We start from the raw sequence: 55,644 nt of genomic DNA on the forward strand, positions 1-55,644 counted from the left end.
GGCCGTCCACGATATCCCGCTGGTCCTGATAATGGCCGGCACCGACGACGAACAACGCCGCGCCACGGACTTCCTCACTGCCGGCCATGTGGACGGAGTTCTGCTGGTCTCTTCCCACGCCACCCGCAAGGGAATTATCTCCGACATCATTTCCGCTGGGATCCCTGCCATTTCCTGTGGAATCCCACTCGGGTTCGAGAAAAAGATGGGTTACGTGGCGGCCGACGATTACGAAGGAGCCAGAGACCTCCTGCGCTATCTGTACGAATCCGGACGCCGTCGGATTGCCACCATCACCGGGCCGCAGGACACCTCCGGCGGCATCCGCCGGCTCGAGGCGTACCGTGACGACCAGGGCGACAGCATCAATGAGGCACTCATTGTGCACGGTGATTACAGCAAAGAGAGCGGTGCCAAAGGAATGCGGGAGCTCCTAGAGAGGGTACCGGACCTGGACGCTGTGTTCGCCGCGAACGACCTTATGGCGCTGGGGGTCTTGGACGTCCTCCACGAAGCCGGGCGGCGGATACCTGAGGACGTGGCTGTCGTGGGCTTCGACGACATCAGCGCCTCCGCCACTGCCACTCCCGCGCTGACCACCGTGCGCCAACCCTTCGAGCGGATCAGCGAGGAAATGGTTCGCTTGCTTTTGGACGTCATCAACGGCAAGCGCCCTGCAGCCATCACCATCCCCACGGAACTTGTCATCCGCCAATCCTCATAATCCCGGGGCGTGTTGCTTCGAGGCAGCTCGTCATTGTTCTGCTCGTCATTGTTCTACTGGGTTGACGCTGCTACGAGTTCAGCGATCTGAAGAGCGTTCAGGGCTGCGCCCTTGCGGAGGTTGTCGCCGCTGATGAACATTGCCAAGCCCCTGCCCTTCGGCGCTCCTTCATCCGCTCGGAGCCGTCCAACGAGGGAGACATCGAGTCCGGTAGCTTTCAACGGCGTAGGAATGTCCGTCAGCACCACGCCAGGCGCTTCGCTGAGGAGCTCCATTGCGCGGGCTACAGAGAGTGGATCGGCGAACTCCGGGTTGACGGACAGCGAATGCCCGGTAAAGACAGGGACGCGGGTACAGGTGCCACTGACCAGCAGATCGGGCAGTTCGAGAATCTTCCGGCTCTCATAACGCAGCTTCTGCTCCTCAGTGGTTTCAAAGGACCCATCATCTACGAGGTCACCTGCCAAAGGGATGACGTTGAAGGCTATCGTCTCCCTGAACATCTTCTCGGCAGGGAAATCGACAGAGTCACCGTCGTGCAGTAAGTTCAACAGGCCCTGCTCTGAGGCTTCAGCGACTTCCCGGACCAGCGCGGGGCCAGCGCCTATCCCGGCACCGGAAACGGCCTGGTATGTGCTGACAGTAAGGCGCTGCAGTCCTGCTTCGCGATCGAGGACTTTTAGCGCCGGCATCGCAGCCATAGTCGTGCAGTTGGTGTTGGCGATGATGCCCTTACTGGCGTCCTTGATCGCGTGCGGGTTCACTTCGCTGACCACCAGCGGAACATCAGGGTCCATTCGGAACGCCGATGAGTTATCAATGACCACAACTCCGGCAGCAGCGAAGCGTGGAGCCAGGGCTCGTGCCGTGGCTCCGCCGGCCGAGAAGATCGCGATGTCCAACCCTTCTGGATCTGCGGTTTCGGCGTCCTCAACGAGGACTTCGTCATCACCCCAGGGAAGAAAGGTACCGGCGCTGCGCGCAGAGGCGAAGAAGCGCACATCAGATACAGGGAAGTCACGTTCCTTGAGTAGCTGCCTGACAAGGGTCCCAACCTGACCCGTTGCTCCTACTACGCCGACGCTCATCTTCTTGAGCGTACCTGCGCTTATGGCCATAGTGGCCTTCCGCATCTTCCCCCACCGCCGCCCGCCTAGGCCTGCGGGCGGCTGAAGCCTGGGAGGCCGTGGATCCAGCGGGAGAAGCGCCCCGGAACATGGACGCGGTCTGCCGGCAAATGAAAATCCGGATCGGTGCCGCCTCCCAACGGCAGGTAGAACTCCTGTGCTGCCGCGGTGGCTTGCTGGGCCGGTACAACGGTCGCCCTATCCTGCTGGTCCATCTGGTCCTCCTTAGTGGCTTCGCTCGGCAAAGTTATTCCGTAATGTGAAAAAGAAGTTTTGTAATATGAAATAAGACTAGAACGGTCAGCCGTGGCAGTCAATGGACGCGAGGCCCCCGGTCACAATCGGATTTTTCAGATTGTGATGCACTTCACTGGCATCGTGGGCTACGCTAGTTGCTAATTCGTGGCGCACGTCACGTAACCTGGGAGCAGCAGGCAGGGTTGTAATGAGCTGGCATCAATGGATGTCGGCTCTTTTTTGTTGGGTCGGCGCCACCGGAAACGCGCTTGAAACGCGCGCTTAATTTCAGTGATGGAACCTAGGTTCCACTTACCGGAAGTTGGGAACAGACCATGAGCAGCAAGATCATCCTCGGCGACAACCAGTACGGAAAGGCCGAGGTCCGGGTCGTCAAGATCACCCGCGACACCGACCGCCACGAAATCGAAGACCTCAACGTCACCTCTCAGTTGCGGGGAGACTTCGCAGCCGCGCACCTCGAAGGCAACAATGCCCACGTGGTGGCAACCGACACCCAGAAGAACACGGTGTACGCCTTCGCCCGTGAAGGCGTGGGCTCACCCGAAGCGTTCCTGCTCCGACTCGGCGAGCACTTCACGTCCAGCTTCGACTGGGTCACCGGCGGCCGCTGGGAAGCAGAGTCCTACAGCTGGGACCGAATCCAGGCCCAGGGCTCCGCGCACGACCACTCCTTCGTGCGCAACGGCCAGGAAGTCCGCACCGCGGTCCTGGTCCGCGACGGCGCCACCACGCACCTCATCTCCGGGCTCAAGGACCTGACCGTCCTCAAATCCACCCAATCCGGCTTTGTGGGCTACCCCAAGGACAAGTACACAACGCTGCCGGAGACAACCGACCGTATTCTGGCCACCGACGTCTCCGCGCGCTGGCGCTTCAAGACCGGTACAGATTTCAGCACCCTTGACTTCAACAAGAACTACGACGACGTCAAGGGGCTCCTGCTTGAAGGCTTCACGGAGAACTACTCCCACGCCCTCCAGCAGACGCTGTTCGACATGGGCACCAAAGTACTTGAGGCACACGCCGAGATCGACGAGATCAAGTTCTCCATGCCGAACAAGCACCACTTCCTGGTGGACCTCACGCCGTTCGGCCTGGACAACCCCAATGAGGTCTTCTTCGCGGCGGACCGGCCCTACGGGCTCATCGAAGCAACGGTCCTTCGCGACGACGCCGCCCCCGCCAGCGCCGCCTGGAACGGCATTGCCGGCTTCTGCTAGTAACGTTCCGGCCCGAGCCGGCGTTTTCGGGCCCCTCCATCCGGAGGGGCCCGCCCCTCTGAAAAAACCCACCTGTTAGCCAGACAACGTTAGCCAGACGAAGGCGTCTGCCATGAACCAAGAAAGTCTGCCATGAACATCAAGAAGAAAGCGGCCCCGGCCGCTGCCCGCAAAGGCAAGCATCCCGCCCGTCCGGAAGACGAGCGGCTGCCGATCGCAAGCACCTTTGCCTACGGATTCCAGCACGTCCTCACCATGTACGGCGGCATCATTGCCGTCCCCCTCATCGTTGGCCAGGCGGCCGGCCTGCCAAGCGGGGACATTGGAATCCTGATCGCGGCGGCCCTGTTCATGGGCGGCCTGGCCACCCTCCTGCAAACCATCGGCGTTCCGTATTTCGGCTCCCAGCTGCCGCTGGTCCAGGGCGTGTCCTTCGCCAGCGTGGCAACGATGGTGGCCATTGTCACCGGCCCTGGAGGGATCCAGTCCGCCTTCGGCGCTGTTATCGCCTCCGCCGCCATAGGTTTATTGATCGCCCCGTTCTTCTCCAAGATCATCAGGTTCTTTCCCCCTGTAGTCACCGGAACCGTCATCACCACCATCGGCCTGACACTGATGCCCGTCGCCGCCAACTGGGCCATGGGCGGAAACCGGACGGCGGAGAACTACGGAAGCCTGGAAAACATCGGCCTTGCCGCCATCACTCTGGCTCTTGTCCTGGTCCTCAGCAAGCTCGGCAACGCCACCATTTCCCGGCTCTCGATCCTGCTGGCCATGGTCATCGGAACCCTGGTGGCGGTTGTGACAGGGATGGCCAACTTCTCCAAGGTCGGGGACGGCCCCATCGTCGCTTTCCCCGCGCCTTTCCACCTCGGCGCCCCGACCTTCGAAATAGCCGCCATCATCTCCATGACGATCGTCGTCCTGGTGATCCTGACGGAGACCATGGCCGACATCCTGGCCGTTGGCGAGATTGTGGGAACCAAAGTTGATTCCAAGCGAATCGCAGCCGGCCTGCGCGCGGACATGGGCTCGAGCCTGGTAGCCCCGGTCTTCGGCTCCTTCACCCAAAGCGCCTTTGCCCAGAACGTGGGACTGGTTGCCGTCACGGGTATCCGCAGCCGCTACGTTGTGGCCGCCGGCGGCGTGATCCTCGTAGTACTGGGACTGCTGCCCGTCCTTGGCCGCGTCGTCGCAGCCGTGCCCACCTCTGTCCTGGGCGGGGCAGGCGTCGTCCTGTTCGGCACTGTCGCCGCCAGCGGTATCCGCACGCTTGCCAAGGTCGAGTACAAGAACAACATGAACCTGATCATCGTGGCCACCTCCATCGGCTTCGGCATGATCCCCATCGCCGCACCCGCTTTCTATGACAAGTTCCCGGATTGGTTCAGCACCATCTTCCACTCCGGCATCAGCTCCGCAGCGGTGATGGCCATCCTCCTGAACCTCCTGTTCAACCACCTCAAGGCCGGGAACTCGGAGAACCAGTCGGTCTTCGTGGCAGGGACAGGCCGCGCCGTGCGTGAAGAGGACCTCAAGTGCCTCGCCGAGGGCGACCGCTACGAAAACGGCAAGCTGATCGACTGCGACGGCAACGAAGTCCCCGTCGCATCCACCACCACATCGGAGCACTGATAGCCCGCAGGAACGACCACAAACTGAGCAGGAACTAAAGGTACGACGGCGGCACTCACCAAAGTGCCGCCGTCGTACCTTTTCCTGTCAGTCGTCAAAGCAGGTCAGCGCCAGGATAGTGAGGCGCTGCCATAGCGCTGCGGCGGCGAGCCGTATTCGAGCTGCCGGCCGTCGACCAGCAGCGGCGGCGGGACAAAGGTGAGGTCACCATAATCGCTGGGGCAACTGCGCAGGGAAACGTCCAGGTCCTTTGGCTCCATGCCGGGCGGCGGCGCAGGAGAGCGCATCAACTCCAGGGCGGTGCGCGCCAGGGAGAGGTGCGCGGACCCGCTGATTCCTTGCGCACGGGCGGATACCAGTGCCATGGCCGCCGCAGCCATTCCCAGGCCGGTGGCATAATCCAGAGCCTGGACCGGAAGTGCTCCGGGCCGCCAGTTCCCGCCTTCGCCGCTGCCATAAAGCTGCGAGATGCCCGTTGCCGCCTGCACAATGCTGTCAAAGCCGCGCCGTCCTGCCCACGGGCCGCGGTCTCCCCAGGCATCGAGGGAAACCACCGCGAGCCCGGGAAAGTCTGCCCGCAGTGACGCGGCGTCAAGCCCATAACGTGCCAACGACCCGCCCCGGTAGGCAGTCACCACCACGTCGGCTTCAGCCAGGAGCGACCGCAGCCGCTTGAGGGTGCCGGCTTGTTTGAGGTCAGCAACAGCGCTGCGTTTGGCGAATCCGGTGTCCACGTACTGGTCAGCCAGTTCGGGTAGTTCCGGCGGATCCACCCGCAGGACATCGGCGCCCAGCGCACCCAGGATCCGGGTGCCGGACGGGCCGGCGATCACGCGGGTCAGGTCCAGCACGCGAATACCGTCGAGAACGCCCTTGCCAGTCCACCTACGCCCTGGCCGTTGCGGGGCGGGGCTTGTTTCAGTCCGGATCCACGGCTCGTCCAGCAGCGACCGGCCGGGGGCGGATCCTGCCCACTCCTCCGGCGACCTGACCACCGCCGCCAGCCCGCCCCGTGCGGTTACTGCCTCTTCCACCGCGATGGCGGGACAATCGCGCAAGGCGGCATCGACGTCGTCCGCTCTTGTCACTTCCAGGGCCTGCAGCAGCGCACGTTCATGATGCGGATAGTTGGCGTGCAGCCGGACCCAGCCGTCTGCAGTGCGCCGGAATCCGGACAGCGGGGCGAATCCCACCAGCGCTGCACCGTTGATCCGGAGGTGCGCAAAGGAAGCGAAGGCGGCAGCAACCCCGGCGGACGCCAGCGAGATGGAAGGCCTTATCCCCGACGCCGACGCCGCCGACACGGCCGTGGCCAGCGCCTGGAGCGAGCCCAAGGCCAGGCCCTCAACATCGAGAGGGCCAGCCCACCACCAGCGCGGTCCGGACCAATGCGCAAGCTCAATCTCTGCCGGCAACAGCGGGGCCAGCTCCCGCCACAGGGCAGGAACCGGCTCGTTGGGGCTGGAACCGTCGGTAGGGGCCATAGTCACATTATGGCGGTTGCTCCCACCCGGGCCAGCGGGTCAGCCCAGGTGGACCTGCGGGCGATTGTCACCGTCACTGAACGCCTTTTTGGAAATGGTAATAAGCAGCAGGCCCAGCGGCGCGATCAGGACAGCAGCCACTGCCGCCCACAGGAAAACGGCCGCGTAACCGGCTGTCAGCGCCTCCAGCCTGGGGCCGGCCGTTGCAGCAGTCGCTGCTGCGGCGATGGTGCTGAACAGGGCGATGCCCAGGGAACCGCCAATCTGCTGCGAAGCATTCACCAAGGCACTGGCCACACCGGCGTCGTTCTGTTCCACCCCGAAGAGCGCAAGATTCTGGGTCGGAACAAACACCAGCGCAAGCCCGATACCCATAAGGACCAGGGCCGGCAGCATAATGACCGCGTAGCTGCTGTCCGCCCTGACCTGGGTGAGCCACAGCATGGCTGCCGCCAGGAAGAGCGGCCCCACGGCGAGCGGAATCTTTGCTCCGAGTCTGGGCAGGTTCCTGGCCACCACTCCGGCGGTCACAATCAGCACCGCAGTCATGGGCAAGGAAGCCAGCCCGGCCATGAACGGCGCGAAGCCCAGCACGATCTGGATGTAGTAGTTGATGAACAAGATGCCGCCAATCAGCACCGCACCGGACAGGAACGCTGCCAGGAAGCCGGCCGCACGGTTGCGTTCCGTGGCCACCCGTAGCGGGAGCAGGGGGTGCTTCACGCGCTTCTCGACGGCGATGAACAGCACCATCAGCACCGTGCCGGCGAGGATGAATCCCCAGGCTTCCGGGGAGTCCCAGCCGTGTTCGGCGTTCGTAAAGCCGTAGACCAGGGAGCCCAGTCCTGAAGCAGCCAGTACGACGCCGGGCCAATCGTACTTGGAGGGACCTTCGGCTTTACTCTCACGCACCTTCGCCCACACGCCGGCCAGGGCGATGACTGCGATGGGGATGTTCACAAAGAAGCACCAACGCCAGGACACGTAGTCGGTGAGGAACCCGCCGAGCAACACGCCGATAGCGGCGCCCACTCCGCTGATGGAACCAAAAATCGCGAAGGCGGTGCCACGATCCTTACCGCCAGGGAAGGCCACCGTCAGGAGCGCCAATGCGGCAGGAGCCAGCAATGCCGCAAAAAGCCCCTGCAGGGCCCGGGCGCCAATCAACTCGGAGGTTTGTTGTGCCACGCCGCCGATCAGGGAAGCGACGGCGAAACCGGCCGAAGCAACAATGAACGTTCGCTTGCGGCCCCAAAAATCTGCAATCCGGCCGCCGAGCAGCAGCAGGGCACCGAAAGCCAGGGCGTAGGCCGTTACCACCCAGGACCGGGTCGAGTCGCTGATGCCCAGGTCGATTTGCAGGCGCGGCAAGGCCAGATTCACGATGGTCCCGTCCAGCACCACCATGAATTGGGCCAGCGCCAGGAACACCAAGGCGGTCCACTTGCCCCTGCCTGCGCTCCTGTTTGCGCCGATGCTTGTGCTTTTTTCGGCCGGCCGGGTCTCGGCACTTGCCACTTGTGTTTCCACGCAGGGTCTCCACTTTCAATAGAATTACTTATAAAAGTATAACTATTTTTGCTGAGAGCCCTGACGTGCTTTTGCTCACTCCGGTTCTGCCAGGATGGACGCGAGCCGCTCCAATGCCGGCAGCGCTGCCACCAACTGCTTGCGTTCCGCCGGCAGGAGCCTGGAACCGGCCGAGACTACTGCGTCTTCCCAGGCACCCTCCAAAAGCGACTTGATGCGGATCGCCTCGGGGGCTGGATGCAGGGCAACAAAACGCTTGTCCGACTCGCTGCGGGTCCGCGTCACCAGCCCCCGGTCCACCAGTTCCCGCAACTGGGAACTGGTGTTGCTGAGCTGGCGGCCCAGCCTCGCAGCCACCTCGGCGACGGTGATTCCGGGATGGCGTTCGATGACGCGGATGACGTCCAGGACGCTGCCGGACAGCGGAAGCACGCCGGTTTCCTCATGCGTTTTCCGCCGTACCTCGAAGGAAATGTCCATGATCGACACGGCGAGGGCCCGGTGATCAATCGCCTTTGCCGTCTCGCGCGACGCGCCTTCACTTTCCATTCCCCAAGCATAGGCTCGACGGACACCCGCCCCCCGGTTTCCCTGGGGCTAAGGCAGGGTGCTGAACTTTTCGGCCAGACTCTTGGTCCCCTGCACGAGGATCTGGTCGTCGTCATAGAGAACTGTCTGGGCGGTGGTGTGCCCCCATTTTCCGCCGGGGCGCTTCACAGCCACGATGGTGATCCCGTACTTGTCGCGCAGCCCCAGCACTCCCAGCGGCCTGTCCCGCGCTACTGCAGGTGGGCTGGCCCGGACCATCACGAAATCGTCTTCGAACTCCACATAGTCCAGGATCGATCCGCGGACCAGGTGAGCCACCCTTCTGCCCATGTCATGTTCAGGCCGGATCACATGTTCGACGCCAAGCTGGACCAGGATCTCCGCATGCGGCTCACTGATTGCCTTGGCCCAGATCTGCGGACCGTTGAATTTGAGCAAGCGGGACGTGGTCAGGATGCTGGCCTCGATGTCGGTGCCGATGCCCACCACGGCGCGGTCGAATTCGTGGACGGACAGCTGACGCAGCACTTCTTCCTTGGTGGAATCAGCACGGACCACGTGGGTGAGGAGGCCGTTGAAGGACTGCACAATGTCCTCCCGGGCGTCGATGCCCAGCACTTCCGTGCCCTGCGACTCCAGTTCCAGGGCAAGAGCGCCGCCGAAGCGGCCAAGGCCGATGACGACGACGGAATCCGCCTGGGCACCATGCTCAGCGCTGCGGGTGAAAATGTTCCTAGCCAATGAGCGGCCTTTCCTTCGGGTATTCAAAGAGGACGGGACGGGGGCGTATGGCCAGCGCAACCCCAAGGGTTACCGGGCCCAGCCGGCCGATGAACATCAGGAGGATCAGTACAACCTGGCCGGCAGGCGGCAGCGCCGCCGTGATTCCTGTGGAAAGTCCCACCGTGGCAAAGGCCGAAACAACCTCGAACAGGATCCGCTCCTGGCCGAAGTCCGTGATGAGCATCAGGAACATGGTGGACACCGTCACCAGGGCGATGGCCAGGAGCACCACGGTGATGGCCTGGCGGTGCACGGCCCGGGACAGCCGCTTGCCGAAGATGTTCACGGCGGTGTCGCCACGGAGCTCGGTGGCCAGAATGAAGAACAGTACGGCGAAGGTGGTGATTTTCAGGCCGCCAGCCGTTCCTGCGGGTCCGCCGCCGATGAACATGAGGATGTCCATGCCCATCCAGGACACGGGGTGCATCTGGGAAATGTCGATGCTGTTGAAGCCTGCGGTGCGGGTGATGACGGACTGGAAGAAGCCCGCCAGGATGCGTTCACCGGGCCGGAGGGCACCCAGGGTCGCAGGATTACTCCATTCCACCAGCGTGATGAATACAGTTCCGCAAAACAGCAGCACGCCCGAGCCGACGAGCACCAGCTTGGTGTTCATGCTCCAGTGGACCGGCCTGCGGTACTGGCGGTGCAGTTCGAACAGGACGGGGAAGCCCAGTCCGCCGATGATCACGGCGGCGGCAATCGGCAGGCAAATCCAGGGATCCGTGGCAAAGCCCATCAAGCTATCCGAATAGAGCGCGAATCCGGCGTTGTTGAAGGACGAAATCGAGTGGAAGACCCCTTCCCACAGGGCCCGGCCCAGCGGATAGTCATAGCCCGCCATAAAACGGAGGGTCAGGATGATGGCCAGCGCGCCCTCGGTCACCAAGCTGAACTTCAGGACTCCCAGCAGGACCCGGCGGACATCTCCGAACCCGGCGCTTTTAGTCTCGGCGGCAGCGGAAAGCTTTGAACGCAGGCCAAGCCGCCGGGCAACCAGCACGCCCAACAGCGCGCCGAAGGACATCACGCCAAATCCGCCCACCTGGATCAGGGCCAGGATCACCACGTCGCCGAAGCCGGTCCAGAAAACAGGAGTATCAACGATAATCAGGCCGGTAACGCAGACCGAGGACGTAGCCGTGAAAAGGGCTTCGAGGAACGTCGCCCCTCCCGGCCCCTGTTTAGCGGCCGGCAGCATCAGCAGCCCGGTTCCCACAGCAATGGCGGCCACGAATCCGAGCACAATGATCTGGGCCGGATGCCGCGGTGACAGCGCCTGGAGCGTCCTGCGGACATTGCGGGAAACGGGGTTCAATACGGAGGTGGAGGTCCGTTGTCCTAAAGCGGTCAAGGCTCGCTTCGAGTCGGACATGAGGTGCATAGCCGTCACGCTACCACCGGCGGCGACCGTCACCTGACGGCACCCCAATGTAGGTAGCAGTAGTTGCCGTTTAGAGCGCCCTGAACGGCAACTGCTGCTACCTAGTTGGGGAAGGGTCAGCTTTGGTTGAGCTCCTGCGAGATGGTCTGGGCCGCTTCGCGGAGCAGCGGCACGGCTCGGTCAGCGAAGCCCTGGTCCACACGGGACACGGGGCCGGAAACCGAGATTGCCGTGGGCGTGGGTGCGTTGGGCACAGCCATTGCGAAGCATCGGACGCCGAGCTCCTGCTCTTCCTCGTCAATAGAGTAACCGCGCTCACGGATGAGGTTCAGGTCCGCCAGCAGGGTGTCGACGTCGCCAATGCTCTTGTCGGTAGGTGTGGGCATGCCTGCGCGGGTCACGATGCCGCGGACAACGTCGTCTTCCAGCTGGGCCAGGATGGCCTTTCCGACGCCGGTTGCATGGGTGTGTGCGCGACGGCCCACTTCCGTAAACATCCGCATCGAGTGCAGTGACGGAACCTGAGCCACGTAGATCACCATGTCCGAATCCAGCACGGCCATATTGGAGGTCTCCCCCAGCCGGTCCACCAGGGACTTCAGCTGCGGGCGCGCCAACGCGCCCAGCTGCTTGTTGGCGCCTTCACCCAGCCGGATCAGCCGGGGCCCCAGCGCATAGCGCCGGTTGGGCAGCTGGCGGATGTAACCCAGCGAGACCAGTGTGCGCAGCAGCCGGTGGATGGTAGGCAGCGGCAGCTCCGTGGAGGACGAAAGCTCGCTCAGCGTGACGTCTCCGCCGGCGTCGGTAATCAGCTCCAGCAGTTCGAAGACGCGCTCCACTGACTGAACGCCTCCATTGGCTTTCTCGGCCATAACCGGTTCTCCTGTGCATCAGCCGGGGACGTGGGATGTGGACTCAGGGCGACAAACAATATCCACATCGTGAAAGTCCTTAGAACCCCAACATACCTCAAAGAGGTGCGGGGCAGCTATTGCCGCCCCAGCTTGTAATTCCACTACGTAGATAATAATATCCATAATACGAAAACATTCAGTTTCAGCAGGCCGCCCGGCGACGGGTCCTAACCAGGAGGAACATTCAATGGCGAACCCTAATCCCGGAAATTCCATCACCCTGCGCGTAGAAGCCCCGTCCAGCTTCAGCGCCACCAGCGAACTTGCCGCGGCCGTGGGCCAGGCCGGCGCCGCAATCACCGCCCTTGACGTCACCGAATCCCACCACGACACCCTGGTGGTTGATGTCACCTGCAACACTACTGACGACGCCCACGCTGCCCGCGTGAAAGATGCCCTTGACGCGCTGGACGGCGTCACGGTCCAGCACGTCTCGGACCGCACCTTCCTGATGCACCTGGGCGGGAAGCTTGAGGTTGTCCCCAAGGTCGCCCTGCGCAACCGCGACGATCTCTCCCGCGCCTACACTCCCGGCGTCGCCCGCGTCTGCATGGCCATCGCCGAGGATCCCGCCGCGGCCCGCAACCTGACGGTCAAGCGCAACACCATTGCCGTGGTCACCGACGGCTCCGCCGTGCTGGGCCTGGGAAACATCGGCCCCGCCGCTGCCCTGCCCGTCATGGAAGGGAAGGCTGCGCTGTTCAAGCAGTTCGCCGGCGTCGACGCCTGGCCTGTCTGCCTGGACACCCAGGACACCGAAGAAATCATCCGCACGGTCAAGCTCCTGGCCCCGGTCTACGGTGGCGTGAACCTTGAAGACATCGCCGCACCCCGCTGCTTCGAGATCGAAGCACGCCTGCGTGAAGAACTGGACATCCCGGTGTTCCACGATGATCAGCACGGTACTGCGATCGTCACGCAGGCAGCCCTGGTGAACGCCCTTCGCGTTGTGGACAAAAAGCTCTCGGAGGTCAGGATCGTCGTCTCCGGCGTCGGCGCCGCGGGTTCGGCCATCATCCAGCTCCTCAAGGCCCAGGGCGCGCAACACATCGTTGCCGCCGGCCGTTCCGGAGCCATCCACTCCGGCGAAAAGTACGATGACGACCACCGCACCTGGATTGCCGCCAACACCAACGAAGAAGGCTTCTCAGGCACCCTGCACGAGGCCCTGAAGGGAGCTGACGTGTTCATTGGCGTCAGCGCACCGAACATCATCGGCGAGGAACAGCTTGCGTCCATGGCCGAAGACGCTATCGTGTTCGCCATGGCCAACCCCACGCCCGAGGTCGATCCCGTCCTCGCGTCCAAGTACGCGGCCGTCGTTGCTACAGGACGTTCGGACTTCCCCAACCAGATCAACAACGTGCTGGCATTCCCCGGGTTCTTCCGCGGCCTGCTGGACGCCGGAGCATCGGACATCACGCCGGACATGCTGGTTGCCGCTGCCGAAGCCATCGCCAACCGCGTAGCGGATGATGAACTCAACGCCAGCTACATCATCCCCAGCGTCTTCGATCCGCACGTGGCCGCCGATGTCGCCACCGCTGTAGCCAACGCAGCACGCGCCAACGCGGCAGCAGCAACAGCCGTAACCGCCTAGACCGCAGCCCTACGAAAGGACCACACCATGGCTCTTACAGTCACCGATCCGCAGCCGATCGAACGGGCAGGGGAGATTCTGACCGCGGAGGCGCTGGCCTTCGTCGAGGAGCTGCACCAGCGCTTCGCAGGTACCCGGGCCGAGCTCCTGAAGGCACGCGTTGCCAAACGCGACGAGGTGGCCCGCACCGGCCGCCTGGACTTCCTGCCGGAGACCCGGGACGTGCGCGACGGCGACTGGAAGGTTGCGCCTGCCCCGGCGGCCCTGCAGGACCGCCGGGTGGAAATGACCGGCCCGGCGGCGCCAGCCAAGATGGCTATCAACGCCCTGAATTCGGGAGCCAAAGTGTGGCTGGCCGATATGGAGGACGCGAGCACCCCCACCTGGGCCAACGTCGTCGAATCCGTGCTGAACCTGCGCGACGCCGCAGCCGGCACTCTTTCGTTCACCTCCCCGGAGGGCAAGGAGTACCGGCTGCGCACCGACGCACCGCTCGCCGTCGTCGTCACCCGCCCGCGCGGCTGGCACCTGGCTGAAAAGCACCTGCTGCTCGACGGCGAAAACACCGTGGGTGCGCTGGTGGACTTTGGGCTGCACTTCTTTCACACCGCCAAGCAGCTGCTGGAAAACGGCCATGGCCCGTACTACTACCTGCCCAAGATGGAGAGCCACCTGGAGGCCAGGCTGTGGAACGACGTATTCGTTTTCGCCCAGGATTACCTGGGCATTCCGCAGGGCACCATCCGCGCCACAGTGCTGATCGAGACCATTCCGGCCGCTTTCGAGATGGATGAGATCCTCTACGAGCTCCGCGACCACGCCTCAGGACTGAACGCGGGCCGCTGGGACTATCTGTTCAGCATCATCAAGTACTTCCGTGACGCCGGGGAGCAGTTCCTGCTGCCGGACCGCGCTTCCGTGGTGATGACGGCGCCGTTCATGCGCGCCTACACCGAACTGCTGGTCAAGACCTGCCACGCCCGCGGAGCCTTCGCCATGGGCGGCATGGCAGCCGTAATCCCCAACCGCAAGCAGCCGGACGTCACTGCTGCGGCCTTCGAGAAGGTCCGGGCGGACAAGACCCGCGAAGCCCACGACGGCTTCGATGGCTCCTGGGTGGCGCACCCGGACCTGGTGCCCACGTGCCGGGAAGTGTTTGATACGGTGTTGGACGGCAAGCCCAACCAGCTGGACAAGCAGCGCCCCGAGGTCAACGTCACCGCTGACCAGCTGATCGACGTCACCTCCGCCGGCGGAGAAGTCACCGAGGCCGGCCTGCGCGCCAATCTGTATGTGGCCGTGGCGTACACAGCGGTGTGGCTCTCCGGCAACGGCGCCGTGGCCATCCACAACCTGATGGAAGATGCCGCCACCGCGGAAATTTCCCGATCGCAGGTGTGGCAGCAACTGCGGAACAAGGCGGTACTGGCGGACACCGGCGCCACCGTCACGCCGGAACTGGTGGAGCAAATCCTGGCCGAGGAGACCGAACGCCTTCGCGGTGAAGTGGGCGAGGAAGCCTTCACCAGCTTTTACGCTCCCGCCTCCCGCCTGATTGCGGACATCTGCCTCTCCGAGGACTACACGGACTTCCTCACCCTGCCGGCCTACGAGCTGTTGGGCTGAGCCGTGGCCGGAACTTCCCTGACGCCTACGGACCTCGCCCGGATCGACGCCGCCCTCGAGGCTACGGACCAGCTCCTGGACCGCAACTACCCGGGCGATGACGGCACCCGGCAGCCCATCCACACGGTTTATGTTCCCGCGGACCGGTTTACGCCGTCGTTCGTGGCCGACTGGGGCGCCACAGCGCTGGCGGCGGCAGACGCCCACGGCGGACTCGAGAAGCTCGGCGCGCTGCTGGGCCAATCTACGGAGCTGGCCTCCGCCGTCGCTGTCCGCGTGGCCCGGAAGCTCGCCGAGGAACCCATCGAGGATCTTCGCCTGGACTTCGAGGACGGTTACGGGGACCGCGGTGATGCAGCGGAAGACGCCGACGCCGTTGCTGCCGCGCAGGCCGTTGCCGCTGCGGTCGCAGCCGGGACCGCTCCGCCGTTCATCGGCATCCGTTTCAAGTGCTTCGAGGCCCCCACCCGGGCCCGCGGCCTCCGTACGCTGGACCTGTTCGTGTCCACGCTGGCCCGGCTGGGCGAGTTGCCCGCCGGGTTGATCCTCACCCTGCCCAAGGTCACCACGGTGGCGCAGGTCCAGGCAATGGACGACGCCGTGACCCGGCTGGAGGAGGTTTTGGGACTCCCAGCGGGCAGGCTCCGCTTCGAGGTCCAGGTGGAAACGCCCCAGCTGATCCTGGGACCCGACGGCACCTCGCCGGTAGCCCAGCTGCCGCATGTGGTGCCGGGCCGGATCAGTGCCCTGCACTACGGCACCTACGACTACAGCGCCTCGCTGCAGATATCGGCCGAGTACCAGTCCATGGAGCATCCTGTGGCGGACTTCGCCAAAGAAGTGATGCAACTGGCAGTGGCCGGGACGGGCATCCGGCTCTCCGACGGTTCCACCAACATCATCCCTGTAGGTGAGAACGTGGAGAACGCCTGGAAGCTGCACGGCCGGCTGGTCCGCCGCTCGCTGGAACGCGGCTACTACCAGGGCTGGGACCTGCACGCGGCCCAGCTGCCCAGCCGCTTCGCAGCCTCCTACGCCTTCTACCGTGAGGGTTTTCCGGCTGCGGCAACCCGGCTCCGCAATTACGTCGAACGTACCGAAGGCGGGGTGATGGATGAGCCCGCCACCGCCCGTGCACTTGCCGGTTTCATTCTCCGCGGCGTCCAGTGCGGAGCCATCGGCGACGAAGAGGTGCAGGCGATGGCCGGCGTCGAACTTTCCTCCCTGACTGTCCTGGCGCACCCGCGGCTGGCTCAGTCCACTTCCACGTAAGGATCCATTGATGGGCAATTACTACTATCCGCAGGGCGGCCTGCCGCCGCAGACCCACCTCACCACCGAACGCGCGATTGTCACGGAGGCCTACACGGTCATTCCCAAGGGTGTGATGACGGACATCGTCACCAGCAACCTGCCGGGGTTCACGAACACGCGCTCCTGGATCATTGCCCGCCCCATCTCCGGTTTCGCGACCACATTCTCCCAGCTGATCGTGGAGATTGCTGCCGGCGGCGGTGCCCCGAAGGCGGAGTTCGAGGCCGGCGTCGAAGGCGTGATCTTCGTGACCAAGGGCCGGGTCAACCTCACCCTTGACGGCGAGCTGCACCAGCTCGAAGAGGGCGGCTACGCATACCTTGCCGCCGGTTCCGACTGGGGAGTGGAGAACGTTTCCGAGGACATCGTGTCCTTCCACTGGATCCGCAAGGCCTACGAGCGGCTTGAGGGCTACGAGGCCAAGTCCTTCGTGACCAACGAAAAGGACGTGGAGCCCACCGCGATGCCGGACACCGACGGCGTTTGGAAGACCACCCGCTTCACGGACTCCAACGATCTGGCCCATGACATGCAGGTCAACATTGTCACCTTCCAGCCCGGCGGCGTCATCCCGTTCCCGGAAACCCACGTGATGGAGCATGGACTGTACGTGCTCGAGGGCAAGGCCATGTACCTGCTCAACAACGACTGGGTAGAGGTAGAGGCCGGGGACTTTATGTGGTTGCGCGCCTTCTGCCCGCAGGCCTGCTACGCCGGCGGTCCCGGCCAGTTCCGCTACCTGCTGTACAAGGACATGAACCGCCAGGTCCGCCTCACCGGTTCCCCGCTGCCGGGCTGAGCCCCACCAAGACAGACGGGAACGCACGACGGCGGGAGGTTCCGGCGTCGTGCGTTTCTGTTTCCAAGCGGGCAGCGCTGGATCAATTTGCTGAAGTGGCAAGATTGTTTGCCTTCTCGGCTGTGCGTAGGAAAGCTTGCTCCAGGAGGTTCTCATGCACAAGAACAAGCAAGCTGACGTGACCACTGATGGCGGACGCGTCGCCGGTCACACCACCCCTGTAAATTTCTGGGAAAACCGCTATCAGGAAGCCGGGACCATCTGGTCCGGGCGGGTAAACGCCACCACGGCCGACGTCGTCACCGGGCTCTCGCCGGGGAAGGCACTGGATCTGGGCTGCGGTGAAGGTGGAGACGCGGTCTGGCTTGCGCAGCAAGGGTGGGACGCGCTCGGCCTCGACCTTTCCCGCACCGCCATTGGCCGGGCAACCGCCGCAGCCAGCGCCGCCGGCCCGATGCCCGGGAACGTTCGGTTCGACGCCGTCGACCTGGAAATCTGGGCTGGCCAGGACGAGTACGACTTGGTGACCGCGTCCTTCTTCCACTCCCCCGTGGCCCTGACCAGGGAAAAAATCCTGCGCAACGGAGCATCCTGCGTGGCTCCCGGCGGCCACCTGCTCATCGTGTCCCACGGAGCCGTTCCGCCCTGGGCACCCGCTGAGGCCCATCAGAACCACCATTTCCTCACCCCAGAAGAGGAGATCGCCCAGCTGGAACTCGACAGCGAGCTGTGGGAGGTGAGGATCGCGGAGGTTCGTGCCCGTAAAGCCACCGGCCCGGACGGTACGGAAGCCACGCTCGACGACGCCGTGGTTCTTATCCAGCGCCGAGGGACCGCCTAACGCATAGCCGGGGACAATGGTTCCTATCCGCCGTCTTAGCGGAATGTGAGCCTGCTCTCACCCCGGCACAATCCCTCCCTCCGCCGCGTTGTATAAGTAGCGGAGGGAGGCCACTGTGATCATAGTTTTGACCGGAATCGACGGTTCCGGGAAGTCCACTGCGGCACAGGCCGTGGTCGAATCCGCCAGGTCACGGGGCCAGGACGTGCTGCTGCTGGCCAATTACGCCGGCCGCCGCACCATCACCGGATGGAGCGGCAGGACCGGTATCCGGCTGCCGCTCCGGCTCATGGACACCATCGAAACCAGCATCCGCGTTTTCAACGTCCTGCTCTCCCACTTGCGGGCTTCCCGGTTCGACGGCCTGGTGGTCATGGACCGGCACCTGCACTGCCAGCTTGCCCTGCGCGTTACAAAAGGCCTTCCGCGCGGATGGTTACTGCCCTGGCTGCTCCAGGTACTTCCCGCGCCGGACGCCATCCTCCACCTCGACGTCCAGCCCGCCACCGCCTACCAGCGCATCAACCACCGTGGAATTGACGAGGAATCGCTGGCGGACCTCACGGCGCTCCGCTCTGCTTACCAGCAGCTGCCCGAATACCGGAACTTCACCGTGATGGACGCCAACGGATCAGCGCACGACGTCGGCACCCGGCTTTCGGAGCTTGTGGCCGATGGGCGGCGCCAGCCCGTCTAGGGTTGCTCCGTCTACACCCCCAACCAACACGGACGCTGTCTCCCGCGCCCGGCCTGCCCGTGAGCACCGTCCCCGGTGCCAGGGACGGCACTCACCGTGATTCATCCCGCCGTCGTTTTAGACACAGGAATTTCGTTTGCCTGGGATTCAGCTTCTCTGTAGGGGCGTAGCCGGAGCAGCGCTACGGCGGCAAGAAGGACCACCACGGCTACGCCAATGTAGAGCTGCAGGGGCTTCCATCCGTTGTCGAGCAGGGCGCCGACGGCGATCGGAGCGAGAATTGCCCCCACCCTTCCGACGCCAATACCCCAGCCCACACCTGTAGTACGGACACCGGGCTCGTAGGTCACGGGAGCCACGGTGTAGAGACCGGCGATGCATCCGTTGACGAGCATTCCCACTACCACGCCGGAGGAGAAGGCCAGCAGGGGCAGGGAGGTGGTCGTGATGAACAAAACCAGAGTCACGGAGGAGAGCACCGTGAAGGCTATCAGGGTCAGCCGTGCGTCCCAGCGGGTGGTTAGGGCGCCGTAGAGCAGCGAGCCGAGGGTACCGCCCATGGTGAGCATGAGGCCGCCGATAATGCCCTGCTGCTCTGTCATCCCCGATTCCACCAGCAGGCGCGGCGTCCAGGAGTTGGCGAAGTAGAAGGAGAACATGAGGACGAAGAAGGAGATCCACAGCAGGATGGTGGCTGTGCGGTACCGGGGGCTTAGGAGTTTAGCTACGCTGCCTTGTTGCTTTCCAGAGCTGACGGGTGCGGAACCGAGTTCCACGTGGCCCTCCAGGCGCAGGCGCCGGGCAATGCGCTGGAGTTTCTGGACGACATCCTGGGGACGCCGGGCGCGAAGGTAGTCAACGGACTCCGGCAGAAGGACTACAACCAGGGCTATCCCCACAAGGGTCAACAGACCACCGACCAGGAACACGGAGCGCCATCCGAAGGCCGGGATGAGCTGGGTGGCTCCCATGCCGCCCAGGGTGGCGCCGACCCCATAGCCGGCGGTGAAGATACTGACGGCCAACCCGCGGCGGCGGGCGTTTGCGTACTCGCTCGTGATCACCGTGGCAGAGGCGAGGATCCCCCCTACGCCCAGCCCGGTGATGACCCGCCACAGTCCAAGCTCAACGGCGGAATGTGCCGTGGTTGATAGGAAGAGGCCCAAGGCGTTGATGGCCAACGCGACAATGAGGATCTTACGCCGGCCGTAACGATCGGCGAGAGGACTGAGGACGAGCGAGCCAACAGCCATGCCGATGAGGCCCGCGCTGAGCAGCCAGCCGAGCTGCGCGCCGGATAGTCCGAACTCCTTCGTGACGGACGTCGCTGTGAACGCCATGGCCAGCACGTCATAGCCGTCGAGGGCGTTGAGGAATGTGGTCACTGCAATGATGAACCACTGGTACGACGACATTCTGGATGTGTCGATCTGCTTTCGGATGTCCATGGTACTGATGCCTCTCAGGGGACGTCGATGGTGAGGACAGCGGGGCGGTGAGCCGGATTTGCGCCCGGCTCGTTGGCAACCACGCGTGAAACGCAGCAGCACATCTTTGTGTTGGGTTCCTTTTGCCGATCGGAGTAGAAGACGTCGCGATGGTCTATCCGCCCGGCGAGCTCAAGAACCTTGACCTGGCACAGGCCACACTCGCCTTTGCGGCAGTCTGACATCATCTCCACGCCCTGGCGCTGGAGGGCCTCGAGCACGGATTCGTCCGAGCCAACAGAGGCCTCCACCCCCAGCCGCGGTATCCGGACGGTAAAGGGTTCAGCCTGGTACCAGCCACTGTTACCAAAGGTTTCGTAGCGTAGGCTCGTTGGCTCAAGTTCCCGTTCCATCCAGGCGCGGCGCACGGCGTCCATAAGCCGGATCGGCCCGCACATGTACAGCTCGGCATCCTCAGACGCTGAGCCTACGAGGGCCTTCACATCTAAAGAGGTACCCTCCGCGTCAATGTGCGCCTCGAGGCGGTCCCCGTGCAGGGTGGCGAGGTTATCGAGGTAGGCCATGGACTCACGGGAACGGGCCACGTAGACCAGGCGGTAGTCCGCGCCCAAGCGTCGCAGGAGTGCGGCCATACCGGCAATAGCGGTGATGCCGATGCCGCCGGCAAGGAGGATGTAGGAGGACGCCCCGATCCGTAGCGGGAAATTTTGCAACGGTTGGGTGATTGCGAGGACCTGCCCGGGCTGGAGTGTGTGCATGAACACTGACCCTCCGCGGGACGTCGGCGTCTTGAAGACGCTGAGGGCCAGATGCGTGCCGTCTTCCGCAGCATCGACTACGGAGTAGGAACGGACGTGCTGCCCGCCGCCGATGGTCGTACGTACGTCTATATGCTCGCCCGGCCGTACAGGCATAGGGAGCTCCGGACGCAGGACGACACGGCGGATGTTTTCGGCGACGTCGGATACCGAGCCGACGACGGCCTGCTGCCAGAGAATGTGGTGGGAATCAGCCACGATGCGCCTCCTTCAACTCAGGCGGTCGGCAGGGTGGCGAGCCGGCCTTCGGCTTCGAGTGCGCGCTCCAGGAGTCGCCGCACCCACAGGCCACCCATGTCGATGTTGAGGTTGTAAAACTCGTAGTCCGGATTGGCGTCGATGGCAGCCTGCTGTGCCTGGAGCATGGCTTCGTCTTCCCCGAAGACTCCGTGCACCCCGTTACGCAACTGTGTGGTTATGAGCTGGCTCTCGAGCCGGTAATTGCGCATGAATGCCCAGAAGTAGTGGCAGGAGCGGTCGGTTTCGGGAGTGATGGTGTTCATTACGTAACCGTTGACTCCACGTGAGCGGTCGCCCTCAGGCGCCCCGGTCCCGGCCTCCGCGACCCCGACGTCGATGCAGATCGTGGACGGGAAGTAGTAGTGGATGATCTGCCAGCGATCCACTTTGCCCTCAAAGCCCGGAAACTTGTCCCTCATGTTTTTCAGCCAGAACGGCGGCGCATCAATGTTGCGCATCCAGCGGGTCACCGTCACCGATGACTCGTCATGGGTTACCTCGAACTCGGACTCGGACAGCTCCTCTTGCCCGATCGATGAACTGTGCACGAATTCCTCGTGTGTGAGATCCATGAGGTTGTCCAGGACAAGCTGGTAGTTGCACGGGGCGTGAATGGTCTCGCCATCCCCCGCCCACTCCGGGCTATCCATCTGGTGCATATCCGGCAGAAGGCCCGGGTCGGCCTTAGTGGGATCGCCCAGCCACACCCACACGTAGCGGTACCGCTCGACCACCGGGAAGGACGGCACGGTAGCGGAGGGGTTCAGGGTTTCCTGGGCCGGCATTGAGGTACAGCGGCCAGCGGCGTTGTAGCGCAGGCCGTGGTACGGGCACTGAATTTCGTCGCGGCCTACCAGCTTGCCTTGCGACAACGGGGCCAGGCGGTGCCAGCATGCGTCGGCCAAAGCGACAGGTCTGCCGTCCGCTGTGCGGTACAGGGCCAGGGGGCGGCCGGCGATGGTGCGGGCGAGAATGCCCTTGGCAGTAAGCTCGTGGTCCCATCCCACCGCGTACCATGCGTTGAGCGGATAGGACAGAAGCTTGGCAGTACTAGTGGCTTGTGTGGCCGAGACGGTCATGAACGGTCCTTCGTCGTTGAGGGTGCCGGGTGGTTGATCAATAACTATCTAGATAGGTATTTAGTGGTGTGCACCACAGACTACCTATGGAGATAGTGGTTGGCAACTGTTGTCGCAGGTAAAGCTAGGCTGGATGGCAACGCATACTTCGATCTGAAGGATTTCCTGTGACCCTGCGCTCGGCACTGCTGGCATTGCTGTCCTCAGGTCCACTGACGGGTTACGACGTCGTCAGGCAGTTCAGCTCCTCCGTGGGCCATGTCTGGCACGCACCCGACTCGCAGATTTACCCCGAATTGCGGAAGATGCACGCAGAGGGCCTGCTCTCGAGCCGGCCCGTACCATGGGGCACCAAGGGGGCCACCAAAACGGAGTACGCGCTCACCCCGGCCGGGGAGGAGGCTCTCAGGCAGTGGCAAGATGAGCCACTGACCTACGTCCAGGAACGGGATCCTGCCCGCCTCAAGGCCGCCTACTTTGAGTGGGCGCCCCCTGGAGCGGCGGCGGCCCAATTGCATGCCCATATTGCACATTACGAGCAGCAGCGTGTCCAGACTCTCGAGATGATCGACTCTCTCGAAAAACGTGAACATCCCACGCTTGCAAGGCGCCTTACCCGATACGCCAAGGAGGAACAGGAGCAGATCGTCCGCTTCAAAATTTACGCCTATGAAGGCCAACTGGCCCGCGCCGAGCAGGAAATTGCCTGGGCGAAACGCGGTTTGGGAATACTTGGGGAATTGGAAGAAACGGCTCAACGTGATCCGGCGACATAGACCTTCACCCGACCTGGCCGGTCCGATGCCAGCTCTTAACGCTTCCGCGGCCGCCTGCGTCGTCGGTGCGCAGCTGCGGAGTAGCGAAAGTGCAGTTCGACGGCGGCACCCAACCGTCCCGCCGTCCACCGGATAGCCTGAGTCCCATGCCTACCTCAGTTTCCCTCATCAGGTCCGGGGACCTCGCCGGTTCGGTGCAGTACGCGTACGCCGCCACCGCACCAAAGGGCGCGCGCCTGATCTTCCTGGCCGGAGCCTGCCTGCTGGAGCGGGACGGTTCCGTCGCGGGCCCGGGTGATTTTTCTGCTCAGGCCGCCAAGGCGATGGAGAACCTCGGGGTTGCGCTGGCGGCCGCCGGAGCCGGCCTTGAAGACGTGGTGAACACGCGCGTGCTGGTGGCATCTATGTCCCAGCCGGACCTGGTGACGGCATGGAACGTTGTCCGCGCCGCCTTCGGGAACCACGACGCCCCCAGCACACTGCTTGGCGTTACCGTCCTTGGCTACCCGGGCCAGCTGGTGGAGATCGAGGCGGTTGCCGCCGTCGTCGACTGACCGCTAGCGGGCCGCGGCTGCGCCAACCGGCACCGCCGCTGCGGTAGAAGCATCGCCGGGAGCCGCCGTCGGACCTTCAAGGGTGTCCTCGCCCGCGAAGGCGCGGAGCATCGCGTCACGGTCGAACTGACCCTCCCATTTGGCGACGACGAACGTGGCCACACAGTTGCCCAGGAGGTTCACCACCACGCGCATCGAATCCATCAGCCGGTCAGCTCCCAGAAGGAGCGCGACGCCAGCCACCGGGAAGATCCCGAGCGCCCCTGCCGTTGCGGACAGTGCAAGGAAGGCCGAGCCGGGCACGCCTGCCATGCCCTTGGACGTCAGCATCAGGATTCCCAGGGCGGCCAGCTGCTGGCCAAGATCCAGGTTGTAACCAAAAGCTTGCGCCAGGAAGAGCAGCGATATCGAGAGGTACAGCGCGGCGCCGTCCAGATTGAACGAATAACCTGTGGGGATGACCAGCCCGGTGGTCGCCCGGGAGCAGCCTGCATTGGTCAGTTTGGTCATGATTCGGGGCAGCACGGACTCCGTGGAAGCGGTCCCCAACGCTAACAGGAACTCCTCCCGGCTGTACTTCATGAACTGCCACAGAGGCACCCGCGGGTACGCCCAGGCCACCACAAAGAGGAGGCCGATGAACACAATTGCGGCGCCGTAGCAGGCACCGATCAGCAGGGCATAGGTGCTGAGCGTGCCGAGTCCGTACTGGCCGATGATGAACGCCATGGCTCCGAACGCGCCTACAGGGGCTACGCGCATCACCCACGACATGATTCTAAAGAACAGTTCCAGTACCGTATCCAGGAGGTTCAGCACCGGCCGGCAACGCTCTCGGCCGACGACGACGATCGCCGCACCGAAGAACACCGCAAAGCACAGGACCTGCAGGAGGTTGTTGCTGGCAAAGGCGCCGATGACGCTGGTGGGGATGACGCCAAGCAGGAACTGCCCGACGTTCTCGGGCGGAGCGGTGGTTGTCTTGGCCGCCAGCGCATCCTGGGACAACGAAGCCGGGTCGATATTGAGGCCCGCACCGGGCTGGACTACGTTCCCCACAATCAGCCCGAAAACCAGGGCAAACAGTGTGGCGGCGGTGAAATAGATCAGAGCCTTCACGCCAACACGCCCCACGGCTTTAACGTCACTGATGGCGGCGATGCCTGTGACAATAACGAGGAAGATCAGTGGTGCAATGATCATCTTGATAAGGGCTATGAAGCCGTCCCCGAGTGGCTTGAGGGCGGAGCCAATAGTTGGCCAGAAGTGCCCGATCAGCACACCCGCTACAACGGCGATCAGAAGCTGGAAGAAGAGCGAGGAATACAGCGGCTTCCTCTTAGGAGGAGCTGCGTGGACGGGCGTGGCGGGATTCATGGGCGTGCCTATCGGTTCCTGGATGACGGTGCGGCCGGTCCGCATGTTCGTTCACCAAGGTAGGGCTCCGATGTTTCCGGAAGGATTCGTCCACGATGCGGAAATGTTTAAGGAGTACCGGGCTTTGTCGCGGCCAAGTCCTTCGCTACCTTCCACTCGTCGGCAAGCACGGCGAAAATGACTTCGGTGGCCCACTCACCCTTGTAGTGCCACTTGTCGATCTGCCGCGCTTCCTCACGCATGCCCAACCTGGTGCAAATGGCGGCGGATGCCGTGTTCCGGGCATCCAGAGTGGCGCAGATCCGGTGGAAGTCGAGCTCTTCAAAGCCCAGCCGCAGCACGGCGTCGGCGGCCTCCGTGGCGTAGCCCTTGCCGCGGGCTTCCGGGGACAAGCTCCAGCCCACCTCGCCCTGCCCACTGCCGGGAAGCCACTTGAGCACTACCTCGCCAAGGATTCCCGGGGAGCTGGCGGACTCGATGGCCAGCACCACCCAGTCGCCGGGCTTTTCGAAGCTGAAATTGGCGTAGCCGCCCACCCGCTCCATGCACTCCGTGTAACTCTTGGCTTCCCCGGGCAGGAACCGGGCGGTCTCACGGAGGCAGTGGTAAGCGAAGTAGGCGTCAAGATCTGCCGCTTCGAAGCGGCGGAGGACCAGGCGCTCGGTGCGCAGCGGCAGGGTAATTTCCGGCATGGCCAGAGCTTATCCGTAGTGGGCGGGCAGGGTTCACGCGACGCCCAGGAAGTCCTCCAGAAGCACCACATCCAGTCCGGCCGCCAACTGCGCCGCGCGAAAAGCCGCCAGGTCTGAGGCAAACTCGTGCCGGAAATGCATCAGCACAATGTCACCGGGTCTGAGCGAGTTGCCCACCTGATAGTTCAGGTGACCGGCAATCACTTCGACTTCCCAGTGAATAATTGCGTCCATCCCTGCCGCCGCAACAGCTTCGCGCATGACGCCTGAATAGGAGCCGCCCGGGGGCCGAAACAGCCTCGGCCTGCGCCCGTACTCCTGGACACAGTAATCCTGCATGCCGGCCAGGTCGTTGAGCTGTTGCTGGTAGCCCCACTCATGGACCATGAAGACGTTATGGGAGACCGTGTGATTCTCCACCAGGCTTCCCTGCTCCTCGAACGCCTTGAAGTATGCGGGGTTGTCCGCAATGGAATTGCGGGTCAGGAAAAGGGACGCCGGGTAGTCGTATTCGGCCATAAGGCTGACTGTTTCAGGCGTCTTGACGTTGCCATCGTCGATGGTCAGGAAAACCACCGGATGCTCTGTCTCGATTTTGCTGATCACCGGCGCATGACCATCAACGATCGGCGGCAAATGATAATCCGGGACAAAAGTCATCCGGGGCGGACGGGCTCTGGCTGAAACCCCGGGCTTTCGGGGTGGGGTCAGCGGCGGCTCCAGGTCTGCGTTGGCGCTTTTCGGAGCCGCGCATCCCGGCAGGACGCCCAGAGCGGATAAGCCGAGTACGCCCAGAATCGCTCGCCTGCTCGGATTAAGTTTGTATCCTGCGCTGTGGTCTTCACACATGGCCGTCCTCATCGTTGAGGGATGACTTGGCAGCAGGCTAACAGGCAAGGAACGGGCAGCTGCCGAAGCTGCCCGGCGTGGTGCATTTTCCTGCTGTTGATGCGCCGGGAACGCGAGGGCTATTGTCAACAGGAACAGCTATGGCGGCCGAGGCCGGAAGGAGCCTTCGAATGGATTTCCGGCATGTGATTGAGGTCCTTGGCGAGTATATGGACTTCGCGGGGGTGGCGGTCATGGTCATCGGTGCCGTCATTTCCGTTCCAATGGCCCTGCGTCGCCAGAAGGCGTCCCAGCATCAGGGCAGGCAGGGGCAAATGTCGGTTTACCGGCAGTATCGGCAGTTGCTGGGCCGGTCGATACTTTTGGGCCTTGAACTGCTCGTTGCGGCGGATATCATCCGCACCGTGGCCGTAACACCCACCTTCGACAGCGTTGGGGTGTTGGCCATCATCGTGTTGATCCGAACCTTCCTGAGCTTCTCGCTGGAACTGGAGATCACCGGGCGGTGGCCCTGGCAGAAAGAGAAAACCGGCCAGGGCGGTAACGGGCAACAAGACGCGAACCAGACTCAGCCCGCAGCCTGACTGCCGAAGCCGCCGCACCCAGGACCGCCGACAGCGGCGCGGATGCCTTGGGTTACGGGAGCCGCGACGGACGCAGCACCACAGCTTCCCCCGCCAGCCCCGCGTCGAGCGGGACCGGACTAACCAGCACAGCCGGACCGCGGAGCAGCTCACCTCCGGCCACCACCTGGCAGCGAATGCCGCCACGGCCCCGCATGGCCGCGTGGGCACCGGGCGCGAGCATCCGGTCCATCCACGCGCACGGGTGCGCCGGCCGGCCACCGCGCAGGATCACGGAACCGGAGCCGGTTTCCAGTGCAAATTCCTGGCCCAACAGCGGCGAAAGCTGGGCACCACGAATCACCACATTGCGGCGCGTAAGGAGGGGGTCAAAAGCCGGAACCCCCAGCTCCAAGGCAATGTTTTCCACAGCTTCGGCGGCGATCAGGGTCACCGCAGCGTCCATGTGAGCTGCCTTGCCGAAGAACCTGTCCCCCACAATGCCCTTCCCCGCCACAAGCACCGCCTTTTCGGTATCAACAGTGGCGACGTCAGCGGCACCATCCCGCGCACGGCCAAAGTAGGCATGCCCCGGCGAGATGAGCAGGTGCTCGATGCCGACGTCGTACCTGTATTTTGCCGTCATTCCCCCACGCTAACCGCGGTTCCCAACGCCCGCCAGCGATGGCAGGATGGCGGCATGGCAATCGAAGTCCGGCAGGCCACCCACTTTGCTGATGTCCAGGCGGTCCTGGGGCCCAAGAACCCGGTTTCCAACGTCTGCTGGTGCCTGAGTTACCGCATCCCGTCCAAGGAAAACGTGTCCCTGCGCGGGCCGGAGCGGGGTGAACGGGTGAAGGAACTGGTCTCCCAGGATCCTCCCCCCGGTGTTTTGGCGTACGACGGCGGCACTCCGGTGGGGTGGGCAGCGGTCCACCCCCGGGCGGACACCAGCTTTGCCCGGAACCGGAAGATCCCGCACGTGGACGAGGTGGATGCGTGGTCCGTCTGGTGCTTCCGGGTGCGGCCAGGACACCGCGGGAAAGGCATCGCGCACCACTTGCTGGCCGGGGCCGTGGAGATGGCCAGCAGCTACAACGCACCCGTCATCGAGGGCTACCCGGTGGACAACCAGGGCAGCAAAGTGGACCTGACCATGGCTTACGTAGGGACCCGGAAGCTCTTTGAGCAGGCCGGCTTCACCAAGGCCGCGGACACGGAATCCGTGCTCAACGGCTTCCCGCGGGTGTTGATGCGTCTGGACCTGCGCTGAGCCGTTGGCCCGTTCCGGCCGGAAATCCCCCTCTTATGGAGAAAACCCCGGCGCATACGGGGGTGAATTCTCCAAAAAAGGGTGATTTGGGCCCCGGCCCGACCTTCGGGACCGTTGCCAGCCCATGAGTCGCGGTTGTAGCCTAGCGCCCACGCACAACTCGCCTACCGACTCGGGAGTGACTATGCCCAGGCTCATCGCCAGCAAAAAGAAGGTAATTCGTCGATTGACTGCCGCAACGGCGGTCCTGGCATTGGGCGGGGCGAGTGGCGCCGTCGTCAGTCCTGCTTTCGCGGACCCCCGCGCGACGGAAAAGACGGCGACGGCCACCGGCTATGGCGGGGCCGTGAGCACCGTGGATCCGGAAGCGTCGGCAGCCGCGATCGAGGTGCTTCGCAAAGGCGGGAATGCCGCTGATGCAGCGGTGGCCGCGGCGGCTACCCTGGGCGTAACCGAACCGTACAGCGCGGGAATCGGTGGCGGCGGCTACTTCGTGTTCTACGACGCCGCCAGCGGTGAGGTCGGCACCATCGATGGCCGCGAAACCGCCCCGGCGGCGATCCCCAACGACGCCTTCGTCAACCCGGATACCGGCACGACCTATCCTTTCAGCGACCTGGTCAGCAGCGGCGTCTCAGTCGGCGTGCCCGGAACGCCGGCCACCTGGGAACGGGCCTTGGAACGCTGGGGCACGCTGGACCTTGGCCAGGCCCTCAAGCCGGCCATTAAGGTGGCAAACCGCGGCTTTGTGGTGGATGAGACCTTCCGCCAGCAGACCCTGGACAACAAGGCCCGCTTCGAAGCCTTCACCTCCACCAGTGAGCTGTTCCTTCCCGGTGGCGACGCTCCCGCCGTCGGAAGTGTCTTCAAGAACCACGGGCTCGCGGCCACATACCGGCTCCTTGCAAAGCAGGGCACCGACGGTTTCTATACGGGACCGCTGGCGGAGGAAATCGCAGCAACGGTGCAGGCTCCGCCCACCACCGAGACCACCACCCTCCCGGTCCCGCCCGGGTACATGACCACTGAAGACCTTGCCAACTACACGGCGCTGGACCAGGATCCCACCCACGTGGAGTACCGCGGTTACGACGTCTACGGCATGGCCCCGTCCAGCAGCGGCGGCACCACGGTGGGCGAGGCGCTGAACATCCTGGAGCCGTTCAACCTGGGCGAAATGTCGACAGGTTCCGCCCTCCACCACTACCTTGAGGCGAGCGCCTTGGCCTTCGCGGACCGCGGCAAGTACGTGGGTGATCCCGCCTTTGTGGACGTTCCCACCGCCGAACTCACGGACCCGCTGTTCGGCAAGGAGCGCGCGTGCGAGATCGATCCGCTGCAGGCGGCACCCAAGCCCGTCGCCCCGGGTGACGTGGAGAACTACGACGGCGCGTGCCCGGCGGGGCTGGTACCGCTCGCCGAGGAAACGGATACAGAGAACATCTCGACGACGAACCTGACTGTCGCGGACAAGTGGGGCAACGTGGTGGAGTACACGCTCACCATCGAGCAGACCGGCGGATCCGGCATTGTGGTGCCGGGCCGCGGGTTCCTTTTGAACAATGAGCTGACCGACTTCTCCACGGTGTACAACGAGTCGGACCCCAACCGGATCCAGCCCGGGAAGCGGCCGCGGTCATCAATGTCGCCGACCATTGTGCTTAAGGACGGCGAGCCCGCCTTCGCACTCGGCTCACCCGGCGGTTCCACGATCATCACCACAGTGCTGCAGACCATCCTTAACCGTGTGGACCTGGGGATGAGCATTTCGGAGGCCCTTGCGGCTCCGCGGGCATCGCAGCGGAACACAGCGGCGGTCACTGCCGAGCCCGGCTTCATTGACGCCTACGCGGACGATCTGGCGCCGTTCGGGCACACCCTGAGGCCTGCGGGAGACGCTTTCACCTCCGCTGCGGAGATCGGAGCGGCAACGGCCATTGAGTTTATGCCGGATGGCAGCATGGTGGCCGCGGCTGAGCCGTTCCGCCGTGGTGGCGGCTCTGCCATGGTGGTGAAAGCGGCGCCATAGGGCAGGAAGGCACAGCAGAAACGCGAGGGATGTGACGGGCGGCCGTCACATCCCTCGCGCTCTTTTGCGGAGAATTCAGTTCAGCGTGGACACATCAATGACGAAGCGGTAGCGCACATCCGAGGCCAGCACCCGCTCATATGCCTCGTTGATCTTGTCCGCCGAAATGACCTCGATCTCTGCTCCCAGGCCATGCTCCGCACAGAAGTCCAGCATTTCCTGGGTTTCGCGGATGCCGCCAATCATGGAGCCGGCGAACGAGCGGCGTCCCGTGATGAGCGAGAACGCGTTGACCGGGAGCGGCTCGGGCGGAGCACCCACGTTCACCAGGGCGCCGTCGAGGGTCAGCAGCTGAAGGTAAGCGTTGATGTCAATCGCGGCACTGACCGTATTGATGATCAGGTCAAAGCTGCCAGCCAAGCGTTCGAACGTCTCGGGCTCGCTGGTAGCAAAGTAGTGCTGGGCACCGAGGCGAAGGCCGTCGTCCTGCTTCTTCAGCGACTGTGAGAGCACGGTGACCTCGGCGCCCATCGCCGCGGCCAGCTTCACGCCCATGTGGCCGAGGCCTCCCAGCCCGATGACCGCAACTTTCCTTCCCGGGCCGGCCCCCCAATGCCGTAACGGTGAGAAGGTGGTGATGCCTGCGCACAAGAGTGGAGCGGCGACGTCGAGCTCTATTCCTTCCGGAATCCGCAGCACAAAATCCTCATTTACGACGACGTGGGTGGAGTAGCCGCCCTGGGTTACGGTTCCGTCCCGGTCGATCGCGCCGTAGGTCCCGACATTGCCTTGCAGGCAGTATTGCTCTTCGCCCTTGAGGCAGTTCGCGCACTCCTTACAGGAATTGACCATGCAGCCGACTCCAACCCTGTCGCCCACGGAGTGGTTGGTGACGGCTGAGCCAATTTCCGTGACGATGCCGGCAATTTCGTGCCCGGGGGCCAGCGGGAAGGACTGCGGTCCCCAGTCGCCGCGCACTGTATGGATGTCCGAGTGGCAGATCCCGGCAAACCTGATCTCGATCAGGACGTCGTGCGGGCCGACGTCGCGGCGCTCGATGGTGGTGGGGGCCAGTGGTTCTGTGGCGGAGGGGGCGGCGTAAGCGCGCACTGTCAGCAAGGGTTTCTCCTGATGTTGGGGGATGTGCTGCCTCAAGCACATCATCTTCCGGGCGTTGGTGGGAGTGCCTGTTGTTCCATGTACTGGCAGACCACCCTTTGCGCCTATGGAGCGCTGCTGCGGGCGCTTACGGTGAAGGGTGTATTGACAGCCCCTCCTCCGGCCGGGCCGCCGGACGTAGCCTGAGCATATGGACAGTCGAAATGATGTGAGCGAGTTCCTGCGCTCGCGCCGGGCCAAAGTCACTCCTGAACAGGTGAATCTGGTAGTCGGCAGCAACCGGCGGGTGCCCGGTCTCCGTCGTGAAGAGGTGGCTACGCTGGCGTCGGTCAGCGTGGACTACTACGCCCGGCTGGAACGCGGCAACCTCAGCGGGGTGTCCGATGAGGTGCTTGATGCAGTGGCCTACGCCCTGCGGCTGGACGAAGCCGAAACCGCCCATCTCTTCGCGCTTGCCCGCGCTGCCCAGCCGGGACCGGCACGGCGCAAACGCCCGGCGAAGCAACCGGAACTCCGCCCTAGCCTGCAGCGGCTGATGGACGCCATCACTGGCGCTCCCACCTTGCTGCAGAATGACCGCATGGACTTCATTGCGGCCAATCCGTTGGGCCGGGCCCTCTACACCCCGGTGCTTGCTGACCCGGTCCAGCCGGCCAACTCGGCCCGTTACATGTTCCTGCATCCTGATGCGCGCACCTTCTTTCCTGAGTGGGAGCAAAATGCCAGTGACATTGTTGCCACGCTGCGGGGCTCAGCGGGCCGACGTCCGCACGACAGAAGCCTGTCCGACCTCATTGGCGAACTGGCTACGCGCAGCGAGGAGTTTCGGACTCGTTGGGCAGCCCAGAATGTTCGCTTTCACAGAACCGGCCTCAAGCGGATTAACCACCCTGTGGTGGGTGAGCTTGCCCTGAGCTATGAAGCGATGGAACTGCCTGCCAACCCTGGCTGGACGATGTTCGCCTACACGGCCGAGCCCGGCTCCGCCTCTGAGGAGAGACTGAAGCTGCTGGCCAGCTGGGCCGCTACCACCACTGTTAGTGAGCTCGACGCACTACGCGGAGACGAACATTAATCAAGTCGGTGTAGTATTCAGCAGGTGAGCCACGCAGTTTCAGCCCAGACCCGTCCCGGCCGGGATGCCGCCCTGGCTGTACTCCTCGGGATTCTCGCCGGAGTGCTTGGCCTGGTGCCATGGCTGATCACTGGCGCCCAGCTTCCATTGCAGAACCTCTGGGCCACCGGAACCATGCCGGAGCAGATGCCACTGTCCCTCCTGCCCCTTAGTCAGTACGAACTGACGACGCTGGTAGGGCTACTCACCGTGGGCGGCGGAATAGCAGGATTCGCGGTGCGCCTGTGGGCACCAGCACGACGGCGGCTGGCCACCTGGTGTGCTGCAGCCGGGGTTCTCATGGTGCAGGTTACGGCCGTGGTGCAGTCGTTCTCGGTGGTAGCCTCCGGCCTGGCGTTGGGAACTGAGTCAAGGATTTATGTGGCGGGGTTGCTCGCCGGAGTTATTGCCTCCCTTGCCGCCAGCCTGGTGGCGCTGCTGCTCCTGGCTTCCCGATCCCCTACCCGGGTGGCCCTTGGCATTGGCTTGATGGCCGTGCCATTTGCCGGATGGTTGGGTGACTGGCTGTTCAGCATGCTCGGCGGTGCCGCCAACGCGTCCCCCCTGGTGCCACTGCTGCTGCGCTGGCTACCGGGCGTCATAGTGGGCGTGGCACTGGCCTGGTGCGGCTTCCGCCCTGTCCTGCGCCTCTGGGTATGGGCCGTGGACCTGCTGTTGCTGTGGGTGGTTCCTGCGCTGTTCATCTCGGTCCGGTATGTCTTCGGCACCAGGGCGACGTTGGGCGATTTCCAGGAGATGCTCGCGATGGGCCGGGACATCCTGGCTGCCACTCTCGGGCCGGACGGCGGTGCCGGACCCCTGGTGCTTGTGACGCTGTCGATCGGACTTGCAGGAGCGTGCATGCTTATGGTGATGCGTCGCCGTCGAACGTTCACCAATGCCTAACCTGGTTCCCCCACCACGTTTCGGCCACGAATTACGTCAATGTTTTGGGTCTTTTTGATCCGGTTCCGGAGGGCTACCGTGTGAACACGGAGCGGCTACTCCTGCCGCCGATGAAAGGACCGCATCATGACTTCGCACGTCGCCGATTGCAGCGTCACAGCATGTTCCTTCAACGACCATACGAACTGCAACGCAGCCGCCATCACAGTGGGCGGCGCTGAAAATCACGCCCACTGCGCCACCTTTATCGACACCGGAAGTCATGGCGGACTGCCCAAGGTGCTGGCTGATGTTGGAGCCTGCCAGCGCACCGAGTGCGTTCATAACGACCACCTGATGTGCCAGGCCGCAGAAGTGCATGTTGGCCCGGGCAAGGACAACGCCGACTGTTTGACCTACGACCACCGCTAAGACCTGCCAAAGGGCTTTCCGCTGTTGACGCGGCGCGCTTTCCTTCCGGAGCAAAGATCACCATACTGGGACTGGTAAGCATGCTTATCTTCAGAGGGAGCTTTAATTCATGAAGGCACTTACCTGGCAGGGAAAGCGATCAGTCAGCGTTGAAGAGGTACCGGATCCTGTTATCCAAGAGCCCACGGACGCGATCATCAAGGTCACCTCTTCCGCCATCTGCGGCTCGGACCTGCACCTTTACGAAGTGCTGGGCCCCTACATGCACAAGGGAGATGTCCTGGGCCATGAGCCCATGGGAATCGTCCAGGAAGTGGGCAGCGCGGTGCGAAACCTCTCGGTGGGTGACCGGGTGGTCATTCCGTTCAACATCGCCTGCGGAAAGTGCTTCATGTGCAGCATGAACCTGCAGTCCCAGTGCGAAACCACCCAGGTGCGGGAGAAAGGAACGGGTGCGAGCATCTACGGGTACTCGGAGCTCTACGGGTCCGTCCCCGGTGGACAGGCAGAATACCTGCGGGTGCCGTTCGCGGACTATGGTCCCATCAAGGTCGGTTCCGAACTGCCGGACGTGCGCTATTTGTACCTCTCGGACATCTTGCCCACGGCCTGGCAGGGACTGAAATACGCTGACGTTCCGGACGGCGGCACGCTGGCTGTTTTTGGGCTGGGTCCGGTAGGACAATTCGCGGCCCGCGCAGGTATCCACCTCGGGTACCGCGTCATCGGGATAGAGCCCGTTCCGGAACGGCGTACCATGGCGGCGCGGTACGGCGTCGAAACCATCGACTCCAGTGACACCGTTGGCGATGAGCTCCGCGAAATGACCGGCGGCCGGGGGCCTGACTCTGTCCTGGACGCCGTCGGCATGGAAGCGCACGGATCGCCCGTAGGTTCTTTCGCCCAGCAGGCGGCGGGGCTCTTGCCTGATTCCCTCGCGCAAAAGGCAATTGAAAAGGCAGGCGTGGACCGTCTGAACGTGCTGCATTCCAGCATCGACGCTGTCCGCCGCGGCGGCACTGTTTCCATCAGCGGCGTCTACGGCGGGATGGCCGATCCAATGCCGATGCTGACCCTGTTCGACAAGCAGATCCAGATGCGAATGGGCCAGTGCAACGTCAAGCGGTGGATCGACGATCTCCTGCCGCTGGTCGAGGACCCCTCCGATCCGCTTGGCGTTACTGACCTTGCTACCCACGAGATGCCGCTGGATGACGCGCCCGCCGCCTACGAGGTCTTCCAGAAAAAGCAGGACAACTGCATCAAGGTGATACTCAAACCTTAATTACGCCGGAACTAATCGTTTAAGGACAAGTGCGATGCCAAACCCCGAGAAAGCAGCGCAGTTTCCAGACGGAGCCGTCGTCGTGATTACCGGAGCCTCCAGCGGGATCGGCCGCGCCACCGCCCACGCTTTTGCCAAGGACGGTGCGCGGCTGGTCCTGGCGGCACGAAGCGCTGAAACGCTGGACGAAGTGGCCGCCGAATGCGCGGGCTACGGCGCCGAGGTAGTCACGGTGCCAACCGATATCAGCCGGGAGCCTGAGGTGAAGGCCCTGATGGATGCGGCGGTTCAGACCTTCGGAAGGATCGATGTGTGCCTGGCCAATGCCTCGGTCTTCAGTTACGGAACTTTCGAATCAACGCCGCCGGAGGTGTTCCGCCAGGTCATCGAGGTAACCCTGTTTGGCACGATCAACACGGCCCGGGCAGCCTTGCCGCACTTCCGCAACCAGGGACGGGGCACCCTGATAGTTATTGGTTCTGTGTACTCAAAGGCGACTTCGCCCTACGTTTCGCCCTACATCACCAGCAAGTTTGGCCTGCGCGGCTTCACTGAAGTGCTGCGCCAAGAACTGCGGAATGCCGCGGGGATCCACGTCTGCCTGGTCCTTCCGGCAACCATCGACACTCCTATTTACCAGCATGCTGCGAACTACACCGGCAAGTCTGTGCATCCGGTACCGCCCGTGGTGTCCCCGGAACGGGTGGCCAGGGCAATATTGCAGAATGCAAAACGGCCGCGGCGGGTGACGGTGGTGGGCCAGGTCCAACGGACCCTCATCCCCTTCCACAGCCTCTTTCCGAGGCTCTACGACCGCTGTATCAGTGCGGTCATGGATCGGGTGGCTCTACGGGAGGGTGCTCAAACGCCGGCAGCGGGCACCGTATTCACGCCTGATCCACCAAGTAACCAAGTGAGGGGCGGCTGGCGCGCCGGCACCAGCGACGGCCCCACCACCGGCCGCCGCCTTCCTGCTCTACGGTGGATTGCCCGGAGCCTTCGTCCCAAGCGGGCTTCGTGACGCTTTCCGGTTCCGGGCAGCGCCAGGCTTGACTAAGCCAGCCGGCTGCGGACGATCTCGCTCACGGCCTTGCCATCAAAGCGGCCGGCTACCTTGGCGGTGACCGGCTTCATCACCGTGCCGATGGAACGCATAGAGAGCTCGTGGCCTTCGGCTTTCAGCGCCGCGACTTCAGCGTCCACGATTGCCTCAACTTCCTCACGGGTGAGTGCCTTGGGCAGGTAGGCCTCGATGATCTCGGCCTCCTCGATTTCCGCGCCGGCCCTGTCCGGCTCCCCCGCTTCGGTATAGATGCGCGCGGTGTCGCGGCGCTTGGCCGCTTCTTTCTGCAGCAGGGACGTCACCTGGGCGTCGTCCAGCTCCACGGGGGTTTTCCCGGACTTCTCGCGGGTGTTGATTTCACCCAGGACGTTCCGGACTGTGGTCAAGGCGGTTTTGTTGCCCGCCTTCATGTGGGCGACAACGTCTTCTTTGAGGCGTTCTTTAAGGCTCATGGGTTTCTCGTTTCCTTATGGGTTCCTATGACCCATTCTGCCCCGCCTCCACTCCGGTCTAACGCAGGGGCGAGCCGAGCACCCGGAATTGGGAGCCGCCCATTTCGCCGGTCAGCAGCGGCATTGCCTCTGCGATGGACGCCCGGACACTGTCCAGTTGAAGCGATGCCTGGTGCGCTTCTGGTGACTCCCACAGTTCGGAAACGAAGACGGTATCTGGCGCATCGTCGTTAACCCCGACTTCGTACAGCAGGCAGCCGGCCTCCTTCAGTCCTGGCTTAGGGCGGAGCAGGATGGACACCACGGCATCGCGCTGCCCGGGTTTGGCTACTAGGCTTCCCACGTTTGCAAAGGTCATAGGGATAGTGTGCAGCACCGCACTGACAACGTCTCGAGGTGCTGCGAATTATTCGCAGAGTGGACACCGTGGCTTAACCAGCGCTCTGCGATACTGGGCGTCATGGGTGGAAACGGTGGCGCAGTCAACAATCGGCAGGACCTTCGCTTCTACGGTGATCAGGCTGCGCAAGATGCGCTCAGGACGTGCTTGCCGCGCATTACACCGTGGTCCAAGCCTGGCGCCTCGGCCATCGCGAGGGTGCGGGACGGAGTATTGACGACGGCGAGCGTCAACGCGCCACTGGCCGCCGACTACGAAATAGGGTCCATCTCAAAGGGGCTTACCGGGTTGCTCTACGCGGACGCCCTCGAACGGGGTGAGCTGCAGGCGAGCACCACGTTGGGCGAGCTCCTGCCGTCGGCGGACTCCCCCGCTGCTGGGGTCACCGTGGAATCGGTCAGCAGGCATTCGTCCGGCCTGCCTCGGCTGGCCGAGTCCGGCAGCACCCTCAAGCGGACGGTGGCGTTGTTGCTGCGGGGTGAGAACCCTTACGGCGAGTCCCTTGATGAGTTGCTGGCCCAGGCGAGAAACACAAAGTTGTCCGCGCCAACTCCGCGCTACTCCAATCTGGGATTTGAGCTGCTGGGCCACGGCATTGCCGCCAAAGCAGGTTCTCCTTACCGGGACCTCGTGGCCCGGCGGATCACCGAACCTCTCGGCTTGAGCTCTTTTAACGCCGCGTACTCTCCCGACGATCTGGGGGTCAACGCGCTGACCGGTACCAGCCGATCCGGGCGGCCCATGCAACCCTGGACCGGCGAAGCCCTGGCTCCGGCGGGCGGGTGGCGGAGCAACATCGCGGATATGGGCGGACTACTCCTCGCGCTGCTGAAAGGTACGGCTCCCGGGATGGCGGCGCTGGATCCTGCGGCTAACTTCGCGGGCCCAGCCGCCCGCATCGGTGCCGCCTGGATGACGCTCGACGTCAAGGGCCGGGCCATTACCTGGCACAACGGAGCAACCGGCGGCTTCCGTTCGTGGATGGGCATGGACCGGGAGGCTGGGACTGGAGTCGTGCTGCTATCCGCGGCGTCGGCACCGGTGGACCGGCACGGTTTTAGGCTGCTTCAGGATTTGCCCTAGGCCTCCTCGAACCAGCCCCGCGCCGGGTTGGTAACTTCAGGCGCTTCCCGGAATTGCCCAGGCCGGGCCACCCAGCCAACCCCGTTCGCAATGACGCGCTGGATTTGTGGGTGGTGGTACACCGGGTACTCCTGATCGCCGGGGCTGAAGTAGAAAATCCGCCCCTTACCGCGAGAGAACGTCACCCCGGAGCGGAACACCTCGCCTCCGGCGAAGGAACTGATGAAGATCAGGTCATCGGGTTCTGGGATGTCGAAGAGTTCGCCGTACATTTCCTGCTGCGGAATGACGATGGGGCTTTCGACGCCGTCGGCAATGGGGTGGGAGGGCTTGACGGTCCACACCAGCTCCCGCTCGCCCTCGTTGCGCCACTTCAGCGAGCAGGTGGTGCCCAAGAGCCTGGTGAAGATCTTGGCGAAGTGTCCGGAGTGCAGGACCACTAGCCCCATGCCGCCCAGGACGTGGCGCTGCACGCGTTCCACTACCTCGTCGCTGACCTCTTGATGGGCGATGTGCCCCCACCACAGCAGCACATCGGTCCGTTCAAGGACTTCTTCGGAGAGCCCGTGGTCCGGGTCCGCCAACGTAGCTGTGGAAATTTCGGAATCCGGAAAAAAGCCCCGGAGCCCGGCAGCAATGGCGCCGTGCATCCCTTCCGGATACATTTCGGACATGGTGGATGGCTGGTTGCGGGCCTCATGAACGGCCTCGTTCCAGACGACGACTTTCAGTTTTTTGTCAGACATGTCAGAGCCTCACTTCACGCTGTTCAAGGGCAGATTTATAACAAGCATCGAGTATCAGGGCTCGGCTCAGGGCTAACGACCCATCATGCATTCCCCACACGGTCTCGCCACCGCGGACGGCGGCAATGAACTCCTCGACGACGGCCTGGTGGGCTCGGCCAGGTTCAGCCACCACCTCGAAGTCCGCGTTTTCGCCGTCCTTCTCCGTAAAGATGTGCACGTCCGCCACGGGGTTCTCGGAAGCCCCTACCGAACGCAGCTCCGCGCCGCCGTCGGTCCCGTAAACGGTGAAATCCATCAGGTCCCGCTCATCCCGGTAACTGGCCCAGCCGGCTTCCAGAATGAGGGTGCCGCCTCCTTCGAGCCGGATGAACGCAGACGCAAAGTCCTCCACTTCGAACTTGTGGCTGGAGCTGGTGGCCGTGTACCGGGCGTTGCCACCCAGGCCGCGGGGGCCAAGTTCGGAGTGCGTCGACGCCGAGACGGCCACCACCTTCGGCTCACCCAGGAGGTGCAGGGAATAGTCCAAAACGTGGACCCCAATATCAGCCAACGGACCACCGCCGGCGAGCTCCGGATTGGTGAACCAACTGCCCAGCATGGGAATGCCCTGGCGGCGCAGCCACGACGCCTTGGCGTAGTACGGGCGGCCCAGTGTGCCGCCGTCGATCACTTCTTTGAGGGCTTGGATGTCCCCGCGACGGCGGTGGTTGAATGCTACGTCCAAGACGCGGCCGGCTTTTCGGGCTGCGTCCACCATGGCCTGGCCTTCCTCGCCGTTGCGCGCCAGCGGCTTTTCGCTCAGCACGTGCAGACCACGTTCTAGAGCTGCAATGGAGATCGGGGCGTGGAGGAAGGTGGGGACGGCGACGCTGATGGCGTCAAGGCCCTCAAGCTCGATCAAGTCTTCCCAGCGGGCAAAGGCGTGGGGAATGTTGTACTGATTCTTCAGCTGGGTGAGGAGCTCTTGTTCCATTCCGGCCACGGCCACGATTTCGACGCCGGCAATGGTGCTGTAGGCCTTGAGGTGCTGCTGGCCGGCCCAACCGATGCCTACAACTCCCACCTTGAGGGTTGCGGACGGGGCCTGCTGCTGAATGCTCACGATATTCCTGTTCTGTGGTGACGTTGGGGACTGTGGGTGGGGTGACTTAGCCTTTGACGGCGCCGGCGGTCATGCCGGAGACGATGCGCTTCTGGCAGAGGAGAACCAGAATCACCAGCGGAATGGTGATGATCACGGACGCGGCGCTAATGGTGCCTAACGGTTGATCAAACTCGCTGGTTCCGCTGAAGAACGCGATTGCAACGGGCACCGGGCGGGACTCCGGGGAGGTGGTCAGGGTCACGGCGAGGAGGAACTCGTTCCAGACCGAGATGAACACCAGGATGGCCGTGGTAGCCAGCCCGGGCACAGCCAGGGGCAGGATCACTTTGCGGAAGGCGACGAATGGCGTGGCGCCATCCATGTATGCGGATTCCTCAAGCTCGCGCGGGATCTCCTTGAAGAAGGATGTCAGCGTATAGATCGCCAGCGGCAACGCAAAGGTCAGCTTCGGGATGATGAGGCCCAGCAGCGTGTCATACAGGCCGATTTCGCGCCAGATGGAGAACATCGGGGCAGCGATGGCGATGGCCGGGAACGTGGTCACGGAGAGGATCAGGGTCAGGATCATCGCCTTGCGGCGCATCTTGAGCCGGGCCAGTGCGTAGGCAGCAAAGGATGCGAAGACCAGAGCCACTGTGGTGGTGACGACGGCGATGATCACCGAGTTGCGTAAGGCCAAGAGAAACTCTGCGTTTTGGAAGACCACCAGATAGTTCTCGAAGGTGGGCTGGCTGGGGAAGAGTTCGCCCTTGGACAGGCTGGCTCCCTGCTTCAGCGAGGTGTTCACCAGCCAGTAGAACGGGATGAGCGAGAAACCCATGACGCCGACGATGAAGACCCACACCAGCGGGTGCAGTTTCGCCTTGCCACGGAACCGACGCTTAGGTGCCGTGGATGCGGTGGCTGGTGCCGCCGTCGTACGTTCTGCGGTTAGCGTGCTCATTGCTCCTCCTTGGCGACTTCGCGGATGTTGCCGCCAGCGAACCTGACGTAGATCACTGACACCACCATGACAGTGAGGAAGGTCAGGATGGATAGCGCCGAGCCCTCTCCTACCAACCGGTTTTCGCGCAGTTGGGTGTAGGCCAGCATGGACATGGATTCGGTGCCGTTGGCGCCTCGGGTGAGGACAAACGGCAGGTCGAAGACGCGCAGGGCGTCCATGGTGCGGAAGATGGCTGCGAGGACGATTGCGGGGCGCAGGAGCGGCAGGGTGATGTGCCAAAATGTCTGCCACTTGCTGGCGCCGTCGAGCTCTGCGGCCTCATAGGTCTCGGCGGAGATGACCTGCAGGCCAGCCAGGATGATGAGCGCTGCGAACGGCGTGGTTTTCCAGACGTCGGCCAGGACAATCACAGCCATGGCGTACCCATGCTCGCCCAGCCACACCGCGTCTCCGCCGGGAAGCCCCAGCATGGAAAGGACGTTGGTCACCAGGCCCATGTTGGGTTGGAACATGGTTTGCCAGGTGATCGCGCTGACCACGGTGATGATGGCATAGGGCAACAGGACCACGGTTCGCAGGAGCGCGCGGCCCCTGAACGCGAGGTTGAGCAGCAGCGCCATGGCCGTGCCAAGCACCAACTCCAGCGAGACAGACAGCCCAGCGAATAAGAACGTCTGGCCGAACGCAGCCCACCATTCGGAGCTGCTCAGGGCCGTGATGTAGTTTTCCAGGCCCACGAAGCGGGAGAGGCCTGCGGTGCGGACGCTGTACTGATTCAGGCTGAGCCAGAGCGCGTAACCAATGGGCACCGCGGCCACCAAAGCCATGAGGACCAGCGAAGGGGCGGTCATCCGGAACGCGAGCCGCCGCTCCGCCCTGTCGCGAGCGTTCGGTGCGGGGCTCCGGCCCCGGCTCGGAGAAAGAGTCTTGGTGGCCATGATCAGAAGCTCGCCTTGGCTGTGGCGACTTCCTCGGTCATCTTTTTCACGGCGTCCTCGGTGGAACTAGTCCCGGAAAGCACTGCGTAGACGTTCTTGTAGATGGCCTGGGAGATCTGCGGGTACACCGGGGAGATGGGACGGGGCTTGGCGCCCTTGACGGAAGCGAGGAGCTCGGTAGCGAAGGGCATCTTTTCAAGGACCGCCGGGTCCGAGTAGGCGGCCTCGTTGACCGGCGCCTGCGAGTAATCCATTGCCACGTGCTTCTGCCACTCCGGCGTGGTGGCGAAGTCGATGAACGCTACAGCCCCGGCCTGGTTGGTGGAGTGGGCCGATATCGCCAGGTTCCAGCCGCCCAGAACGCCGGAGGCCTTTCCGCCTTCCCATGCTGGCAGCGGGGCTACGCCGAAGCTGCCGGCCAGCGGTGTGGCGTTGAGCAGGCGGTACACGTGCGGCCAGTTGCGCTGGTAACCAAAGTCGCCGGATTCGTAGGCGAGGCGGGCGGGGTCTTCGTTGTACGTCAGGACGGCGCGGTCGGCAGAGCCGTCCTTGAGGCCCTTGCTCATGAAGTCGAGGACCTCGCGGGTCTCCTTTGAGTCCACCGCAACGTCGCCCTTCTCATTGAGCACTTCGCCGCCGGCGCTGTAGAGCATCTCGAGGAAGTTCACCGTGAGGCCCTCGTACTGCTTGCCTTGGTAGACGAATCCGTTTCCGGGAGCCTTGGCTGCTTCCGCGTAGAGCTGCTGCCAAGTCTCCGGCTTGGCCACCTTGTCCTTTTGGTAGTAGACCAACCCGGCGTTGGTGAAGAACGGCGAGGCCCAGTACTTGTCTTGGTACTTAGTGGTTTCCACCGTGGAGGGGATAAGCCGGTCCTTGTTGCCCTCTACCAGCTCGGTCTGGTCCAGCAGCCAGCCCTGGGAGGCGAACTCGGAGGTCCAGATGACGTCCGAGACGAAGATGTCGCATTCAGTGGACTTGCCTTCGAGCCGCTGCACAATCTGGGTGCGGGCCTCATCCGTGGTGGCGCCAATCTCCGTGTACTTGGCCGTGACCTTGCCGTTCGCCTTGGTGAACGCCTCGGCGGCGCCCTTGTAGATCCCCGATGCATCCTTGACGCCGCAGATGCTGACGTTGCCACTGGCATTAGCGCCCGACGCCGGATCGGCAGCTGCCGCTTGTTCCGCACCTTGGGGTGCTGCTCCCCCACCGCAACCGCTGAGAAGCAGGCCTGCGGTCATGGCAGCGGCGGCGATGACGGTTGCGCGTCGCTTGGCGTTCCGGGGAGTTGCGGCGTCTGCAGTGAGCGGAGAGGCAGGTCGAATCAAGTCCACAAGTGGCTCCTTTGGGGTCTGTGGGCGGTGGAAATTCAGTGACGCAGCAGCCGCCATGGCACTGAAGGTGGCTTCTTTGCCGGTGGTTCGGTTGTACTTTGGAATCGATTCCAAAGTTGCTTCAAAATATAGGCCTTGCGGCCGTGGAATCGATTCCAAAGTAGTGTGACAGGCGCCACTCGGGGCTGTCAACCCTCGTCGTTAGGCTTTAGTGGAGTCCCGCACTACGAGCTCGTGCGGGAGGAAGGTTCGGCCGCGGCGGTGAGCGCCTGGCACGGTCATCCGCTCGAGGAGTTCGGCGAACGCCAAGCGGCCCATCTCATAGGCTGGCTGCCGAACGGTGGTTAGTTCCGGGACGCACATCTCCGCTTGGGCCGAGTCGTCGAAACCTGCCACGGCGATGTCCTCCGGCACTCGCAAGCCGGCGTCGGCGAGCTCGCGGACACACCCTGCGGCGACTACGTCGGTCCCGCAGAAGATGGCGTCCGGAAGGTCGTTTCCTTCGAGGAGCTTCTTGGCGAGGCTACGGCCAGCATGGAATCCGAAATTGCCTTCACCCAGCAGGACCTGATCTGATTCCAAGCCCGCTTCCGCGAGTGCCTGGCGGAAGCCTTCCTCACGCAGCCGGCCGGAGCGGGCACCCCTGTGCGTAAACATGGCCAGCCTCTTGCCGCCGGTGTTGATGAGGTGTTTGGTGATGTCGTAGGCGGCCTGGCGATCATCGATGGAAACCCCGAATGCCGCCTCGGCCTCGACGATTTCGCAGACCTGGACCACGCTCATCTGCTCCGCGACCGTGTTGACGTCTTCGTCCGGCATGGTTGGCGAGAAGATGACCAACCCGTCCACGGAGCCATTTCGCAGCATGTCCACGAGTTGCTGTTCGCGTTCCAAGTCGCCGTCGGTGGCCGCGATGAGGCTGACGTATCCTGAGCTGGCCGCGGCGTCGCCGACGCCACGGAAAACTTCGCTGATGACGAGCGAGTCTAGGTTCTTAGCGAGGGCAAGTACACGCATAGTGCGGTCCCGGCGAAGGTCCCGGGCGGAGGCCAACGGACGGTAGCTAAGTTCACGGATGGCGGCGTTGACCTTCTCCTTGCTCGCCTCACTGACGGCCGGGCTTCCGTTCAGGACGCGGGACACCGTCCCCACGGACACACCCGCCGTTCTGGCGACGTCCTGCACTGTAGGCCGAGCCATTCGATTGTCCTTCCGCGAGCAGTACCGATGGTCCTTGCCGCCACGTCACTGCCATGCCGCTGGCGGCTCTCAGCATAGCTGGAGGGCGGAAGCAGACGCTGGACTCCCTGCTTCGTTGGTGCATGGCTTCGGTAATAACCGAAGTGGGGTTCCAACAACTCACTGACGAAGACAGTGTCCGGGAATTCGTCATTGACGCCCGGCAACCGGCCTCTTTCAGCCTCGGCATAGGGCGGAGCAGGATGGACACCACGGCATCACGCTGCCCGGGTTTGGCTACTAGGCTTCCCACGTTTGCAAAGGTCATAGGGATAGTGTGCCGCACCGCACTGACAACATCTCTAGGTGCTGCGAATTATTCGCAGAGTGGACACCGTGGCTTAACCAGCGCTCTGCGATACTGGGCGCCATGGGTGAAAACGGTGGCGCAGTCAACAATCGGCAGGACCTTCGCTTCTACGGTGATCAGGCTGCGCAGGATGTGCTCAGGACGTGCTTGCCGCCATCCACACCGTGGTCCAAGCCTGGCGCCTCGGCCATCGCGATGGTGCAGGACGGGATATTGACGACGCGAGCGTCAACGCACCGCCGGGCGCCGACTACGAAATAGGGTCCATCTCGAAAGGCCTTACCGGGTTGCTCTACGCGGACGCCCTCGAACGGGGTGAGTTGCAACCCGGCACCACTTTGAGTGAGCTGCTGCCGTTGGCGGACTCCCCCGCCACTGGGGTCACTGTGGAATCGGTCAGCAGGCATTCGTCCGGCTTGCCTCGGCTGGCCGAGTCCGGCAGCACCCTCAAAACCCACGTCCCTTTTGAACTCATCAAAGGCCTTGTTTTCCATTGTTGAGAATGCCAAGGGTGAGACACCTTGTTGAGACGAATCGCGGAATGAAAATCAGCGTAGATACTGGCCTCTCCCGTTCCCCCTTTTTGGGCATGTCGGTGTCCGGACAAAGGATCCTTTGATGCGACAGTCTGCTTGGTTCACCGAGAACGTATAGGGCATCTCAGCCGGAGGCATCGTGCTGCAGCTAGGCTCGAATTCATGACTGAGACCATCACCGTCGGCGGATTTACTGTGCCCATTGATAAAGCCAGAGCCTGGTCGGAGAGTACGTAAACCAGTACGGCAAATGGTCATACCCTGCCTACGACGGCTACCTTCGCGACTCTCCAACCCCAGATGTCCAGCAACAAGATCTGCTGGCCGGTGCTCTGCTCAACGCTGGCCAGCGTCCGCTCCCGACCTACTATGGGCTGTTGAAACTCCTCCCCGAGATTAACCGTCGTCTGGCACATCCCCGTTTGACCGGAACCCTGCAGGACGCCTCTCAGGAGACGCTAGAGGCGATCGCTCAGCTGTACGGCGTTCTGGACGCCCACCCCCAGCATCAGGTGCAGCTCGTAAAGCTCAGCAAACTTCTGCACCGTAAGCGGCCCGAGTTACTGCCGTTATACGACCGGAACCTCTCGCGCTGCTACAGCCAGTTTAAATCACCCTTCCGAGTCGTGCCGGTAAAACGCCGAAGTGACACTAACCGTATGCGCGCTTGGCTACCGGAAGTACAGGCGGACCTAGGAGCCGCCCCTGACCACTGGAGAGACTTGGCCTCTCTGGCATCAGAACCCAGCATCACCCCACTGCGTGCCTTAGACATTTTGGGATGGCGTCTGGTCGACGAGGTAACACCACGGCCCAAACGCAAGACAGCGAGATAACCGAACCGCCAAGCATATGAGGCTTGCAGATCATGCCCTCCGGCGAGACGGAAGCGAAGAAGCTGATTGCGCCTTATGTCCCAAAGGTCTAATACAGCACAGCACTGCGGCCAGTTCCATGCGGACAAAAACAGACCGATATGCTGGCTTGACGCAGCATGGCTAAAGATAGCTAACGGCGCTTCCCATGAAGAGTCGTCCTAGGCTCGTGAGTCAAGGGGAGTCAGAGACGTGGCCGAAAAGTCTTGGGTTGATTTTGCCCAGTTCACCCTTAACCTCTTCCTGGCGATAGTTACTGTCTCCTTGTTCATCCAAGGACAGAGAGACAGGCGCCGAATTGCTGAGGACCGGAGACGGGAACAGGCGTCCAAGGTCAGTGTCCACCGGTTTGACCGCTCAGAGCAGACTAGGCCCAATTCATACCGTCTACTTGGCACGCGTGTCGAGGTTCGCAACGACTCGGACGCTTCAATTTCTGGAGTCCACGCAGTCCACATGACTTTGCCTTGGTGGCACGACTATAAGGACGCTCGCGGTAAGTCTGGCGTTGACCCCTACCGAAGGCAAAACATACGCTTCGCTGGCCATGCCGAACCCGGCTTCAACGACATTTCGATCCCGCCTGGTCAGAACGTTCACTATGACGGCTCCCCGCTTTCCGGCCGAACCATCCTGCTGTACTTCACAGACGGGGCAGGTGTTCAGTGGGTCAAGCGAGACGGCCACCTCTGGAGAGCTACCACGGACCCACACTGGCTCAGTCGGCTTTATCTGTGGATGTATTTCAAACGGGGAACGCAGTGGATTGTTGGCTGGCTACTTCCCTACGCGCGCTGGCGGTTCAACAAGATGGCACCGACTGTCCCGTTGTCGGCACGGGTGGCGACGTTCCTTCTGGGCACAACCCCCGTCCCAGGCGGTGAGGGTGAGCCGTGGCTGATGCCTCTTAAAGCTCCGAAGAAGGACTGGCCGTACCAGGAGTGGATCAACGGCATTTACCTCAACCGCGCCAGCAACCCAGATGCCGCTACCAAATACGCCGACGCTCGTGAAACGCCTCGATTCTAAAGGTAGTGCAACGCTGTCCCCTTCCTTGGGGACAATCAGCGATCGGGGTCGCCGACTCGGACTCTCCACGGCTGTGACTTTGGCTCTAGGCCGGCCACGGCGGGGAGTGTTGGGTACATCATTTCGGTAGATGAGTCAGTGACCGGATGAGCCAGACCGTCAAACTCGGCACGAAACTCCACACCTTCCGCTGTCTCCACTTTCGAAATCTTGGTTAGCGCTCCAATTTCGGTTCCATCCGCAAAACAAAAGTGCTGCCCGAAGTGCTTGGTCTTCAAGCTGCTGGCCTTCAAAGTCGTCCAACCGCGGATGCCACGTCGCTTATCCGTATGGTCAAGCGTCGGGGCGCACAACGGGCACGTCTTGTAAGTCTTCAGGCCCTCAACGTCAGCGCGGGTCAGCAACCTCGGCATTGCGGGTGCATTGTCGCTGCCGTGCCAGTCCCGAACTCTTTCCAAGTGCTTGAGGTATGGCCCCCAGGCTGCATCGCGGTCCACGAATTGGCGCATGCTTGGGCACTGCGGCAGATGGACTTTGCCAGCAGACGAGAGGATGAAGCAATCTCCCGAATCCAGCCAGCGTTCCACTGAGGCTTTCTCTCTTTGGAGCGTAGCAACAAGCTGCTGGGTCAACTCGTCATCGCTGAGATGACCCAGACGCATCACAAAATCCTCTTGCTCAGACAACACCCTGGATGCAGCCCGTTCGCTCTCCCGAAGCCCTTGTGCAGACTTGTCCATAACGTCCTTCCTGCTTTCACCGAAGATGATGAACAACCTTGTCAGTTTCCCACTTACCCGAAACGGTGACACATTGGCGGCACACTCGGTCACCCTTTATTGGCTGTACCGATGCCAACAGGATTACGAAGCCTACCCGATGCTTATAGCGGTGCCGTCATAACAATCGTCCGCGCCAAAATGGCAGTGCTTTAAAAAGCATCGCTGACATCGGCCGCGACATCGATGTCCCACGCTCGACGTTCGCGGATCATCAACAACCAAAAGCAGCCTGACCTGAGTCAGGTGCGGCTGTTGGCGAACTCGGTTCAAATTCCCCTTCACCAGCTAATCAAAGGACGTTCTCGCTGGCCGGGATGCTCTTCAAGTTGTCGTGGATCTTCGGCGCGGAGCAGACGCCAGTCCACTCACGCACTCCCCCTAACTGGTTCCCTGATGGTCGGCACCCACAACTGGACCGATAGAGCGGCAACGGGATAACTTGCCAGCAGTCGTTCACCTGGCGAATATCGGTAGAACATGTTCCGGGACTATCTGCACGAGAGATCGGCAAGCAGATAGGCGCCTCATTGTAGGGCTGATGGCCGGGGCGTGCAGCGCCACTTGGTTATAGTCCAATGGTGAAGCTTATACGCGAAGATGACCTTTGCTCAGTTGACGAGATTGTCCTCCCTAATCTCAGGGCCGACAACGATGGTTTGCCTGTTCTCAGGCTTGTGCGAACAGAACGTGGTCTCGACTTCGCACTGCCCTCTGGCGAGGTCATCGAGTACAAGGATTTCCGCCGCGAACTGAATAAAATAGGCATTTGTACATTTCAAATCAAGGGAGTTTGGGAGTACGACAACCCAAAGGACTCTTTCCGGATTAAGCATGGCCAGCGTTTGGCGACAAGGCGGGAGCCCGAGAATCGATACGACCCTAATGCTGTGGCTTTAACCATGGGACGGGCAAGAATTCATATCGGGTACGTGACCATGGGACAATCCTGGCGGATCGCTCGGCATCTTGATGACGGGCGAAGGCTAGTCGGGATGATTCTTAACGTCCCACACAAGCACTATCCCCAAGCCCTCCTCACCACTCCTGAGATTCTGCGGCATCTGCAGCGCCGCTGATTGGATGGGAAACGCTCCGGGTCCATAGTCGCTGTCTCTCCACCATCCCTCTATTAAGCGGCTGCCCCCGTCCAATGGCACACCGGCTTGTGCTTGCATTTTTTGCCGCCCTTCTGGTTCGCCAGAAGGAGTACTCAAAACTCCTTTTTGGAAAGTTCCAACAGTTAGTCCTCGACGCATTCCGGATCCAGGCCCGGAGACGCGGAGTTGGCTTGCAGCGCCCTGAACCTGCCAAATCGCGCGGCCTCCCCTATCCGGTGTCGGTGACGTGGTGGTGTGTGCAGGCGGGCCCCTGGTTCCTGCTGTCCATCCTGGCAGGAGGCTCACTACACGCCCGAGCGGTTAGAGCGCTCAGTCCTCTTCAGCTAGACGCTTCAACTCCCGTTGAATCTCGTCGACTGGATCCCCCACCTTCCACCTGACATACCCCATTCTTCTTGATTGCCGCAGCACGAAGTCCTCCGCGCTTGAGGTCAAAGGCGTATTGGCAACGATGAGAACCTTGTCGATGCTTAGCGCAGTCAGACCGAGACTTCGAACCTGCCGTTCCCCTCCCTCCTCCGGGAGAAGCCCAAGGATGGCGGCTAACTGCCTCCGATCCAGCGGCTGGGTCAGCTGATACTTCGCTTCAATCCCAATTAGTCGATTACTGGTTGCGCGGATAACTCCGTCATATCCCACGTCCCCGCGACCGCGCCGCATGCCCCTAGGTTTTTCCAGCGTACCTATCTGAGGATCTACGCCCTTTAGCGCAGCGATGACGTCCTGTTCGTATTGGGAGCCACGAGCCATCGGTTCTTGCAGATGTGGGGGAGGTCCTGATCTCCCATGGGAGGTCCGCCCAAGATCGATCAGCGCTTCGTCAACGTCGCTCTGGTCTTCTGGGGCCCGGAACAAGCCCAACACCTCCGCAACCGTTGTCTTCTGTTGGGCTGACAGCCCTTCCTGCTGCGGCCCTTCATGTTTCGCCAGCGAAGCAAGGATCGCGATAATTGCTTTTGTTTCCTTCGTCGTCTGTGGAGTCGTCCTAGTGTCGGGTCGAGTCAGCGATCGCAGTTTGGCGACGATTCCCCGGGTTTTCGACGCCTCTTTCTCCGCTTTCTCCGTGAAGGTTTTTGCCTCGGTGTACGCCCACTGCAAAGTTGACCACCACTGATCGACGTCGTTTTTAAGCGCCGTGATGTCGTTGTCCCTCTTGGCTTCGGCCACTTGCCTGGTCAAGCCAGTAAAGGCAATCAATGCAGCAGCGACTGCGAGGGCGCCGGCAGCGGGAGGGCCGGTTAGGGCTTCCCATCCAAACCGACCGAGTTCGTTGGGACTAGTCAACCAAGACCGCACTGCTCCGAGTGGCGCCCAGTAGAAACTATTGAGTAATAGAAGTCCGAGGAACAATACGATGATCCCGACCATCACTAGGGTTTTGACGAACCACTTCTTCACCGCCTAAGACTATGCGACATTCCATAGGAGGCGTTGATGCTCGTGACCATCGGCTTACGGGCGCTGCAGGTGGCTGCCCTGAGGATGAGGATGAAAGCCTCGCGGGATAACCGCACGAGCAAGACGAGCCCCCACATACTCTCCTGCCACCCGGTATTGGGGGTAAAAAAGCAGGGCCGACTTTCGCCGGCCCTGCTTGGTTTTCTCTCTGCAAAGGAAATCTGTGGTTCAGCGGAACTGAACTTGTTGGTGGTGCTGCCACGAGGAGGGAACTTCAGTGTTCCTGGTTCCGCGGGGCTGAGTCCTTTGGTGCTGGTGCCGCGTAAAACGGCGGTCTGTCGCTGGTGAGTAGCTGCTGTGGTTCGTCCCGGGCGGCAGACCGCCCGACTTCTGGAAGGTTCCCGCCCCTTATTACCTGAGTGGGCGGGTCTTGCCGGGCGGTGGGGTTCCGCCCGGCAAGAGGTCCTAGTCGGTTGCGGCGTCTTCGGTTAGCTTGGGGCCGTCGATGATGATGCTTTCGACTTCGCTGGGCTGGTATCCCCAGGTGACCAGCTGGTTCAGGTAGTCCCGGTGCGCCTGCCCCGCTGACCGCCATGAGTCCTTGGCGATGGTCTTTTCATATCCTGCGCAGACCAGCGCGATCAGGGAGAACTCGGGCCGGGTCTCGGTTGTAGCGACGTGGTCCCGGAGCGGGTTCCATGCCCAGGCAGTCGAGTCTTTGATCTTGGCTCCAACCATCTCTGCAGCTACCTTGCCGTCGTACCCGCTGGCGGTTTCGGAGTGGTGGGTGATGGCGTGGACGGTGAAGTACTGCCAGCCAGCCGGTGCCTGCTTCTTCGACAGCAGGGTCTTGACGAAAGCGCGTCTCACGGTTGTCGCCGACTCCATTGCCTTGTTATTGGCTATCAGTGTCTTGCGTTCGGCCTTCTGTTCCTCATTCATCGGACCCTTCTGGGCCTGCGTCCTTCCCCCGCTGTAGCGTTCGTACTTCGGGGTGAAGCCCAGGTCCTTCCAGCCGGTGATGACCGGTTTGGTGTGGTGCTGGCCCCGGTAGTCGGTGCCGATGAGGTAGGCATTCGCATCCTCATCGGTGGCCGGTTCCCCGTCTCCACGGTTGGCAGCTGATATGTACAAGGTTTCCTCGTCGGCGTAGTGCCCGGCGTCCTCCACAAGGGTCTTGCCCTGTGCGGTCAGTTCCTCGATCAGAACCGCGAGCTTGGCCTTGGATTCCCGGTCATCCCGCAGCTTCTGGGCGATGTGGTCAAAGTACTGCGGTTCGTCCCGGATGACTGACTCAAGCTCCTCGATCGCGTCCTCGTCACCTTCGAACTCGGCCATGACCAACGCCATGTCCAGGGTGTAGCCGTCCTCGAGGGCTTTGGTCGCGGTCGCGGATGCTTTGGCTTTCAAGGCGCTTTCCACGGTGGTTTTGGTGCGTCCGGTTTTCTTGGCAATCGTGGCAGCCGTGACGCCAATAAGGGAGAGCTGGTGGTAGGCGCTGGCTTCATCGGCTGCGGTGAGTTCGGTGCGCTGGATGTTCTCCACGACCTGCGTCACGATGCGCTCGGCTTCCTCGGGGCTGTCGATGATCATCACCGGTATCAGGGGCCGTCCGGCTTTGACGGCTGCCCGGGTCCGGCGCTGGCCCATCAGCACGTGGACGGTGCCGCTGTCTTTGCGGTGGCCGATCACCGGTTCCATCACGCCGTGTTCTTTGATGCTGGCAATGAAGTCAGCGTTCAGGGCAGCGTCTTTGCGGACGTTGATGTCCACGGTCAGGGTGGCCGGGTCGAGCATTTCAAGCGTGGGTGTTGCGTTCATGGGTGGTGCTCCTTTTGCAGAGGATGTCGGTGGGTGGGGGGACCAGTAGTGACCGGCCAGCTTCCCCTCTCCCCCCGTTGTTTTTTGGCTGCTGGCGAAGCTTGCGGAGCTGTGGCCGTCGGAGGCCTGTCTACCCATGGGCAAGGGGCAGGAAATCCCTGGAGGAAATCAGCGACGAAGGAGCGCCGGAAGAAACTTTTCTGCACCGCAGGCCCCGACGAAGGAGGGGTTAGACGGACCGGAGCGGACACGTACAATCCGAAGGACAGCAGCCAAAAAACGTCGTAGACACAACAGGTTCAGGGTTCCCGGAGCTCTGCGACGGCGGGCCCTGAACCAAACAGCCGGCCGCGAAGCGGGCGCCCGCTAAGTTTGTAGAGCCGGTGAAGCTGAAAGGGTCTAAAGTGCGCGATCTACAAAGCAATGGAATTGAACCGGAAGTGAGTCCCAACAAGTTTCCTGTCGCGAAGTCAGTGAGGGGCAAGATTGCCGTCATCGCGGGGGTTCTTCTGGTACCGAGTTTGCTCAGTCTTGGCTTGAGCAGCGGAGCGGATGAGCGTGCTGAGCGGGACGCTGAAGTCATCTCCCTCATGTCGGGCTACTCCGTGAATGATGTGAGCATTTACGACGGGTCATGGCTCGGGAACGACGGGAGTCTCCCCGGGCGCTATACCCTGCACATCACCAAGGACGGTTCAATATATAAGTGCCGTCAAGTGACCGTTGAATCCCTTCGCGCTAATGAATCAATCAAATGCGATGGTGGCACTGTCATACACCCGAGGGGGGTCCCCCGTCAGGGAGCAGCTGACCAAAGCTCCGATGATGCCTCAATCACGCCCTGACCGGGTGCTGCGGCTCTTGGCCGTAGTGTTCACGGTCGCTGCTGTTGGATCGCCGGTTGCAGCGCAGCGCAACCAGTTGTGGCCCCAGCGAGCATGCACCGACCCCGGCGTCGTGTGTATCGTGGCGCTCGTACGCAAGCCGATGATTGAAGGGACTTCACATGCCGACCCCCGTTGAGACTCTCCACCAAGACGGCCAGTGGAAGAACAGTCACCAAGGTTCATCCCAAGTGATTTCCACGCACGAGACCAAGGAAGAGGCCACCGCAGCTGGCCGGGAAGCTGCCATAAAGGCCGGGGAATCGATCCTGCTCGCGGACCTCGAGGCCCTGACGCAGGCTCCCGCATGAGCGCCCCCCTCTGGCGCCCGGGACAGTGGGACACCCACGTCCCGCCGCACCTCACGGAGCCCTACCCCTGGGCGCACCCGAACGCGAGGGGCAGCTTCCACCCGTTCGGGAACCCCCGGAACGCCGTCCTGTTCGGCGCCGCCCTCGTGCTCGCCGGCGTCGTCCTCGCGGGCATGGCGTTCGCGGGCTACGGACGCGACGGGGATCCCGCCGCCCTCTGGGTGGCCGCTCTGCTCCTGGTCATGTTCGGCGGCATCGGCGCGTGGGCGATGCACGTCGGCATGGCACGCCTCCGCTGGATCAGGCGATTCGCCGCCGAATACGGATTCTCCCCCTTCGACCGGCGTCCCGACACCGTCCAGCGGCCGGGAGCCGACGAGCGCAGCTAGGCTGTTCGGATGTACCGCATCGTCACCGTCTGCACCGGGAACATCTCTCGAGCACTTCATCAAAAAAATGGACGGCACAATCGGCGAGAAGAACAGCTACGGCAACGACCCCTCCAACGTCCCCGGATAGACGCACGAAGGGCCGGCACGTATGTGCCTGCCCTTGTGTTTTCCCTCTGCAAAGGAAATCTGTGCAGGCAGAGTTGCTGCTGCCTGGTCGTTAGAGGTTGTGGTGTTCCTGCGCCCACTGGGTATCGGCGGGGCCGGTCTCTTCGCCGGCGGTGAGCAGGCTCAGTTCGACGACGTCTTCGGCCAGGCTGGGGTCAGCTGCGGGCTTGTCGTCCTCGGTGAAGGTGTAGTCGGTTCCCATGCTCGCGCTTCCTTGAGTTGGTGCAGTGTTTTCTGGCTGCCACTGTAACCGTGGTTGCTGCATGTTCACTCCGATACCCTTGCTGCGCCCGCGTCAGCGTTAACGGCGGCCGGATGAGCGCAGCGGGGGAGGCCGCCCCGCCACCGCTAAAAGGACCGGGCCGGGATCGGTGTTCCCGGCCCGGTCCTTGCCGGGTTTATTTGAAGCGGCGGTTGTAGGCGGTTTCGGGGTCGCGGGCGACTTCTGCGATGGATCCGCGGGTGATCAGTTCACGGAGCAGGACGGCCAGCCGGAATCCGGGTGCGTCGGTGGCCGCGTGGTGGAGGTAGCGGTCGGCTTGGGTGCCGTTGCCTTTGAGCCATTCCAACCAGCCCATCAACGTCAGCATGGGTGCTCGCTGGCCTGCAGGGACGGCTTTCATCAGTTCGAACGCCAGCGCCTCGGCCCGGTCCACCCGGTCCCAGTCCGGGCGTGCGGTGAACTTTCCGAGCATCACGTCGGCGAAGTCGCCGTTGTGGGTGGTAATGGTCTCGCGGAACAGGAAGTCCCTGACCAGCTTGTGTTGGAACGCGGCCGCGATGGTCCGTGCTGTTTTCTAGGCGGGGGTGCCGGTGCTGTCCAAGGCAGCTGCCCATGCCGTGCAGGCGTTCTCGATGTCTTCTTCGCTGCCTGCCGGTGCGTTGACCCGCTGTGCCAAGGTGCCCAGCAGGGCCGGGTTGTACACGTCGACGTCCGTGGCGCTTCCGAAGTAGGTCAGGGCCGCGTTGGCTTGGCTGTCGGTGATCTGCTCCAGCGGGTGCTTGTCGTCGGTGCCGAACTCTGCCCAGTAGGTGGCCGTCACCAGCCATACATTGCGCACGGGCATCCGGGCGGCTGCCAGCTCGGTGACCAGTGCTGCGACGTGTGCGGCGTAGGGGTAGCCGTCCAGGTGTCCGTCGGTGTAAACGACGATGTAGGACGCTGTGGCCTTCTCGTCGTTGGCTGCGTAGCTGGTCATGGTCTGTGCGTAGTTCTCCGGCTCGACGTGCTCCGGGGCGTCCACCCGCAGGGTGGCTCCGAGGGAACCGGTGTTTGCTGTGAGGATGACGAATGATTCCACGGGATTGATTTCCAGCAGGTGCGGGACGGTCGCGAGCAGGTCACCGGGTCCGGTGAGGCTCAGTTTGTCAGTCATGGTGTTGCTCCTTTTGCAGAGGATTGCCGTTTGGGTAGGGCGTTCGGTAGGGAACGGGATACGTCCCGAGGGGCACCCAGTCCGTCGTGGGTGCCCCATCGTCGCGTCTTTAGTGCATTGCGTTTCAGTGCTCGCTTGGGACCATCACAGCTACAAGCTCGTTGTGCCAGTCCAGCGCGGCGTACTGCCGGGTTACATTCAGTACCTCGGGGTTCACGCGTGCGTTGGTGACGGCTGTGGCCATGTCGCGGATTTGTTCGGCCAGGTCTTTCGCTGCGTCTTCGCTTTAAGTCACGGGGGATTTTTCAACGATGCTGGCG

57 protein-coding genes (1 of these 57 running past the window's edge) are annotated in these 55,644 nt (G+C 62.8%); 27 read left to right on the forward strand and 30 right to left on the reverse strand.

Features of this window, described 5'->3' with window-relative positions:
- On the forward strand, positions 1–724 hold the 3' portion of the coding sequence (locus AC50X5_RS08575) for a LacI family DNA-binding transcriptional regulator (protein WP_494975667.1). 293 nt of this gene lie to the left of the window's left edge; only the last 724 of its 1,017 coding nucleotides appear in the window; its start codon lies off the left edge, out of view; it ends in the stop codon at positions 722–724.
- Positions 725–777: 53 nt separating this feature from the next.
- Here the strand turns inward: AC50X5_RS08575 and AC50X5_RS08580 are convergent, their stop codons facing one another.
- Both AC50X5_RS08580 and AC50X5_RS08585 read right to left on the reverse strand, forming a co-directional pair.
- Positions 778–1,842, reverse strand: a complete 1,065-nt coding sequence (locus AC50X5_RS08580) for an aspartate-semialdehyde dehydrogenase (protein ID WP_494975668.1) — start codon at positions 1,840–1,842, stop codon at positions 778–780.
- 35 nt (positions 1,843–1,877) lie between these two features.
- A complete protein-coding gene (locus AC50X5_RS08585) occupies positions 1,878–2,066 on the reverse strand; it encodes a hypothetical protein (RefSeq protein ID WP_494975669.1) in 189 nt (62 codons plus the stop codon).
- A gap of 357 nt (positions 2,067–2,423) precedes the next feature.
- Here AC50X5_RS08585 and pucL point away from each other — a divergent pair, with 357 nt between their 5' ends.
- Positions 2,424–3,332: a factor-independent urate hydroxylase gene (gene pucL, locus AC50X5_RS08590; RefSeq protein ID WP_494975670.1), complete on the forward strand. Its 909-nt coding sequence runs from the start codon at positions 2,424–2,426 to the stop codon at positions 3,330–3,332.
- 132 nt (positions 3,333–3,464) lie between these two features.
- Entirely contained in the window at positions 3,465–4,967 is a 1,503-nt protein-coding gene (locus tag AC50X5_RS08595) for a nucleobase:cation symporter-2 family protein (RefSeq protein WP_494975671.1), read from the forward strand.
- Positions 4,968–5,071: 104 nt separating this feature from the next.
- Here AC50X5_RS08595 and AC50X5_RS08600 read toward each other — a convergent pair whose 3' ends face one another.
- The 6 genes from AC50X5_RS08600 to AC50X5_RS08625 all read right to left on the reverse strand — a co-directional run bounded on the left by AC50X5_RS08600 (position 5,072) and on the right by AC50X5_RS08625 (position 11,569).
- Positions 5,072–6,451 (reverse strand): CoA transferase, encoded by a 1,380-nt coding sequence (locus AC50X5_RS08600; protein WP_494975672.1) that lies wholly within the window; start codon positions 6,449–6,451, stop codon positions 5,072–5,074.
- A 39-nt stretch (positions 6,452–6,490) separates the two neighbouring features.
- On the reverse strand, positions 6,491–7,981 hold the full coding sequence (locus tag AC50X5_RS08605) for an MFS transporter (protein WP_494975673.1): 1,491 nt from the start codon (positions 7,979–7,981) through the stop codon (positions 6,491–6,493).
- 75 nt (positions 7,982–8,056) lie between these two features.
- Positions 8,057–8,530 (reverse strand): MarR family winged helix-turn-helix transcriptional regulator, encoded by a 474-nt coding sequence (locus tag AC50X5_RS08610; protein WP_494975674.1) that lies wholly within the window; start codon positions 8,528–8,530, stop codon positions 8,057–8,059.
- A 48-nt stretch (positions 8,531–8,578) separates the two neighbouring features.
- The gene (locus AC50X5_RS08615; protein ID WP_494975675.1) at positions 8,579–9,271 is read right to left on the reverse strand and encodes a potassium channel family protein; all 693 of its coding nucleotides are present in this window, start codon (positions 9,269–9,271) and stop codon (positions 8,579–8,581) included.
- Positions 9,264–10,697: a TrkH family potassium uptake protein gene (locus AC50X5_RS08620; protein WP_494975676.1), complete on the reverse strand. Its 1,434-nt coding sequence runs from the start codon at positions 10,695–10,697 to the stop codon at positions 9,264–9,266. Before AC50X5_RS08620 ends, AC50X5_RS08615 begins: the two co-directional genes overlap by 8 nt.
- Positions 10,698–10,813: 116 nt before the next feature.
- A complete protein-coding gene (locus AC50X5_RS08625) occupies positions 10,814–11,569 on the reverse strand; it encodes an IclR family transcriptional regulator (RefSeq protein WP_494975677.1) in 756 nt (251 codons plus the stop codon).
- Positions 11,570–11,798: 229 nt separating this feature from the next.
- Here AC50X5_RS08625 and AC50X5_RS08630 point away from each other — a divergent pair, with 229 nt between their 5' ends.
- From AC50X5_RS08630 to AC50X5_RS08655, 6 genes are all read left to right on the forward strand, one after another.
- Entirely contained in the window at positions 11,799–13,211 is a 1,413-nt protein-coding gene (locus AC50X5_RS08630; RefSeq protein WP_494975678.1) for an NAD-dependent malic enzyme, read from the forward strand.
- Positions 13,212–13,238: 27 nt separating this feature from the next.
- Positions 13,239–14,837 (forward strand): malate synthase A, encoded by a 1,599-nt coding sequence (aceB, locus tag AC50X5_RS08635; RefSeq protein WP_494975679.1) that lies wholly within the window; start codon positions 13,239–13,241, stop codon positions 14,835–14,837.
- 3 nt (positions 14,838–14,840) lie between these two features.
- Positions 14,841–16,109, forward strand: a complete 1,269-nt coding sequence (locus tag AC50X5_RS08640; protein ID WP_494975680.1) for a DUF6986 family protein — start codon at positions 14,841–14,843, stop codon at positions 16,107–16,109.
- A gap of 10 nt (positions 16,110–16,119) precedes the next feature.
- Positions 16,120–16,950, forward strand: coding sequence for a bifunctional allantoicase/(S)-ureidoglycine aminohydrolase (locus AC50X5_RS08645; protein WP_493983504.1), 831 nt, complete (start codon positions 16,120–16,122; stop codon positions 16,948–16,950).
- Between the two features lie 154 nt (positions 16,951–17,104).
- A complete protein-coding gene (locus AC50X5_RS08650; RefSeq protein ID WP_494975681.1) occupies positions 17,105–17,791 on the forward strand; it encodes a class I SAM-dependent methyltransferase in 687 nt (228 codons plus the stop codon).
- Positions 17,792–17,906: 115 nt separating this feature from the next.
- The gene (locus AC50X5_RS08655) at positions 17,907–18,488 is read left to right on the forward strand and encodes a nucleoside/nucleotide kinase family protein (RefSeq protein ID WP_494975682.1); all 582 of its coding nucleotides are present in this window, start codon (positions 17,907–17,909) and stop codon (positions 18,486–18,488) included.
- A gap of 101 nt (positions 18,489–18,589) precedes the next feature.
- Here the strand turns inward: AC50X5_RS08655 and AC50X5_RS08660 are convergent, their stop codons facing one another.
- From AC50X5_RS08660 to AC50X5_RS08670, 3 genes are read right to left on the reverse strand one after another with little or no spacing between them, the layout of a single operon-like run.
- Entirely contained in the window at positions 18,590–19,936 is a 1,347-nt protein-coding gene (locus tag AC50X5_RS08660) for an MFS transporter (protein ID WP_494975683.1), read from the reverse strand.
- A gap of 14 nt (positions 19,937–19,950) precedes the next feature.
- Positions 19,951–20,952, reverse strand: coding sequence for a PDR/VanB family oxidoreductase (locus AC50X5_RS08665; RefSeq protein ID WP_494975684.1), 1,002 nt, complete (start codon positions 20,950–20,952; stop codon positions 19,951–19,953).
- A 17-nt stretch (positions 20,953–20,969) separates the two neighbouring features.
- Positions 20,970–22,073, reverse strand: a complete 1,104-nt coding sequence (locus AC50X5_RS08670; RefSeq protein WP_494975685.1) for an aromatic ring-hydroxylating oxygenase subunit alpha — start codon at positions 22,071–22,073, stop codon at positions 20,970–20,972.
- Between the two features lie 167 nt (positions 22,074–22,240).
- Between AC50X5_RS08670 and AC50X5_RS08675 the strand changes: the two genes are divergently transcribed.
- Both AC50X5_RS08675 and AC50X5_RS08680 read left to right on the forward strand, forming a co-directional pair.
- Positions 22,241–22,849, forward strand: coding sequence for a PadR family transcriptional regulator (locus AC50X5_RS08675; protein WP_494975686.1), 609 nt, complete (start codon positions 22,241–22,243; stop codon positions 22,847–22,849).
- 146 nt (positions 22,850–22,995) lie between these two features.
- Positions 22,996–23,403 carry a RidA family protein gene (locus AC50X5_RS08680; protein WP_494975687.1) on the forward strand — a complete coding sequence of 136 codons (408 nt, stop codon included), beginning with the start codon at positions 22,996–22,998 and terminating at the stop codon, positions 23,401–23,403.
- A 3-nt stretch (positions 23,404–23,406) separates the two neighbouring features.
- On the opposite strand, the gene AC50X5_RS08685 is transcribed toward AC50X5_RS08680, so the two are convergent.
- The 3 genes from AC50X5_RS08685 to AC50X5_RS08695 all read right to left on the reverse strand — a co-directional run bounded on the left by AC50X5_RS08685 (position 23,407) and on the right by AC50X5_RS08695 (position 26,078).
- Positions 23,407–24,780, reverse strand: a complete 1,374-nt coding sequence (locus AC50X5_RS08685; RefSeq protein ID WP_494975688.1) for a cation:dicarboxylate symporter family transporter — start codon at positions 24,778–24,780, stop codon at positions 23,407–23,409.
- A 107-nt stretch (positions 24,781–24,887) separates the two neighbouring features.
- Positions 24,888–25,472, reverse strand: a complete 585-nt coding sequence (locus AC50X5_RS08690) for a GNAT family N-acetyltransferase (RefSeq protein ID WP_494975689.1) — start codon at positions 25,470–25,472, stop codon at positions 24,888–24,890.
- 33 nt (positions 25,473–25,505) lie between these two features.
- Positions 25,506–26,078 carry a polysaccharide deacetylase family protein gene (locus AC50X5_RS08695; RefSeq protein ID WP_494975690.1) on the reverse strand — a complete coding sequence of 191 codons (573 nt, stop codon included), beginning with the start codon at positions 26,076–26,078 and terminating at the stop codon, positions 25,506–25,508.
- 413 nt (positions 26,079–26,491) lie between these two features.
- Here AC50X5_RS08695 and AC50X5_RS08700 point away from each other — a divergent pair, with 413 nt between their 5' ends.
- Positions 26,492–26,905: a DUF1622 domain-containing protein gene (locus tag AC50X5_RS08700; RefSeq protein WP_494976075.1), complete on the forward strand. Its 414-nt coding sequence runs from the start codon at positions 26,492–26,494 to the stop codon at positions 26,903–26,905.
- Positions 26,906–26,957: 52 nt separating this feature from the next.
- Here AC50X5_RS08700 and AC50X5_RS08705 read toward each other — a convergent pair whose 3' ends face one another.
- A complete protein-coding gene (locus tag AC50X5_RS08705; RefSeq protein ID WP_494975691.1) occupies positions 26,958–27,530 on the reverse strand; it encodes an MOSC domain-containing protein in 573 nt (190 codons plus the stop codon).
- Between the two features lie 54 nt (positions 27,531–27,584).
- Between AC50X5_RS08705 and AC50X5_RS08710 the strand changes: the two genes are divergently transcribed.
- Both AC50X5_RS08710 and ggt read left to right on the forward strand, forming a co-directional pair.
- Entirely contained in the window at positions 27,585–28,157 is a 573-nt protein-coding gene (locus AC50X5_RS08710) for a GNAT family N-acetyltransferase (RefSeq protein ID WP_494975692.1), read from the forward strand.
- Between the two features lie 184 nt (positions 28,158–28,341).
- Positions 28,342–30,186, forward strand: coding sequence for a gamma-glutamyltransferase (gene ggt / locus AC50X5_RS08715; RefSeq protein ID WP_494976076.1), 1,845 nt, complete (start codon positions 28,342–28,344; stop codon positions 30,184–30,186).
- A 75-nt stretch (positions 30,187–30,261) separates the two neighbouring features.
- Here the strand turns inward: ggt and AC50X5_RS08720 are convergent, their stop codons facing one another.
- Positions 30,262–31,305, reverse strand: coding sequence for an NAD(P)-dependent alcohol dehydrogenase (locus AC50X5_RS08720; RefSeq protein ID WP_494975693.1), 1,044 nt, complete (start codon positions 31,303–31,305; stop codon positions 30,262–30,264).
- Positions 31,306–31,495: 190 nt separating this feature from the next.
- On the opposite strand from AC50X5_RS08720, the gene AC50X5_RS08725 reads away from it, so the two are divergent.
- From AC50X5_RS08725 to AC50X5_RS08745, 5 genes are all read left to right on the forward strand, one after another.
- Positions 31,496–32,380, forward strand: coding sequence for a helix-turn-helix transcriptional regulator (locus AC50X5_RS08725; protein WP_494975694.1), 885 nt, complete (start codon positions 31,496–31,498; stop codon positions 32,378–32,380).
- Between the two features lie 24 nt (positions 32,381–32,404).
- The gene (locus AC50X5_RS08730) at positions 32,405–33,325 is read left to right on the forward strand and encodes a hypothetical protein (protein ID WP_494975695.1); all 921 of its coding nucleotides are present in this window, start codon (positions 32,405–32,407) and stop codon (positions 33,323–33,325) included.
- 126 nt (positions 33,326–33,451) lie between these two features.
- Positions 33,452–33,736 carry a DUF1540 domain-containing protein gene (locus tag AC50X5_RS08735; protein ID WP_494975696.1) on the forward strand — a complete coding sequence of 95 codons (285 nt, stop codon included), beginning with the start codon at positions 33,452–33,454 and terminating at the stop codon, positions 33,734–33,736.
- 109 nt (positions 33,737–33,845) lie between these two features.
- A complete protein-coding gene (locus tag AC50X5_RS08740) occupies positions 33,846–35,021 on the forward strand; it encodes a zinc-dependent alcohol dehydrogenase (RefSeq protein WP_494975697.1) in 1,176 nt (391 codons plus the stop codon).
- A gap of 34 nt (positions 35,022–35,055) precedes the next feature.
- Positions 35,056–36,042 carry an SDR family oxidoreductase gene (locus AC50X5_RS08745; protein WP_494975698.1) on the forward strand — a complete coding sequence of 329 codons (987 nt, stop codon included), beginning with the start codon at positions 35,056–35,058 and terminating at the stop codon, positions 36,040–36,042.
- 32 nt (positions 36,043–36,074) lie between these two features.
- On the opposite strand, the gene AC50X5_RS08750 is transcribed toward AC50X5_RS08745, so the two are convergent.
- Both AC50X5_RS08750 and AC50X5_RS08755 read right to left on the reverse strand, forming a co-directional pair.
- Positions 36,075–36,536 (reverse strand): GatB/YqeY domain-containing protein, encoded by a 462-nt coding sequence (locus tag AC50X5_RS08750; RefSeq protein ID WP_494975699.1) that lies wholly within the window; start codon positions 36,534–36,536, stop codon positions 36,075–36,077.
- Positions 36,537–36,594: 58 nt separating this feature from the next.
- On the reverse strand, positions 36,595–36,894 hold the full coding sequence (locus AC50X5_RS08755) for a putative quinol monooxygenase (RefSeq protein ID WP_494975700.1): 300 nt from the start codon (positions 36,892–36,894) through the stop codon (positions 36,595–36,597).
- Between the two features lie 189 nt (positions 36,895–37,083).
- On the opposite strand from AC50X5_RS08755, the gene AC50X5_RS08760 reads away from it, so the two are divergent.
- Complete coding sequence (locus tag AC50X5_RS08760) at positions 37,084–38,019, forward strand: serine hydrolase domain-containing protein (RefSeq protein WP_494975701.1); 936 nt, start codon at positions 37,084–37,086, stop codon at positions 38,017–38,019.
- On the opposite strand, the gene AC50X5_RS08765 is transcribed toward AC50X5_RS08760, so the two are convergent.
- The 6 genes from AC50X5_RS08765 to AC50X5_RS08790 form a co-directional block, all read right to left on the reverse strand.
- The gene (locus AC50X5_RS08765) at positions 38,016–38,765 is read right to left on the reverse strand and encodes a ThuA domain-containing protein (protein ID WP_494975702.1); all 750 of its coding nucleotides are present in this window, start codon (positions 38,763–38,765) and stop codon (positions 38,016–38,018) included. The genes AC50X5_RS08760 and AC50X5_RS08765 overlap by 4 nt on opposite strands.
- 1 nt (position 38,766) lies before the next feature.
- Positions 38,767–39,870: a Gfo/Idh/MocA family protein gene (locus AC50X5_RS08770; RefSeq protein WP_494975703.1), complete on the reverse strand. Its 1,104-nt coding sequence runs from the start codon at positions 39,868–39,870 to the stop codon at positions 38,767–38,769.
- A gap of 46 nt (positions 39,871–39,916) precedes the next feature.
- On the reverse strand, positions 39,917–40,816 hold the full coding sequence (locus tag AC50X5_RS08775) for a carbohydrate ABC transporter permease (protein ID WP_494975704.1): 900 nt from the start codon (positions 40,814–40,816) through the stop codon (positions 39,917–39,919).
- Positions 40,813–41,757, reverse strand: coding sequence for a carbohydrate ABC transporter permease (locus tag AC50X5_RS08780; RefSeq protein ID WP_494975705.1), 945 nt, complete (start codon positions 41,755–41,757; stop codon positions 40,813–40,815). The genes AC50X5_RS08775 and AC50X5_RS08780 overlap by 4 nt, the downstream gene beginning before the upstream one ends.
- A 2-nt stretch (positions 41,758–41,759) precedes the next feature.
- Positions 41,760–43,088 carry an ABC transporter substrate-binding protein gene (locus AC50X5_RS08785; RefSeq protein ID WP_494975706.1) on the reverse strand — a complete coding sequence of 443 codons (1,329 nt, stop codon included), beginning with the start codon at positions 43,086–43,088 and terminating at the stop codon, positions 41,760–41,762.
- A gap of 201 nt (positions 43,089–43,289) precedes the next feature.
- Entirely contained in the window at positions 43,290–44,288 is a 999-nt protein-coding gene (locus tag AC50X5_RS08790) for a LacI family DNA-binding transcriptional regulator (protein WP_494975707.1), read from the reverse strand.
- A gap of 492 nt (positions 44,289–44,780) precedes the next feature.
- Here AC50X5_RS08790 and AC50X5_RS08795 point away from each other — a divergent pair, with 492 nt between their 5' ends.
- The 3 genes from AC50X5_RS08795 to AC50X5_RS08805 all read left to right on the forward strand — a co-directional run bounded on the left by AC50X5_RS08795 (position 44,781) and on the right by AC50X5_RS08805 (position 47,077).
- Complete coding sequence (locus tag AC50X5_RS08795) at positions 44,781–45,137, forward strand: serine hydrolase (RefSeq protein WP_494975708.1); 357 nt, start codon at positions 44,781–44,783, stop codon at positions 45,135–45,137.
- Positions 45,138–45,391: 254 nt separating this feature from the next.
- Positions 45,392–46,009 (forward strand): DUF6308 family protein, encoded by a 618-nt coding sequence (locus AC50X5_RS08800; protein ID WP_494976077.1) that lies wholly within the window; start codon positions 45,392–45,394, stop codon positions 46,007–46,009.
- 495 nt (positions 46,010–46,504) lie between these two features.
- Positions 46,505–47,077, forward strand: coding sequence for a hypothetical protein (locus tag AC50X5_RS08805; RefSeq protein ID WP_494975709.1), 573 nt, complete (start codon positions 46,505–46,507; stop codon positions 47,075–47,077).
- 35 nt (positions 47,078–47,112) lie between these two features.
- Here AC50X5_RS08805 and AC50X5_RS08810 read toward each other — a convergent pair whose 3' ends face one another.
- Complete coding sequence (locus tag AC50X5_RS08810; protein WP_494975710.1) at positions 47,113–47,853, reverse strand: hypothetical protein; 741 nt, start codon at positions 47,851–47,853, stop codon at positions 47,113–47,115.
- A gap of 581 nt (positions 47,854–48,434) precedes the next feature.
- Here AC50X5_RS08810 and AC50X5_RS08815 point away from each other — a divergent pair.
- The gene (locus AC50X5_RS08815) at positions 48,435–48,935 is read left to right on the forward strand and encodes an HIRAN domain-containing protein (RefSeq protein WP_494975711.1); all 501 of its coding nucleotides are present in this window, start codon (positions 48,435–48,437) and stop codon (positions 48,933–48,935) included.
- Between the two features lie 351 nt (positions 48,936–49,286).
- On the opposite strand, the gene AC50X5_RS08820 is transcribed toward AC50X5_RS08815, so the two are convergent.
- Entirely contained in the window at positions 49,287–50,375 is a 1,089-nt protein-coding gene (locus AC50X5_RS08820) for a hypothetical protein (protein ID WP_494975712.1), read from the reverse strand.
- Positions 50,376–50,411: 36 nt separating this feature from the next.
- Here AC50X5_RS08820 and AC50X5_RS08825 point away from each other — a divergent pair, with 36 nt between their 5' ends.
- Positions 50,412–50,723, forward strand: coding sequence for a hypothetical protein (locus AC50X5_RS08825; RefSeq protein WP_494975713.1), 312 nt, complete (start codon positions 50,412–50,414; stop codon positions 50,721–50,723).
- A 117-nt stretch (positions 50,724–50,840) separates the two neighbouring features.
- On the opposite strand, the gene AC50X5_RS08830 is transcribed toward AC50X5_RS08825, so the two are convergent.
- Positions 50,841–52,196 (reverse strand): ParB/RepB/Spo0J family partition protein, encoded by a 1,356-nt coding sequence (locus AC50X5_RS08830; RefSeq protein ID WP_494975714.1) that lies wholly within the window; start codon positions 52,194–52,196, stop codon positions 50,841–50,843.
- 1,006 nt (positions 52,197–53,202) lie between these two features.
- Between AC50X5_RS08830 and AC50X5_RS08835 the strand changes: the two genes are divergently transcribed.
- Both AC50X5_RS08835 and AC50X5_RS08840 read left to right on the forward strand, forming a co-directional pair.
- A complete protein-coding gene (locus tag AC50X5_RS08835; protein WP_494975715.1) occupies positions 53,203–53,391 on the forward strand; it encodes a DUF2188 domain-containing protein in 189 nt (62 codons plus the stop codon).
- Positions 53,388–53,780 carry a hypothetical protein gene (locus AC50X5_RS08840; RefSeq protein WP_494975716.1) on the forward strand — a complete coding sequence of 131 codons (393 nt, stop codon included), beginning with the start codon at positions 53,388–53,390 and terminating at the stop codon, positions 53,778–53,780. Before AC50X5_RS08835 ends, AC50X5_RS08840 begins: the two co-directional genes overlap by 4 nt.
- 220 nt (positions 53,781–54,000) lie before the next feature.
- Here AC50X5_RS08840 and AC50X5_RS08845 read toward each other — a convergent pair whose 3' ends face one another.
- The 3 genes from AC50X5_RS08845 to AC50X5_RS08855 form a co-directional block, all read right to left on the reverse strand.
- Positions 54,001–54,150 (reverse strand): hypothetical protein, encoded by a 150-nt coding sequence (locus AC50X5_RS08845; protein WP_494975717.1) that lies wholly within the window; start codon positions 54,148–54,150, stop codon positions 54,001–54,003.
- Positions 54,151–54,346: 196 nt separating this feature from the next.
- Positions 54,347–54,730 (reverse strand): DUF4192 family protein, encoded by a 384-nt coding sequence (locus AC50X5_RS08850; protein WP_494976078.1) that lies wholly within the window; start codon positions 54,728–54,730, stop codon positions 54,347–54,349.
- Positions 54,731–54,745: 15 nt separating this feature from the next.
- Positions 54,746–55,324: a DUF4192 family protein gene (locus AC50X5_RS08855; RefSeq protein WP_494975718.1), complete on the reverse strand. Its 579-nt coding sequence runs from the start codon at positions 55,322–55,324 to the stop codon at positions 54,746–54,748.
- Positions 55,325–55,644 lie beyond the last annotated feature (320 nt).

It is taken from the genome of Pseudarthrobacter sp. MDT1-40-2, assembly GCF_059383595.1.

Excerpts from the sequence above, each read along its gene's own strand:
- AC50X5_RS08625 (WP_494975677.1), bottom strand. The coding sequence starts at position 11,569 with ATGGCCGAGAAAGCCAATGGAGGCGTTCAGTCAGTGGAGCGCGTCTTC.
- AC50X5_RS08790 (WP_494975707.1), bottom strand. The coding sequence starts at position 44,288 with ATGGCTCGGCCTACAGTGCAGGACGTCGCCAGAACGGCGGGTGTGTCC.
- AC50X5_RS08670 (WP_494975685.1), bottom strand. The coding sequence starts at position 22,073 with ATGACCGTCTCGGCCACACAAGCCACTAGTACTGCCAAGCTTCTGTCC.
- AC50X5_RS08840 (WP_494975716.1), top strand. The coding sequence starts at position 53,388 with ATGAGCGCCCCCCTCTGGCGCCCGGGACAGTGGGACACCCACGTCCCG.
- AC50X5_RS08750 (WP_494975699.1), bottom strand. The coding sequence starts at position 36,536 with ATGAGCCTTAAAGAACGCCTCAAAGAAGACGTTGTCGCCCACATGAAG.
- AC50X5_RS08835 (WP_494975715.1), top strand. The coding sequence starts at position 53,203 with ATGCCGACCCCCGTTGAGACTCTCCACCAAGACGGCCAGTGGAAGAAC.
- AC50X5_RS08645 (WP_493983504.1), top strand. The coding sequence starts at position 16,120 with ATGGGCAATTACTACTATCCGCAGGGCGGCCTGCCGCCGCAGACCCAC.
- AC50X5_RS08600 (WP_494975672.1), bottom strand. The coding sequence starts at position 6,451 with ATGGCCCCTACCGACGGTTCCAGCCCCAACGAGCCGGTTCCTGCCCTG.
- AC50X5_RS08690 (WP_494975689.1), bottom strand. The coding sequence starts at position 25,472 with ATGCCGGAAATTACCCTGCCGCTGCGCACCGAGCGCCTGGTCCTCCGC.
- AC50X5_RS08705 (WP_494975691.1), bottom strand. The coding sequence starts at position 27,530 with ATGACGGCAAAATACAGGTACGACGTCGGCATCGAGCACCTGCTCATC.
- AC50X5_RS08855 (WP_494975718.1), bottom strand. The coding sequence starts at position 55,324 with ATGACTGACAAACTGAGCCTCACCGGACCCGGTGACCTGCTCGCGACC.
- AC50X5_RS08815 (WP_494975711.1), top strand. The coding sequence starts at position 48,435 with ATGGTGAAGCTTATACGCGAAGATGACCTTTGCTCAGTTGACGAGATT.
- AC50X5_RS08735 (WP_494975696.1), top strand. The coding sequence starts at position 33,452 with ATGACTTCGCACGTCGCCGATTGCAGCGTCACAGCATGTTCCTTCAAC.
- AC50X5_RS08780 (WP_494975705.1), bottom strand. The coding sequence starts at position 41,757 with ATGGCCACCAAGACTCTTTCTCCGAGCCGGGGCCGGAGCCCCGCACCG.
- ggt (WP_494976076.1), top strand. The coding sequence starts at position 28,342 with ATGCCCAGGCTCATCGCCAGCAAAAAGAAGGTAATTCGTCGATTGACT.
- AC50X5_RS08630 (WP_494975678.1), top strand. The coding sequence starts at position 11,799 with ATGGCGAACCCTAATCCCGGAAATTCCATCACCCTGCGCGTAGAAGCC.
- AC50X5_RS08765 (WP_494975702.1), bottom strand. The coding sequence starts at position 38,765 with ATGTCTGACAAAAAACTGAAAGTCGTCGTCTGGAACGAGGCCGTTCAT.
- AC50X5_RS08650 (WP_494975681.1), top strand. The coding sequence starts at position 17,105 with ATGCACAAGAACAAGCAAGCTGACGTGACCACTGATGGCGGACGCGTC.
- AC50X5_RS08755 (WP_494975700.1), bottom strand. The coding sequence starts at position 36,894 with ATGACCTTTGCAAACGTGGGAAGCCTAGTAGCCAAACCCGGGCAGCGC.
- AC50X5_RS08745 (WP_494975698.1), top strand. The coding sequence starts at position 35,056 with ATGCCAAACCCCGAGAAAGCAGCGCAGTTTCCAGACGGAGCCGTCGTC.
- AC50X5_RS08660 (WP_494975683.1), bottom strand. The coding sequence starts at position 19,936 with ATGGACATCCGAAAGCAGATCGACACATCCAGAATGTCGTCGTACCAG.
- AC50X5_RS08680 (WP_494975687.1), top strand. The coding sequence starts at position 22,996 with ATGCCTACCTCAGTTTCCCTCATCAGGTCCGGGGACCTCGCCGGTTCG.
- AC50X5_RS08585 (WP_494975669.1), bottom strand. The coding sequence starts at position 2,066 with ATGGACCAGCAGGATAGGGCGACCGTTGTACCGGCCCAGCAAGCCACC.
- AC50X5_RS08610 (WP_494975674.1), bottom strand. The coding sequence starts at position 8,530 with ATGGAAAGTGAAGGCGCGTCGCGCGAGACGGCAAAGGCGATTGATCAC.
- AC50X5_RS08830 (WP_494975714.1), bottom strand. The coding sequence starts at position 52,196 with ATGAACGCAACACCCACGCTTGAAATGCTCGACCCGGCCACCCTGACC.
- AC50X5_RS08710 (WP_494975692.1), top strand. The coding sequence starts at position 27,585 with ATGGCAATCGAAGTCCGGCAGGCCACCCACTTTGCTGATGTCCAGGCG.
- AC50X5_RS08595 (WP_494975671.1), top strand. The coding sequence starts at position 3,465 with ATGAACATCAAGAAGAAAGCGGCCCCGGCCGCTGCCCGCAAAGGCAAG.
- AC50X5_RS08775 (WP_494975704.1), bottom strand. The coding sequence starts at position 40,816 with ATGAGCACGCTAACCGCAGAACGTACGACGGCGGCACCAGCCACCGCA.
- AC50X5_RS08620 (WP_494975676.1), bottom strand. The coding sequence starts at position 10,697 with ATGCACCTCATGTCCGACTCGAAGCGAGCCTTGACCGCTTTAGGACAA.
- AC50X5_RS08825 (WP_494975713.1), top strand. The coding sequence starts at position 50,412 with ATGCTCGTGACCATCGGCTTACGGGCGCTGCAGGTGGCTGCCCTGAGG.
- AC50X5_RS08845 (WP_494975717.1), bottom strand. The coding sequence starts at position 54,150 with ATGGGAACCGACTACACCTTCACCGAGGACGACAAGCCCGCAGCTGAC.
- pucL (WP_494975670.1), top strand. The coding sequence starts at position 2,424 with ATGAGCAGCAAGATCATCCTCGGCGACAACCAGTACGGAAAGGCCGAG.
- AC50X5_RS08740 (WP_494975697.1), top strand. The coding sequence starts at position 33,846 with ATGAAGGCACTTACCTGGCAGGGAAAGCGATCAGTCAGCGTTGAAGAG.
- aceB (WP_494975679.1), top strand. The coding sequence starts at position 13,239 with ATGGCTCTTACAGTCACCGATCCGCAGCCGATCGAACGGGCAGGGGAG.
- AC50X5_RS08685 (WP_494975688.1), bottom strand. The coding sequence starts at position 24,780 with ATGAATCCCGCCACGCCCGTCCACGCAGCTCCTCCTAAGAGGAAGCCG.
- AC50X5_RS08700 (WP_494976075.1), top strand. The coding sequence starts at position 26,492 with ATGGATTTCCGGCATGTGATTGAGGTCCTTGGCGAGTATATGGACTTC.
- AC50X5_RS08725 (WP_494975694.1), top strand. The coding sequence starts at position 31,496 with ATGGACAGTCGAAATGATGTGAGCGAGTTCCTGCGCTCGCGCCGGGCC.
- AC50X5_RS08580 (WP_494975668.1), bottom strand. The coding sequence starts at position 1,842 with ATGGCCATAAGCGCAGGTACGCTCAAGAAGATGAGCGTCGGCGTAGTA.
- AC50X5_RS08805 (WP_494975709.1), top strand. The coding sequence starts at position 46,505 with ATGACTTTGCCTTGGTGGCACGACTATAAGGACGCTCGCGGTAAGTCT.